We start from the raw sequence: 57,671 nt of genomic DNA, 5'->3' as shown, positions 1-57,671 counted from the left end.
AAAAATTCCATAAAAAAGAAACATCTTCGCTAAAAAAAGTATAATTTCTACATTTTATGTCAAATAACGAATGAGGAACGAATATAAGGAGGGAGGAATATTGTAAAAATTAGCGTGCGGGAGAAGGTTTTTTTCTGAAGGATGCGAATACAATTAAAGGGTATGAGTTTTAGGATGGAGAGTGGAAATATTGCGTTTTGTAACGGCGAAGAAAGAAGAGAAGGTATTTGTTGGTATTGTTGATGAAGAGGAAGAAAAGGTACTACATTTAAGAGAAGCGCAAAGACAAAAAGGTGAAAAGGTTACAATCCCAATTACAATGTTAGAGTGTATTGAAAGAGGAAGTGAATGCCTCGCGAAAGTGTGTGATATTGTAAATTGGGCGAAGGAAAACGGGGAAACGGCATATTATCCATTAACAGAAGTGAAAATATTAGCACCGATTCCGAGGCCGAGAAAAAATATTCTTTGTGTGGGAAAAAACTATCGTGAGCATGCGTTAGAAATGGGCGGAGTAGAGTCTATCCCTGAAAATATAATGATTTTTACAAAGGCGCCAACAACAGTGATCGGAATTGATGAGCAAATTAATGGTCACCCTCACGCAACGAATGAACTTGATTACGAAGGTGAACTAGCAATCGTTATTGGTAAGCGAGGGAAACAAATAAAAATAGAAAAAGCTCTTGATCATGTTTTTGGATATACAGTTATAAATGATGTAACTGCTCGGGATATTCAAAGGAAACATAAACAATTTTTCCTAGGGAAAAGTTTCGATACATTTTGTCCGATGGGACCGTATTTAATTCATAAATCGATGGTTAGAACGCCGAATGCATTACACATTGAAACAGTGGTAAATGGAGAAGTAAGGCAAACTTCAAATACGAGAGAAATGATTTTTTCAGTAGAAGAAATTATTTCAACTATAAGTAAAGGCATGACATTAGAACCAGGAGATATCATTGCAACAGGGACACCAGCTGGTGTTGGTAAAGGTTTTACACCACCGAAGTTTTTGCATGCTGGTGATGAAGTTGTTGTTACAGTAGAGGGAATTGGTACGCTAAGAAATATAGTGAAATGAAAAAAGAGCTATCTTGTGAAAAGATAGCTCTTTTCTATGGGCGTGGATTAACGGAGTAATCTATAATGGCGAAAATATACAATCCGATTAATGCTAAAGTGCAAATTCCAATTAGCATAACTGCAAGTGAGCTTCTCTCACGGCCAAAACCGATAATTGTAAGGAAAACAGCAGTCCAAAATGATGTTTTAAGTAGTGTGAATGTATTAGGAGTTGAATAATGACTGAGTAAAGTTGTAGATAATATGAAGCCGATGAATGCAATAGAAATAAAAATTGTAGCTAAATAGTTAATGTGTTTACCGTATTTCAACAGCATACAGTTACCCTCCTTTCACAAAAAACAGAATATTCAATTTTATTTTACGGTAAACTACTAAAAAAAGAAAGAGGTTGTCCTATATTTTAGGACAACCTCACTATGATTAAGATAGTACAGCTTTAATTTTTTGGAATGCCCACTCTAAATCTTCTTCAGAGATTACTAGAGGTGGTGCAATGCGAATTACGTTTTCGTGTGTTTCTTTACATAATAGCCCAGCTGCTTTTAGTTGTTCACAGTAAGGACGAGCTGGCTCGTTTAATTCGATGCCGATGAATAAACCTTTACCGCGAATGTCAGTAATCATTGGGTTATCAATTTCTTTTAATTGTCCAACTAGTTTTTCTCCTAATTGAAGAGAACGCTCTGTTAATTTTTCTTCTTCTAATACTTCAAGAGCTGCGATAGAAACAGCACATGCAAGTGGGTTACCACCGAATGTAGAACCGTGAGAACCTGGCTCGAATACGCCTAAAATGTCGCGGTTTGCTGCAACACAAGAGATTGGGAATACGCCGCCGCCAAGTGCTTTACCAAGTATGTACATGTCAGGAGTTACATTGTCCCAGTCGCAAGCAAATACTTTACCAGTACGGCCTAAGCCTGTTTGGATTTCATCTGCTACGAATAAAACGTTTTCTTTTTTACATACTTCAAAAGCTTCTTGTAAGAAACCAGCTGGTGGAATGTTAATTCCTGCTTCACCTTGGATTGGCTCTAAAATGAATGCAGCTGTATTTGGTGTAATCGCAGCTTTTAACGCTTCTAAATCACCGTAAGGAATTACAATAATGCCAGGAAGCATTGGACCGAAGCCGCGCTTGTACTCTTCGTTTGATGACATAGAAACAGCACCCATTGTACGTCCGTGGAAGTTATCTTCACAAACGATGATTTCTGCACGGTTTGCCTCTACCTTTTTCACATCGTAAGCCCAGCGACGAGCTGTTTTAATTGCAGTTTCAACAGCCTCTGCACCTGTATTCATAGGAAGTACCATATTTTTATTTGTTAGTTTCGCAACTTTTTCGTACCAAGGACCTAATTGATCACTATGGAAAGCACGAGAAGTTAACGTAACTCGATTAGCTTGGTCAATTAAAGCGTTAATGATTTTTGGATGACGATGACCTTGGTTTACTGCAGAATATGCACTTAGTAAGTCCATATAGCGGTTTCCTTCAGGATCTTCTACCCAAACGCCTTCTGCTTTAGAAATAACGATTGGAAGTGGATGGTAGTTATTTGCCCCGTATGTGTCTGTAAGTTCGATAATATCCTTAGTTTGAATCATGATTGTTCCCCCTTTTGTTATTACAAGAAGTTTGTAAATACTCTAAATATTATAGCATTTAAATATAAAAAAGCGAAACATTTCCTGAAAATAAATGAACATGTTATCATATAGAGTGAAAAAGTGTGAAAAGAGGAGGCAGGGATACGATGGTACATATGCATATTACAGCATGGGCGTTAGGGTTAATTTTATTCTTCGTTGCGTATTCACTTTATTCAGCAGGAAGAAAAGGTAAAGGTGTACATATGGGGCTTCGCCTTATGTACATTATCATTATTGTGACAGGTGTTATGTTGTACATGAGTATTGTGAAGACAGCAACAGGTAGCATGCACATGTGGTACGGCATGAAAATGCTAGCTGGTATTTTAGTTATCGGTGGAATGGAAATGGTTCTTGTAAAAATGAGCAAAAACAAGGCAACAGGGGCATTTTGGGGATTATTTGTTATCGCGCTAGTAGCGGTATTTTATCTTGGTTTGAAATTACCAATTGGCTGGCAAGTATTTTAATTGAAAATAAAACCACCTTATAGTCTCAAATATTTGAGAGATAAGGTGGTTTTTTTATTTTATCCCGCTATTTGTGGGCAGTAAAACTCCCACCTCAAAATTCGGCTGGAGCAAAGAAGTTAGGTGGGGGCCTGCTGCCCGTAAACGCCCGATTGGTGAGGGCTAATAATCAGTGGGGATGAACAAAACCCCCGCTGATTAAAGTTTCACTTTATGTCGCATCGAGATGCAGCTCTTCTCCGTTTACTTTCGTAAATCGCAAAATATTTTTATTAGAGGAAGAGTGGCGTACGAAATGATGCTGCAATGTACAAATCATTTCTTCGTTATCGAACAAAAGAATATTTACTCCTTCGCCTGCTTCATCTTTCGGTAAGAATGATAAATAATTATGACAATACATGCAATCGTATAAAGAGTAATGAAGTGATTGCAATGATTCGGTTAATAATGTAAAGACAGAGTCAGGTAACTCCTCAAGCCATTCATTATAGCTAAGAAGTAATTTTTTTCGAATTCGTATCATTTCCCCGTTTTGGAGAGAATGTTGTTCATTTGCAATTTGCAATATGTTTTGTTCATAAAAACGAGCTGGTAGCCAATTGTTGTTATATAAAATTTCAAAACCATCTTCGGCAATATCTTCTAATAGAAAAGCCTCATCATTTTCATCATCAAAGAATATCCACTCGTTGTTTATATATTCCACATTACCGATTGAATGAGCACGCGGTTGGTTATACAAAATATGTTTGCGTTGTACCATAGTTCATTTCTCCTTTTATAGAAGTAGTTATTCTTGTTATGGACAGTTCGTACGTTCTTTATAACTAGACACACCTAAAGATAGATGGGCATACAATAAAACACGCTTTACACTGTGAAACTGCTATTCCATATATGGATAGTTAGTTATCGTCAAGTTTGTTGTTTTTATGTATCCGCACTCATAGGGTGGGGATTACTGCACGTTCAGAAACAGATATTAGATTAGGAAGGATGATTTTTATGTGCGGGATTACAGGATGGGTGGATTATAAGCGCTCATTAGAAGGGGAAAGGGACATCGTGACGAAGATGGCGGAAACGCTAGCGAAACGCGGTCCAGATGATAATAAAGTTTGGATTAAAGGGAACGTTGCATTTGGGCATAAACGGTTAATCGTTGTAGATCCTGAAGGTGGTAAACAACCCATGACTTGTTTGAAAGATGAAACTAGTTATGCGATTTGCTATAACGGAGAGCTCTACAATACAGAAGATATTCGCAAAGAGTTATTAAGAAGAGGATATACATTTAAAGGACATTCTGATACAGAAGTACTATTGGCCTCTTATATTGAATGGAAAGAAGAATGTGTCGATCATTTAAACGGTATATATGCGTTTGCAGTATGGGATGAGAAAAATGAACGAGTCTTTATTGCCAGAGATCGATTAGGTGTGAAGCCACTATTTTATAAATATGATAGCGGACGATTATTATTTGGTTCAGAGTTAAAAGCGATACTAGCGCATCCAGATGTGAAGGCGGAAGTAACGTTAGAAGGGTTGTCAGAAATATTCGGCCTCGGACCATCTAGAACGCCTGGTCACGGTATATATGCTGGTATTCAAGAACTGCGCCCGGGTCATGCAATGACGTTCTCAAAAGACGGTTTATGCATATGGAGATATTGGAATGTGGAAAGTAAAAAACATGAAGATTCATTTGAAGAAACAGTAGAAAAAACTCGTTTTTTATTACAAGATGCGATTGCGAGACAATTAGTTTCTGACGTACCACTATGCACTTTTTTATCAGGCGGTGTAGATTCAAGTGCTATAACAGCAATAGCTGCAAAAGAGTATGAAAGATCAGGAAAAGGGCAATTACACACGTATTCTATTGATTATGAAGATAACGACAAATACTTTAAAGCGAATGCATTTCAGCCAAATTCAGATGCACCATTTATTAACTTAATGACGGAGACGTTTCAAACAATCCACCATCGCTGTGTCATTTCAAATGAACAACTAGCACAGTATTTAACAGAAGCAGTACTCGTTCGTGATTTGCCTGGTATGGCAGATATTGATTCGTCCTTATTATGGTTTTGTCGTGAAATAAAACAAGATTTTGTCGTCGGTTTATCTGGAGAATGTGCAGATGAAATATTCGGTGGTTATCCGTGGTTTTATAGAGAAGATGATTTACAATCAAGTGCATTTCCGTGGATGCGTTCTACAGAAGCGCGTGAACAACTTCTAAAGAAAGAATGGAGAAATAAATTAAATTTACAACAATATGTACAGCGCCGCTATGAAGAATCCATTCAAGAAGTCCCTATTTTAGAGGGAGAAAGCCCATTAGAAGCGAAGAGACGACAATTATTTTATTTAAACATGGTATGGTTTATGACAACATTATTAGATAGAAAAGACCGTATGAGTATGGGGGCAAGCTTAGAAGTGCGCGTTCCCTTTGCGGACCACCGACTTGTCGAATATGCGTGGAATATTCCTTGGGAAATGAAAATGTATAAAAACCGCGAAAAAGGTCTATTGCGTAAAGCGTTAGAAGGTTTACTTCCAAATGATATATTGTATAGAAAGAAAAGCCCGTATCCGAAAACGCATAATCCGCACTATACGAAAGCAGTCACAGTATGGCTCCAAGATTTATTAACGGATAAAGGCTCCATTTTGCATGAATTGTTCGATAAAGAGCAATTGGGCGGATTGATCGAGTCTGGCGGCAGTGCATTTCAAAAACCTTGGTTTGGGCAATTAATGACTGGGCCGCAACTTTTAGCTCATTTAGCACAAATTCATGTTTGGTTTAAAGAGTATGGAGTGAATATAAAAGAATAGGGAAAAGGGCGGCTTACAGATTGGTGTGAGCCGCTTTTCCTATGATGGTAATTAATATTAAAGGAATTGTTAAATTAAATTAAAAATCATATTATAAATAATGTTTATTTAGAATTATTATTTTGACGAACTCATTATTACTTGTTATAATTGGAAACGAATGTTCTTGAAAAAGATTCTCATTTCCAGAATTGAGATGTTATATAGATGACGAAGAAGAAAATAGGTTTGCTTGTGATGGCGTATGGAACGCCAGAGTTATTAGAGGATGTATACTCACATTCGTCACGGGCGTAAGGCGTCTGAAGAAGCGCTCCAAGATTTAATCGGACGGTATAAAGCAATTGGTGGAATTTCATCAATTGCGAAAATAACGAAAGAGCAGGCGCATAAATTAACAGATTCAATGAATAAAATGTTTACAGAGTATGAATTTGTTTGTTACTTAGGTTTAAAGCGCATTGCCCCATTTAGAAGTTTTATATGACAACGATTATGAATGTAAAGTTGTAACTGATGAATTAAATACCGCATATTGTAGACTAAATATGCCCAATTCAAAATCTGTATTTATTGATTGTTTAGCTGAAATTGTTTCCAAAAAAATGAAGGAAATAGTTGACAAGGATTTATTTTTGAATAATAATTAGTTTATAATAATTTTAAATAAATAATAATTACTACGAAAGAAAGAGGAGGATCCCCTTGATGAATCCAAAGAATCGCTTAACAACAAACCAAGGCGCTCCAGTTGGAGATAACCAAAACTCTCGTACAGCTGGTCGCCGTGGACCGGTATTGTTAGAAGACTATCATTTAGTAGAAAAACTTGCTCACTTTGATCGTGAACGTATTCCAGAGCGTGTTGTGCATGCACGTGGTGCAGGTGCTCACGGTGTATTCGTAACGAAAAACAGCATGAAGCAATATACGAAAGCAGCGTTTTTACAAAATGAAGGAACGGAAACACCTGTATTCGTTCGTTTTTCAACGGTTATTCATGGTCAAGGTTCTCCAGAGACAGCTCGTGATCCGCGCGGGTTCGCTGTTAAATTTTATACAGAAGAAGGAAACTACGATATCGTAGGTAACCATTTACCTGTTTTCTTCATTCGTGACGCAATTAAATTCCCAGACATGGTGCATTCTTTAAAACCAGCACCTGATACAAATGTTCAAACACCAGATCGTTACTGGGATTTCATGACGTTAACTCCAGAATCTACACATATGATGACATGGGTATTTTCTGATTACGGTACACCGGCAAATTATCGCGAAATGGAAGGTTTCGGTGTCCATTCATTTAAATGGATTAATGCAGAAGGAAAAATTGTTTACATTAAATACCACTGGAAACCACAGCAAGGCGTACGTAATTTAAGTGCGAAAGAAGTGGAGCAAGTACAAGGTAAAGACTTCAATCATGCAACTCGTGACTTATTCGATGCAATCGAAAAAGGAAACCATCCGAAATGGGATTTACACGTACAAGTAATGCAACTAGATGAAACGGATTCTTTAGATTTCGATCCATTAGATCCAACGAAAGTTTGGCCAGAAGATCGCTTCCCATTAATAGAAGTAGGGACAATGACGTTAAATCGTAACCCGAAAAACTTCTTCGCGGAAGTAGAACAAGCGGCGTTCACGCCAAGTGCAACTATAAATGGTATTGAAGCATCTGAAGATAAATTATTACAAGGGCGCTTATTCTCTTACCCAGATACACAGCGTTACCGCCTTGGTACTAACTATTTGCAAATTCCTGTAAACTGCCCATACGCTGCTGTTCGTAACCAACAACGTGATGGTGCGATGCAAGTGGATCAAAACCCATCTACAGTAAACTACGAACCGAGCCGTCATACTGAAAATCCAGTTGAAGACCCAACTTACCGCGATTCAACTATGAAAGTAGAAGGCTACGTATCTCGTGAAAAAATTGAGAAGCCAAATGACTTCAAACAAGCGGGTGAGCGTTACCGTTCATTCTCTAAAGAAGAGCAAGACAACTTAATTGCGAACTTAACAAATGACTTAAGAGATGTAAATGAACGCACGAAATTACTTGCTATTTGTAACTTCTTCCGTGCAAATCATGACTACGGAATGCGTTTAGCTGGGGCGTTAAATGTTGATATTTCGCAGTATGTAGGGAATGCTCCAAAATAAATAGGAAAAGACGACTGATTTTCGGTCGTCTTTTTTGTTTAATTTACTCGTTCTGTATACTCATAAGCTTTCTCCCCATGCATCGAAATATCAAGCCCCATTTGTTCTTCGTGCTCATCGACGCGAACAGGGAGGAAGAAGTTAATGGCTTTAATAATGGCGTACGTCATTATGATCGTGAATGCATATGTTGCGCCGATTGCTACAAGTTGTTTGAAAAGGAGAGTGGCGTTTCCGTAAAATAATCCGTTAGCACCATCGCTATTTATAGAAGTTGTTGCGAAAAGTCCGGTTGCGATACCGCCCCAAGTTCCTCCGATGCCGTGGCATCCAAAGGCATCGAGTGTATCGTCGTATCCGAATTTCGTTTTTAAGAAGAAGACAGCGCCGAAGCATAATATACCGCCGATTGCTCCGATAAGAAGAGCGGAGAAAGGTGTAACGAATCCGCAAGCTGGCGTAATGGCGACTAAACCAGAAACAACCCCGCAAGCAGCTCCCATCGCAGTTGGCTTTGATTGGAAGAACCATTCAGAAAGCATCCAAGTTAGAGCTGAAGCAGCAGCGGCTATATTTGTATTAATAAATGCAGTTAAAGCTACGTCATTTAAAGATAATGCACTACCGACGTTAAAACCGAACCAGCCGAACCAGAGTAAGCCTGCGCCTAACATTGTAAATGGTAAATGATGAGGGGAGGTACCGCTTATGTTTTTTCGTTTTCCAAGGAAAATAGCTAATACAAGACCAGCAACGCCAGATGTGATATGAACGACATTACCGCCAGCGAAGTCTAACGCGCCAAGTTCTCTCAGCCATCCGCCAACGCCCCATACCCAATGAGCGACAGGATTGTAAACGATTGTTGTCCAAAGAAGGATAAAAATAAGAAAGGCAGAAAATCGCATTCTTTCGGCGAATGCACCTGAAATTAAAGCGGGAGTTAAAATAGCGAACATGAGTTGGAACATCATAAATAAATTGTGAGGAATAGTAGATGAGTAGTCTGGGTTTGGTGCGTAGGTAACTCCGTTTAGACCGAACCAATCGAGATTGCCGATAAGTCCGTGCCAATCTGGTCCGAATGATAAAGAATAACCGATAACAATCCATTGAATCGAAACGATAGCCATTGCGCTATAACTATGCATTGTTGTGCTGAGTACGTTTTTACTGCGAACCATACCTCCATAAAAAAGTGCCAATCCTGGTGTCATCAACATGACCATTACTGTTGTTACAAAAATAAAAACTGTATCTCCCGTATTCATTCTCTCTCCTCCTATGATGTTAGGAAAAATAACATCGAATTGTTATGTTTTATATCATATTCGAAATAAAAAGAAAAATCAACTAAAAATTCAGAAAACTTTTTAGTTTATGTTAGAAAACCTAACATGATGTATTTTGGAGGAATAAAATCAACGTATGCGATTTGTTCTGAAAATTGGTATAATATTCTTACAATTGGAAGTTTGGGGGATGCGTGTGAAAAAAATATGGACTAAGGAACTATTCATTTGTTTTTGTTTAGCTGTTATTTTGTTTGTACCAGTACATACTTTTGCGGAAGAAAAAAGGGAATGGCGAGATGAAGTTATATATTCCATTATGATTGATCGCTTTAATAACGGAGAACCGAAAAATGACAAACAGTTAGACGTTGGTAATTTAGAAGGGTATCAGGGCGGAAATATACGTGGGATTATAAAAAGATTGGACTACATAAAAGAAATGGGATTTACTACTATTATGCTTTCGCCGCTTTTTGAAAGTGAAAAGTATGATGGATTAGGCGTTCGAAACTTTCAAAAAGTAAATGAACATTTCGGAACAGAAAATGATGTGAAAGAACTTGTAAATGAGGCTCACAAAAAAGGAATGAAAGTTGTCTTTCAATTTCCGTATGAAGAAAATGAACAACAATTAATAGACTCGATGAAATGGTGGATAAAAGAAGTCGATTTAGACGGAAGTTATGTGATACATAGTGAAAAAAAGCCGCGTACTTTTTGGGATGAAGTGCAAAAGGATTTGCAGAAGGTAAAGAAAGATTTTCGCATTATGACAAAGGAAGATAATGAGTACTATAAAAAAATAGTAGAGTCATTTTCAAAAGCAGATATGTCTGTGAAATCTTTATATGATGTGAGCGGAAAAGAAGAGGAATTCGCTACGTTTTTAGATAATCAAGAAACAAAGCGATTTGCGCGTATTGCAAAAGAAAATATGTATTACCCGCCGTCTCGTTTAAAACTAGCGATCACTTACTTATTAACATCCCCGGGGATACCGAATTTTTATTATGGAACTGAAATCGCATTAGATGGGGGAGATGCTCCAGATAATAGACGATTAATGGATTTCAAATCTGATGAAAAGTTTATCCAGCACATAACGAAGCTAGGTGAACTTAGACAAACGAGACCATCTTTACGACGTGGTACGTTTGAACTTCTATATGATAAAGATGGAATGAGTATATTAAAACGAAAGTATAAAGATGAAGTAACACTAGTAGCGATTAATAATACGAAAGAAACGCAAAAGGTTTCCTTACCTGTAAGTGCAATTGGTGAAAAACAAGAGTTAAGAGGATTGTTAGAAGACGAAATTATAAGAGAAGAAAACGGGCAGTTTTATCTCGTTTTAAAGCGTGAAGAGTCGAATGTGTATAAAGTTAGCGAAGAAACAGGTATAAATTGGTTATTTATCTCCTTAATAGTCGGTGTGAACGTATTATTTATTGCTTTTTTAATTGCGGTTAAAAAGAAACGGAAATGAGGGCTTCTCTCTTTTGGTAATCAATTGATAGTTTATGATGAGGTGAGATGTTTGAGGAGAAAGAAGTTGTTCGCTCTATGTTTATGTATTCTTATCGTATTCGTAAGTTTGCATTTTTGGGACAACGGTGACGATAGGGAATTTGTTCGGTGAGGCGATAGTGTTCATTCTGTTGATACAAAGATTCTAAAGAAAAACAATATCAAATACAAAATTGAGAATGATAAAGTATATATTCCAGAAAAATCATTTGATAAAGCAATATGGTGCTGCTCTTAGAAATGTGTACAGCCTAGAATATTGCATCTCTTAATAAGTAGAAAACCTCCTCTGAATAGAGGAGGTTTCTTTTTAGCGGTAGTTAATGAACTGTACGTCGATTGGTAAGTCAACACTGCGAACTGCTGCGATTACTGCTTGTAAGTCATCACGGCTTTTCGCTGTTACACGTACTTGGTCATCTTGTACTTGTGTTTTCACTTTTAATTTCATTTCTTTAATGATGTTGTTGATTTTTTTCGCGTTATCTTTATCGATACCTTGTTGCAGAGTTGCACGTTGGCGAACAGTGTTACCAGATGCAGCTTCAACTTTTCCGTAGTCCAAGTTTTTAATTGGAACGTTACGTTTTACAAGCTTAGAAATTAGAACGTCTTTTACTTGGTCTAATTTGAACTCGTCATCAGAAGTTAAAACAAGTACTTCTTTTTCTAATTTAATATCACTTTTACTACCTTTAAAGTCATATCGGTTTTGGATTTCCTTTAATGCGATGTTAATTGCGTTTGTTACTTCAGGTAATTCTACTTTCGAAACGATGTCAAAAGAACTGTCTTTTGCCATAGTTAGCACCTCCAAATAAATTTAATATCTTTTTACGTCTAAGCCAAGATATGTACTGTCCATATTAAAGTATAGCGGAAAACGTATTAAGACTTAAGGGTTTTATGTACATATTAATGAAACCTCACTTTATTATAGTGAATTTTGGGCAGTTGGACAAATAAAGGAAAAATCGTGTTATAATTAACTTTTGTTTGGAATGATAAAAAAGATAACTTTATATATATAGAAGGGAATTAAAAAATATGTATTTGCAATTAGGATCGATTGAACAGGTAACTGTTTTACGCGAAACGGAAATCGGATATATGGTTGGAAACGAAGAGGAAGAAATCTTCCTACATAAAAACGAATTAGCTGGAGAAATTGAAGAAGGCGATACGATTGATGTGTTCTTATACCTTGATCACCAAAATCGTATTTCAGCAACAATGAAGGAACCAATTATTACAACACATGATTGGAATTGGGTAAAGGTTGTAGAAGTTATTCCTAGTTTAGGTGTGTTTGTTGATATTGGTGTATCAAAAGATATACTAATTCCACTTGATGAGTTTCCAATTTATATGCCAGTTTGGCCTGAAGAAGGCGACGAATTATATTGTACGTTAAAATTAACGAATCGTGATCGTTTAATTGCTCTTCCGGCAAGAGACAGTGATATGCAAGAAATTATCGTAGATGCAACGCCATCTATGCGTAATAAAAACGTAAATGGACGTGTGTATCGCTCACTTCAAGTTGGTTCATTCATACTAACTGACGAGCATTTCCGTGCTTTCTTACACCATACAGAAAGAAAAGAACAGGTCCGCATTGGTGAGCGCATAACAGGTCGTATTATTGACGTGAAAGACGACGGTACAATTAACATTTCACTTCTTCCTCGTAAAGAAGAAGGAATGGAAGATGATGCTGCAGTACTTTATGAATATATGGAAGAACGAGGCGGAGCAATGCCGTTTTGGGATAAGAGCAGCCCAGAAGATATTAAAGAACGTTTCAACATGAGTAAAGCTGCATTTAAGCGTGCACTTGGTAAAATGATGAAAGAAGAAAAGATTTACCAAGAAGAAGGCTGGACTTACTTTAAGAAATAAAGTGAATTAGAAAGAACTATCTTTTCTCTAAGTTTATTAGGGGAGGGGTAGTTCTTTTTGCGTTCAGGAAAAATTGACAGTGGGAGTAAGAACACCAGTGGAAGAGGAATATTTTAAAGGGTATAGATAGGTATATCTACATGGAAGAGAGCTTGAGTTTACTTTTTAATTGAAAAGAAAGGAGGTGTGCATATGAAATTTTATAACGCTGGATACCTCATAATTTCCTACGATAGGGAACTTATCTATAAAGAATGCAATATTGAGGGGCTATCACAAACGATTTTAACAATATGTAATGGGGTTCGACCTACATTTCCGGATTATTGGTTTTTTCCTTGGTGTAATTCAAATGAAAATGACCCTATTGCTCAGATGATAAATGTAAGGTTAAAGATTAGTACAGAGGAGCATGAAAGTGGACAATCTTTTTTAGATACATTAATGCGAGAAAAAAAGTTCGCATGGCCGAATACTTTTAAATCTTTAAAGGATGCGCGATTTTTTAAGCGGAATTATTTAAAGGGAATAGAAAATCTGGAGATTATTAGTTTGTATCTTTCAGAAGAGTATCGGACGGATTTCTTAATGAATGAGCGAGAAGAAAATGATTTTGAAGTTTCCATATATGATTTTCTTGAAAAATCATTGCCGTTTTGTGTTGAGAACGATGAAATATTAGGATTTGATATATGTGGTTTTAGTAACAATAATTTTTATTCTTTTATTCATAATAATTTACAAGAGGATTTTGGTAAGAAATTAAATGAATTATCACTTGTTGATAATTATGAAGATGCAAAGCAGATTATCCATTTAATTGATGATGGGGAAATTGAGGTAGAAGAGGTATTGTGGTATCCGTGGTTAATTATGAAGTGCATATAATCTGTTAAAGAAAGAGGTATAAGCATTGGATTAAAAGGGAGGCATGATAGTGCAAGATAATGTACTGGAACAATTAATAGAGCGCCTTTCAGTACTATCGCCTGAAAAAGAACGTGAAATAGTAGCCATGGATTTAAATGATATATATGAGAGTAGTCAAAGCTTCGAAAAATTGCTTGAGAATATGATGAATTCTCAGCAAAATAAAGACGATTTAATAGATATGTTAATCGAAGTAGAGGTAGAACTAAATCACATCAATTGGCATTATAAAAGCTTGAAGAAAAAGCTAAAAGTATTAATGAAAGAATAAAAGAAGGAGCTGCTTGAACAGCCTCCTTCTTTATATTGTCATTTTTTGTAGGTAAATCGATATAATTTCATTTATCATCATGCATACTGTTTAAAAAGTTTGCACCCTCGTTTTTTATTTCCCTTTCTCAAAAAAGATGAGAAAATGTATCTTTCAAATCACTATCATTTATTTTAATATCCGCCTTTTTTAATTCACCTTGTAATAATTTTTGACCGAAGGAAGGGTCGGCAATACGTTCTTCTTCTAAGTCTTTGCGTATTGAGTCTTTCACTTCATCGTAAGGTTTTAAATCTTTTTTATCAGTTAGTTTAATAATGTGATAGCCGTTTGGTGATTTTACGGGATTGCTAATTTGGCCGGGCTTTAATTTGTAGGCAGCTTTTTCAAATTCAGGTGTCATTTTGCCTGCCCCGAAGTATCCGAGGTCTCCGCCATTATCTTTTGATGCGAAATCTTGAGATTCTTGTTTTGCTAATTCTTCAAATGAAGTGCCGGTATCTAATTTCTTCTTTATTTCTTTCGCTTCATTTTCGTTACTTACTAAAATGTGACTAGCTTTAATTTCTGGTTTATAGTGGTCTTTCACATCTTTTTCTGTAACGCTTTGTTTAATCGCTTCATTCAATGCAAGTTTGAATTTAATTTGATTTTTGAAATCTTCTTCATCTTTTAAACGATTATTTTCTAGTGTTGCTTTGAATTGTTCTCCATATTGCTTTTTTGCTTTTTCTACTTCTTTATCTACTGCATCATCAGATACTTTATATTTTTTAGTAATAACATCTTGTGCTACCATTTCGTATAGCGTGTCTTTTCCGTATCGATCTTTCAATTGTTTTTCGAAATCGCTCTTCGTAATGGTTGAGTTTGTTGTTGTAGCGATTGTGGCCGAGTCATTTTTTTGTCCGCAAGCAGATAGCATTAATATACTTATTAGTGCAGTGATAATGAATATACTTTTTCCTCTCATGCTAACACCTCATCTGAATATGTTATCGCTATTGTAGAATATAGAAGTGAACATGAAGTGAATTTTCAATGTTTTTTCCCTGTAAAATGTAAAAAAAGTACATCAACATTAACGTTGATGTACGATGTAATCAAAGGTGATCAGTTTTCTTAGAATATGCACGTTTTCCTTGCTGAATATTTTTTTGCTCTTGTTCATTTTTTTGAGTGCGCTTTGCATTATTGTCGCGCGCTTTTTTGTCGTTATCGCTCGTATGTGGCATATGTATCAACTCCATTTCTAAACGTTGTATGTTTATCATTTCCTTTTTCGTAAAGACTATGTATAGCGGTACATTCATGAATACTAAAGGTGGATTAGAAATGGATTTGAAGCTGAATTATACTGAACTTATTAAGAAGTTAGTCGTTGTAATTATTGCGGGTTTATTAAATGCGATTGGGATGAATTTATTTTTAACACCAGCGAAAGTGTATGCGAGTGGTTTTGCTGGATTGTCTCAATTATTATCACAAATATTAGGTGACTTTTTATCTATTCATATATCGACGGGGGTGTTGTTTAGTTTATTTAATATTCCTGTCGTTATTTTAGCGTGGAAAAAGGTTGGGAAGGCTTTTACATTTTTTAGTTTTCTTTGCGTTATATTTATGACTCTGTTTTTAGAAATTATCCCAGTTAAAGCGGTTTCGGACGATATAATATTGAATGCGATGTTTGGTGGGGTTATTTCAGCAATCGGGGTAGGGATTGCTTTAAAGTGGGGCGCTTCTACAGGTGGCTTAGATATTATCGCTATGATTTTATCAAAGATAAAAGATAAACCTGTCGGTACATATTTTTTCTTCTTTAATGCAATTATCATTATCGCTGCTGGTTACGTATATGGATGGGAAAAAGCATTATATACTTTGGTCACTTTGTATGTGTCAACGAGAATTATTGATGCGATTCATACACGTCATGTGAAAATTACGGCATTAATTGTTACAAAGAATGGGGCAGATGTGCGAAAAGCGATCCACTCTCGCTTAGTGAGAGGGATTACAACTATACCGGCAACAGGTGCTTATACAAATGAAAATAAAGAAATGTTAATGATTGTTATTACTCGTTACGAGTTGTACGAATTAGAGAGGGTTATTAAACAAGTGGACCCGTTTGCATTTACAAATGTACTGCAAACGGTCGGAGTGTTTGGATTGTTTCGAAAAGAGTAAAGAGGACCAAAGCTGGTCCTCTTTTTTTAATGTAAATTCGTAATGTTTTGCAATTGCTCCTGCATTTCACGTAGCTGAACTTTTTCAGCAGTTGAAGAGTTTGCATAAGCAGAGTGCAAAGAGTTTTTTGCTCTATAAACGAGTTCCTGTTGTTCAGCGCCACTTGAACAAGAAACGGCACTTGCAACAGCGTCTCTAGCTTGTTGGAATAGTAAGTTCCCCATTTAAACCCCTCCAAGAGAAGAGTTACTTCTTGCTTTTTCTGCCTCAGCTAATGTACCTCTGTACGGGAATCTTGCATCATGCTTCATAACAGCATCGGCTCCTTGCTGGATAAAACGTTTTGATTTGTTCTTTTTACCCATTCGAAAAACCTCCCTTTATTTAGCTGAAAACAATTGACGCGCTTCCGTGCGTCTAATAATAGTATGAGCAGTTTGCGGGAAACTATAAGTAGGGAATTTTTAGATTACAACCCAAGAACCTCTTCTAAATATAGGGCAATACCGTCTTCTTCATTTGTTAATGTTGTATGGTTTGCGAGTGATTTTAATTCAGGGATTGCATTTCCCATTGCAATTCCATGACCAGCAAATTCGATCATTTCAAAGTCGTTATCCTCGTCACCGAAAGCGATGATTCGCTCTTTTGGAATATTGTAATGACTTGAAATTTTTTGTAATCCGACAGCTTTATTTAGTCCGCTTTTCACAATTTCAATAATTGGCCAAGGCGCACCCCATTTTCTATGGTCGATTACTTCAGCGTGCATATCTGTTAAATGCTGACGAATTGCAGCAGAATGTCCGTCATGTGCGTCAATTAATAAGCAAGTTGGATGGTCGTTTAAAATATTTAATAAATCTCCTGTGAAAATCTTTGGAGAACCGAATTCAAAAATATGTTTTTTATCTTCATCAATTTCACGAACATACACATCATCCATGACTTCGGCATATACATTTTTCACGCCAAAATCAAAGCAAGCTCGGACGATTTCTTGCGCTGTTGAAAGTTCAAGAGGAGAGTGGTGTATGCCCCATTTTGAATCAAGAGGGTGATGCACATAAGCTCCATTGAAGTTTACGATAGGTGTATTAAGGCTAAGTTCTTTATAGTAATCGTAACTAGCGCGGAATGGACGCCCTGTTGAAATAACGACAATATGTCCTTGTTCTTTTGCTTTTGCAATTGTGTTTTTCGTTCTTGGAGAAATTATTTTGTTGTCTGTTAATAAAGTTCCGTCTAAGTCTAAAGCGATTAAATGTTGTTTGTTCATAATTTCACCTCTTATAATAATTTTTTTGTTTTTATCTGTATTTCCGTTTTTAATATGCAGAAATAAGAGGTTAGACTGGGTGAAACTACTGTAGATGGAAGTTTCACTATATATCCATCTTACGTCGCGAAGCGCTGTGGTGTCTACTATTTCTCGTTGGAAATTAGGAAAAGTCAACGTATTTTTAGAAAGTTCAAACAATGTTTCTTTCATTATGTACAATTTGTGAAAAGGGTTACATTGTTTGAATGATGCGACTTATAATGAACATGTAATCTTCTCGTATATGTTTGACTCTCCTTTGGAACTGGCCTAAACTTAGGTTGGTTTCTTTTTTTCAACAAATATACCAATAATTCCTGCTTAAGCTTGTGTAATTATATATATGTACATGAGTAAACGGTAGTACTTGTTTCCTAAACATGACAGAAAAGCTTTCTTTTAAAATGGATATACTAATGAGGCAAGACGTCATGGAAGGAGAATGGAAATGGGACAAAATCGCAGGTTTCGTTCAGGGCAAAAGGCGCCAAATGATGGCATTTACGTAGAAATTGGTGAAACGGGAAGTATGGTGAAAGATCCACAAATGGTGAAATTAACTGCCGGGGAAAGGTTTCCAGAGAACGCAAATCATAACCGTCAGTGGACATATAAAAGAAAACCGTAACAGAAGCCGCAATCCTTATTGCGGCTTTTTTGATTAGGACAATGAATGTTACTTTTTTCTTTTTCCAATAATAAGTTTGAACTACATAAGCAAAATTATTGTATAAAAAAGTAAGTTGGCGTATAATTAAATCAAAGGTCAAAGAAAGTCAAACATTTGGAGGGCTGTAAAGATGGACTTAAATCAAATGACAACAAAAACACAGGAAGCGATTATGAGTGCTCAATCTTTAGCGGTAGCTCATCATCATCAAGAAGTAGATACTGTTCATCTATTGCTTACGTTATTAGAGCAGCAAGACGGATTAACAGTACGTATTTTTCAAAAAATGAATGTCGATATAGAAGCGTTAAAGCAAGGTGTAGAAAGTTTAATTAAGAAAAAGCCTTCTGTAACTGGAAGCGGGGCAGAGGCAGGGAAATTATATGTAACAGGTGCTTTGCAACAACTGCTTGTAAGAGCGGGAAAAGAAGCGGAGAAATTGCAAGATGATTACATTTCAGTCGAACATGTCTTGCTTGCTTTTTCTGAAGAAAAAGGCGATATAAATCAATTATTTACAAAATTTCATATTACGAAAGATAATTTATTACAGTCTTTAATGACAGTTCGGGGGAATCAAAGAGTGACTAGTCAAAATCCAGAAGCAACTTATGAAGCGTTAGAAAAATATGGCCGTGATTTAGTGGCTGAAGTAAGAGCGGGGAAAATTGATCCTGTAATCGGCCGAGATAGTGAAATTCGCCGCGTGATCCGCATTCTTTCACGCAAAACGAAAAATAACCCCGTTTTAATCGGAGAACCAGGTGTTGGTAAAACAGCAATCGTTGAAGGATTAGCACAGCGTATTGTGAAAAAAGATGTCCCAGAAGGATTAAAAGATAGAACAATTTTCGCTTTAGATATGAGTGCACTTGTGGCCGGAGCAAAATTCCGCGGTGAGTTTGAAGAGCGTCTGCAAGCTGTATTAAATGAAATTAAAAAGAGTGAAGGCCGCATTTTATTATTCATTGATGAACTTCATACAATCGTCGGCGCTGGTAAAACAGAAGGGGCGATGGATGCAGGAAATATGTTAAAACCAATGCTAGCGCGTGGTGAACTGCATTGCATTGGAGCAACGACATTAGATGAATACCGTAAATATATTGAGAAAGATCCAGCGTTAGAAAGACGTTTCCAACAAGTACTAGCAGAAGAACCAACTGTTGAGGATACAATTTCCATTTTACGTGGTTTAAAAGAGCGTTTTGAAATTTATCACGGTGTAAATATTCATGACCGCGCGATTGTAGCAGCATCTGTTTTATCAGATCGATATATTTCAGATCGTTTTCTACCAGATAAAGCAATTGATCTTGTTGATGAAGCTTGTGCAACAATTCGAACAGAAATTGATTCTATGCCAACAGAATTAGATGAAGTAACGCGCCGCATTATGCAGCTGGAAATTGAAGAAGCTGCTCTTGGGAAAGAAAAGGACTTAGGTAGTCAAGAGCGCCTAAAAACATTGCAACGTGAATTATCGGATTTAAAAGAAGTTGCAAGTAGTATGAGAGCGAAATGGGAGAAAGAAAAAGAAGACATTCATAAAGTGCGTGACTTACGTGAACATTTAGAGCGCTTGCGCCGTGAGTTAGAAGAAGCAGAAGGAAATTACGATTTAAATAAAGCAGCTGAGCTTCGCCACGGGAAAATTCCAGCTATCGAAAAAGAGTTAAAAGAAGCGGAAGAGATGGGTGCACATAATAAACAAGAGAATCGTTTATTACGCGAGGAAGTAAGTGAAGAAGAAATTGCAGACATTGTTTCAAGGTGGACTGGTATTCCTGTCGCAAAACTCGTTGAAGGTGAACGTGAGAAATTATTACGTCTTGAACAAATTTTATCAGAGCGTGTTATCGGTCAAGAGGAAGCGGTAAGCCTTGTATCAGACGCAGTACTTCGTGCTCGCGCTGGCATTAAAGATCCGAATCGTCCAATTGGTTCATTCATTTTCTTAGGCCCTACAGGTGTTGGTAAAACTGAGCTTGCAAAAACGTTAGCACAAACGTTATTTGACAGTGAAGAGCAAATGATTCGTATCGATATGTCTGAGTATATGGAGAAACACGCAGTGTCACGCTTAATTGGTGCGCCTCCTGGATATGTTGGATATGAAGAGGGTGGACAATTAACAGAAGCAGTAAGACGTAAACCATATTCTGTTATTTTGTTAGATGAAATCGAAAAAGCACATCCAGAAGTATTCAACATTTTATTACAAATGTTAGACGATGGACGCATTACAGATTCACAAGGACGTACAGTAGACTTTAAAAATACGGTTATTATTATGACTTCAAATATTGGGTCTGCTCACTTATTAGAAGGACTAGAAGAAGATGGTTCTATTAAAGAAGAGTCAAGAGAACTTGTAATGGGACAATTAAGAGGACATTTCCGACCAGAATTCTTAAACCGTGTCGATGAAATTATTTTATTCAAACCTCTTACAAGGAATGAAATTAAAGGTATTGTTGATAAGATTGTACAAGAATTACAAGGGCGTTTAGCAGATCGCCACATATCATTAGAATTGACGGAATCTGCAAAAGAATTTGTTGTAGAAGCTGGATTCGATCCGATGTACGGAGCTCGTCCGTTAAAACGATACGTACAGCGTCAAGTTGAGACAAAATTAGCGAGAGAATTGATTGCAGGAACGATTACGGATAATAGTCACGTAGTTGTTGATGTTGAAAATAATGAATTAGTCGTTCATGTAAAGTAAAAAAAGAGTTCGGATAAAATCCGGACTCTTTTTAGTGTTGTTCTACTGGCTCGTTTGGAATCGCAGCTGCAATCGCTAATACTAATACCGCAAGAACAACTGAGAAAATAGACGCCTGGTTAAAATCGTATGTACCGCCAGTCATAGAGCCGATTACATAGCTCATCATATGTACAAGCGCGAACGACCAAATTAATGCCCAAATGAAACGCATATTTTACACCTCTATTCGTTCAATCTGTCCTTATTGTAACACAATTGAAAAAAGAATATAGAAAAATATTTGTAGATTTTCCAACGCAAATTTGCATTCTGTTCATACATTATAAAAGAGTACTTTTATACGTTTAGAAAATAAGGCGGGGGAAAAATGAGTATTACGGAACGTTTTTTTTATTTAGAAAAAGAACCATGTGTAATTTATTTACCGGAAAAGCCAAATGGATTTTCTGTTATGCTCCTAGGAGATTATAACTATTTTATTGAGAATGGTACAAGTTTATGGACACAGCATGCAGGGAGAGCTTATTTTTTACAGGGCCTTATTGAAAAAGGCTATACGGTCTTTTCATCTAACTTATACGGAAGGCATTGGGGGAACGATCGAGCTGTTCGTCTTGCAAAACGTTTGTATGATGTCGTTCTAAGAAAAGAGACATTGAATGCGAAAATGCACATTATGGCAGATGGTATGGGGGCGCTTGTAGCACTGGAGATGATGAACAAATACCCTGAATGTATACGTTCTGTCGTTATGTTAAATCCGTGTTTAGATTTACCAGAATATGTGGAGTTTGAGAAAGAGCATAAGTTTTTTTACAAAAGATTAGTGAAGGAATTAAGTTTGGCGTATGATTCCAAAGAAGAAGAATTAGAATCAAAAATAAATAAGAAATCATTTGCACTTCTTCCGTCTTGTGTACCTGTTAAAATTTTTGTCTCAACACAGGAAAAAAGAGGAAGAAAACAATTGTTACGTAAATACGAGAAAATGAGGCAATTAAATCAATGTGATACTTCTGTCTTATTCCATCTGCAAGATGTGAAATATAAAATGGTTAGACAAATGACTGATTTCTTTAAAAAATATGAAGAAGAATTGTGAAGCTCCCATATACATAAATGAGGAGCTATTTGTTTCAAGGGGAAAGGGTTGGTGGTATGAAACGCGTGCTGATTATAGGTGCACTTACGTTTGTAGGTTATCACCTTGTGAATAAAATGATTGCAGAAGAAGTAGAAGTATATGGTCTTGATTTTGATGAATTTGATAGTATGACAAAAATTAATGAAGAGAAATTATTGTTGATTGGGCGGAATGCGTTATTTACGTACTATTCTATAAGGGATGAAGACGGATGGCGATCGGTAGAGGAAGAGAGTTTCGATACGGTTTATTTTTGCTTGTATGAGCCGAATCAGCAAAGTGGATTTCGGAATGAAAGGGTCATATTACAATATTTAAAACGAATCGTAAGGATGTGTGAAAAAAATAAAGTAAAGTTAAATCTAATTTCTTCTATTGAAATAGGAAGCACTGAAGAATCCGAAAACAAACATCTATTTTCGAAAGTGGAAGAAGGGTTGAAAAAAGGCGAATTACAATATAGTGCATATCGAGTTCCTACATTATATGGGCCGTGGCAACCGTCGTTTATGATGTATCATCAGCTTATTTTATCAGAACTTGATGAAAAAGAGTGCCGTTGTATAAATGGAGAAATAGGAAGCGATTTACTTTACGTTGAAGATGTATGTGAATATTTATGGGAACATGGAATGAATGTAAAACACCTCGGTATATATAATTTACTTAGCGGAAAAGAAGCATTATGGGAAAAGGGTATGAGTCTTTTACATGCAGATGGTAAGGTAAATAAAAAAAATGTGGAAGTAAGAGATGAAGCTGTAGATGTTATTTCTATTCAAAAAAATACACCAGTAGAATTCGGTTTAAATAAACAATTGGCACATATGAAAAAATATAAAGAGTTATACGAAGGGTAGCGCGCGTGTTACACTATTGTATGGATAATTGATTGAAAGCTTTAATGGAGAGGAAGAGATTATATGAACGAAAAAAGTATGCAATTTTTACAAATCGCAATGAAGCATTTACCAGAAGCTAAGGCAATTTTAGATTCTAATGGAATTGCACTTGATATGGAGAAAGCACAGCCGGTGTTAGAGCTATTGATGAAAGTAATGGGCGAAGCATATGAGCTTGGGAAAGCGGATAAAGAATAAAACAAAACAAAATCAAACCCTTCTTTTTTGATGGGAGAGAGGCTCGAACCGTGGATAGAAGCGGTTGGGGCTTTTTTTAGTCTCAAGCGGAGTAAAACCAGAGAGATGATGAGGTTAAAGGAGAAGGTCTTAGTTTTGAAGGGAAAGCAGATAAAGAATAAAACTCTTCTTTTTTAGAGGGAAGAGAGGATCGAGCCGTGTGTAGAAGCGGTTTGGGCCTTTTTTGTTTCGAGCGGAGTAAGGGTATGGAATAATTTGTATTTTGAAAGGGCAGGAATTTTTCTGTTTCTTTTAATGAAAAATAAAGTTAGTAATACGCTGTCTTATTTTTTTAGCTGAAATATATTCTAGACAAAAGTACATTTATGTTTTAAAATTAGTACCAAGTCATAATAATTGATATAAAACGGAGGGCTGCAATGTGAACGTGGGCATTTTAGGGATCGGAAGATATGTGCCAGAAAAAGTAGTCACAAATCACGATTTAGAGAAAATCGTAGATACATCTGATGAATGGATTCGTACGAGAACGGGAATTGCAGAAAGACGCATTGCCGATGATACAATAGATACTTCATATATGGCGGTAGAGGCTTCTAAAAAAGCACTTGAAGATGCCGGGATTAGCGGAGAGGATATCGATCTTATTTTAGTGGCAACAGTAACGCCAGATCGCGCATTCCCAGCAGTAGCTTGTGTAATCCAAGAAGCAATTGGCGCAAAACACGCAGCCGCAATGGATTTAAGTGCAGCGTGTGCTGGCTTTATGTACGGAATGATTACAGCGCAGCAATTTATTCAAACGGGAACTTATAAAAATGTATTAGTAGTTGGTAGTGACAAACTATCTAAAATTGTAGACTGGAACGATCGAAATACAGCAGTACTATTTGGGGACGGAGCAGGTGCTATCGTAATGGGAGCTGTTTCGGAAGGAAAAGGTATACTTTCCTTTGAATTAGGAGCGGATGGAAGTGGCGGTAAGCATCTTTATCAAGACGAGTATGTTATGATGAACGGCAGAGAAGTCTTTAAATTTGCTGTTCGCCAACTTGGTGATTCCTGTCTTCGCGTGTTAGAAAAAGCGGGACTTACGAAAGAGGATGTGGACTTCTTAGTACCACATCAAGCGAATATTCGTATTATGGAATCTGCAAGAGAAAGATTAAATTTACCGAAAGAAAAAATGAGTATGACAATTGAAAAGTTTGGTAATACATCGGCTTCTTCAATTCCAATTGCAATGGTAGAGGAATTGCAAAATGGACGTATTCAAGATGGTGATTTAATTATACTAGTCGGTTTTGGCGGCGGGTTAACATGGGGAGCGGTAGCTCTTCGTTGGGGTAAATAAGGACTGAGAGAAAAAAAGGAGTGTATTTTGTATGGAAAAAAAGAGGGTCGTAATTACAGGGCTAGGAGCTGTTACACCGATCGGAACAGATGTTGAAACAGCTTGGGAAAACATTAAAAACGGTGTATCCGGAATCGGAAGACTTACAAGAATAGATTCAGAACAAATTCCTGCAAAAGTAGCAGCAGAAATTAACGACTTTGAAGTCGAAAAATATATAGATAAAAAAGAAGCGCGCCGTATGGACCGCTTTACGCAATATGCAGTAGCAGCAGCGAAAATGGCAGTTGCAGATGCGAAGCTTGAAATTACAGAAGAAAATGCACCACGCATTGGTGTATGGGTTGGTTCTGGTATTGGTGGTATGGAAACATACGAAGAACAATTTAAGATTTTTACTGAAAAAGGTCCGCGCCGCGTGAGCCCATTCTTCGTACCAATGATGATTCCAGATATGGCAGCAGGCCAAGTGTCAATCGCTACAGGAGCGAAAGGAATTAATACTTGCTCTGTAACAGCTTGTGCATCTGGAGCAAACTCAATTGGTGATGCGTTTAAAGTAATCCAGCGCGGTGATGCTGATGCGATGATAACAGGCGGAGCAGAAGCGCCATTAACAAGTATGGCATTCGCTGGGTTTAGTTCAGCGAAAGCATTAACATTCAATGAAGATCCAGCAACGGCTTGCCGCCCATTTGATAAAAACCGTAGTGGTTTCGTAATGGGTGAAGGATCAGGAATTCTTATTCTGGAAGAATTAGAGCACGCATTAGCACGTGGTGCTCACATTTATGCGGAAATTGCTGGTTATGGTGCAACTGGTGATGCGTTCCATATTACAATGCCTGCTCCTGGCGGTGAAGGCGGAGTTCGTGCGATGCGTCAAGCTTTAGCTGATGCAGGTCTAGAGCCAGAAGATATTGATTACATTAATGCACATGGTACAAGTACAGATGCAAATGAAAAGTATGAAACGATGGCAATTAAAGAAGCTTTCGGTGAGCATGCATATAAAGTAGCGATTAGCTCAACGAAATCAATGACAGGTCATTTATTAGGAGCAGCTGGTGCTGTTGAAGCGATCTTCTCTATTAAATCAATTACAGACGGAGTAATTCCTCCGACGATTAACTATGAAACACCAGATCCAGAATGTGATTTAGATTACGTACCAAATACAGCGAGACATCAAGAAGTGCGAGCTGTATTAAGTAATTCATTAGGATTCGGTGGTCATAACGCAGTATTAGTATTTAAAGTATATAAGTAATATGTACAATAAGGTGTCTTTTCGTAAAGTACTACGAAAAGACACCTTATTTATTTTTTATCACCTTTACGTTCCATTCTTTTTTGCATATACATAAGAAAAGGAGGGATGAAGGTGGGGGTTGTTGAAACGGCAGAATGGTTACATCTGTATTATGGACGTCCAGAGAAGCTTTGTGAGAAATTTACAAAGTATATTCCATTGCCAAAAGAGAGGCTGTATCGTTTTTTAATCTCTAAAGGTATGTATCGCCCAGTAATGCGGGGAGAGCGGGAAATTAAAGAATTAGAGAAAAAAGAAATTTGGAAAGAACTTAGCATGGAGTATGAAAAATTGAAAAGTTGGCTTAAAGGTCCAGATGTCCCTATCTTTATTTTATTATCAGATTCATATAATCGAACTGTACAAGATGAATATAACGGGAAGGCTGGTTTATCTATGCGTCACGTTATTTTCTTATTCGTATGTGGACGTAATTCAGTAGAGGAACTAAAAGCGTTATTAACGCATGAATACCACCATATATGTAGATTACATCAAATTGAGACGAAAGAAACAGAGTATACATTACTTGATACGATGATTATGGAAGGGTTAGCTGAGCAAGCTGTGTATGAAAGGTATACAGAAAAAAGGTGTGCACCGTGGACTACTTACATTTCAAAAGAAGATGCTATTTATTATTGGAGAAATTCAATACAAGAACGAATAGACGTAAAGAGAGGTACGAGGGAGCATGATGTTTTATTAAATGGACTGCACTCGTATCCGAAAATGCTTGGCTATGCACTTGGATTCCATATTGTAAAAGATTGTGTAGCTTTTGAAGGGGAAAATACACTGTCTTTATTATCTATAGATGCGAAGGAAATATTGAATAAAGCAAATACATTTCATGTTTCATAAAAAACAGGAGCGTTACCTCCTGTTTTTTATATTATAGAAGAAAAAATAATAATTAGAATATATTTCCTCAAGTGGAATAAAGTTAAGCAAAAATGAACATAATGATTGGTACAAACAGTAGTGAAGTGAGGGGTAGTGAATGTTATATCTGCATGATGTATGGGTAAATTGGTTTGAAGGTGAAGAAAATGGGTATAACGTTTGTCATTTTTACGAATGGCGGAAAGATGATACGATTGAGCTATTAGATCAAGTGCCATTATTAAAAGTAGATTCCACATTATATCATTACATCGAGAACGAATTATTAGAGCTTCCGCAAAAATTATTGGAAGACGTATATCATAAGGCTTATATTCGTAAAAATCACGAACGTTTGCAACAAGAATATTGTTTTGTAGTTACAGATGGAAAAGGAATTATTGCGATTGATTCAATCGGCTATAATGTGCCAATTAGAAAAAGTAGGCTTATACCTCGTCAAGAACAGATGGTATATGAGATGGTAGAAAATGTGCAAGCAGAAAAGTATGAGTTCCAAGTGGAAGAGATTGAAAAAGAACATCATATTTTATCGCCGTCACCTTTCATTATGAACGGCCTAACTCGTAAAGAAAGACAGTTAAAACAATTATTATTTATGGCGTTAGATCAATTACATACAACGAAAAATCCAGCTGAAATCCGCTATTGGTTCACAGAGTGGGATCCATCAGCATACGGAATGGTCCAACATATGGAGTTTGAAGATGTTTGGGTTAGACTTTATGATGAAGCGAAAACTGGATGGTCTGAGAAGCACGAGCAATTATGTGAGCGCCTTGTAAAAGGACAGCCGTTTTTTGAAAAGTTATGGGAAATGGAAAATGAGCAGAAGGTAAATTAAAAAAACCGCCAATTGGCGGTTTTTTTTATGGAGGCGGCAAGAATGTTCGGTGGCTTCGCGCCTTCCTGCGAGGCCAAAAGCGCCTCTACGTCAGGAGCTCCATCCCCCTCACATTCTAAGCGAGCCGCCTCTGCTTTTTATGAAATCTAGCTCCGGCTCCTAGCCCTTCGCGTCTAAGAACCTTCCCCACGAGAAGGTAAAAAGCACCTTCTGTGGGAAAGAATCTTATCCGTCAGGGCTAAGCAGTCGCCTCCGCTTTATATGTAATCCAGCTCCAGCGGCAAGCTCTTCGTGTCTAAGAACCTTCCGCATAAGAAGGCAAAAAGCGCCTTTTATGCGAAAGAACCTTAGCCAGTCAGAGCTGAACGAGCCGCTTCCGCTTTATGTGTAATCCGGCTCCAGCGGCAAGAATGTTCGGTGGCTTCGCGCCTTCCTGCGAGGCAAAAAACGCCTCTACGTCAGGAGCTCCATCCCCCTCACATTCTAAGCGAGCCGCTTCCGCTTTTTATATTACCTACGTTTTCTGCTTAGTCCCATTGCGTTTTCTACTTTGCGTAGTTGTTTGAATGCAACACGGTTTGCTTTTTCGGCACCTTTGTCTAGAATTTCGTCTAGTTCTGGGGAGTTGATTAGTTCGTTATATTTGTCTTGGATTGGACGAATTGCTTCTACAACTACTTGTGCTAGGTCACCTTTGAAGTCGCCGTATCCTTTTCCTTCGTACATTGTTTCTATTTCTTCAACTGTTTTTCCAGAGAATGAAGAGTAAATTGTTAATAAGTTAGAGATTCCAGGTTTGTTTTCTTTGTCAAATTTCACGATACCTTCAGAGTCAGTTACGGCACTTTTAATTTTCTTTTCGATTGTTTTTGGCTCATCAAGCATACTGATCATTGATTTTGGGTTCGGATCAGATTTACTCATTTTTTTCGTAGGTTCTGTTAATGACATAACGCGAGCTCCTACTTTTGGAATACGAATTTCAGGCATTGTGAAGATTTCGCGGTAACGCTTGTTGAAACGCTCTGCTAGGTCGCGTGTTAATTCGATATGTTGCTTTTGGTCGTCACCAACTGGCACGATTTCTGTGTTGTAAAGTAAAATATCAGCAGCCATTAATGGTGGATATGTAAGTAATCCAGCTGGAACTGAATCTCTACCAGATGATTTGTCTTTATATTGTGTCATACGTTCTAATTCTCCAACGTATGCAACAGATTGCATAATCCATCCTAATTGAGCGTGTGCTGGTACTTCTGACTGTACAAATAAAGTAGCTTTTTCAGGATCGATGCCACATGCAACGTATAGCGCAGCAAGGCTGCGGATGTTTTTGCGAAGCCCTGCAGGGTCTTGAGGTACTGTAATCGCATGTTGGTTTACAATACAGAAATAACAGTCGTGTTCGTTTTGAAGCTCTGTAAATTGCTTCATAGCTCCTAAATAGTTTCCAAGTGTAATTGTTCCGCTTGGCTGAATACCAGAAAAGATAACTGACATAAGTAATTCCTCCTAAAATTGAATGTGCGATGGGGAAGAGAAGGCATACAAAAAAGCCCATTCATCCCAAATTACATAGGGACGAATGGACCGCGGTACCACCCTAATTATTTCACAGCTGTGAAATCTCTCAAGATCCATAATAACGTCTGGATATAACGCCAAAGCCTACTACTTTCGGTTCGGTTTGGTGCTCAAAAGCCCATTCCATACTGTACAATTACTTGTTCACACCAGCCACAAGCTCTCTGAAATTGCCTCAATATGTACTCTTCTTTATCATCGCATACATATAAATTTATTTATTGTTAACTGAGCCCTTTTAATATGAAAGAACTAAAGTTTTATAACAAAATGTTTTGCTGATTATTATATCATATGGAATAGTGTTTGCAAACTACATCAAAATAGTAAAGCTAATGAGGATCGAGAACAACCCAAGTACGATACCGGTAATACAAATCGGATACGTCCATTTGAATGAATATGTTTTATAAATACGTTCTTTCTTATCGATAGGTTCCTCTGCTTCTTCAATTAAAGAGTCAATTTTTTTATTCGTACCAAATACTCTTTGGAATGCGTAAATTGTTACGTTAAAAAATCCATTTTGAAATATGAATAAAAAACCACCTATAAGAATAAAAACCAATGCAATATAGAATGAGATGTTGACAAAATTCAACAAAAATTGAGATGAAACGAGGAATGCGCCCACACTAGAAGCGATTATCGCAACAAAAAATAGTATACAAGTATGAAAAAAAACTTTATTCAAAATATTCCCCTCCGTCAAAATATTACTAGAATTATTATACTATAAAAGTTATAATAAGTAATATAAATAATTTTTTGAAAATTATACGCAATTGGGGTTCTAATTTCAAGATGATGGTAGCAATGTTAACGTATCCCTTTACAAAAAATTAAAAATATAAACATTTTATTAAAAATTTTAACAAAAAAACAAAAAACTATATTCACAATCGTCATATTATATGTATAATGAAAATTGTAGAAACTTGGAGATTATTCTTTCAATTCTATTTTTCTACAAGTGAGGGTACAGGGAGTGCAATTAGGGGAGGCAACACAACATGAAGAAAAAGATACCGTTATTACTTGCATCAACTTTAACTGCAAGTATGTTGCTTGGCGCGTGTAGCTACCAGAAAGAGGACGCTAAAGCAAAAGGAAAAGAAAACACTACTAGTAGTAGTAACGGAAAACAGATTCTTAATTTAACAGAGTTATCTGAAATTCCATCAATGGATGCATCGTTAGCATCAGATTCTGCATCTTCAACAGCATTAAATAATACGATGGAAGGTTTATATCGTACTGGCAAAGATCAAAAGAGAATGCCTGGGATTGCTGAAGATGTCCAAAAGCTAGATGATGGGAAGAAATACATATTTAAATTAAGAAAAGATGCGAAATGGTCGAATGGGGAACCTGTAACAGCGAAAGACTTTGTGTATTCATGGAAAAGAGCAGTAAATCCAGATACAAAAGCGACGTATTCATACATTATGTTCGATATTAAAAATTCATAAAAGAGAATTACCTGCTGACCAATTAGGTGTAAAAGCGATTGATGATTATACATTAGAAGTAGAATTAGACAATCCCGTTCCTTACTTTATTGATTTAACAGTTTATCCAGTGTTTTACCCACTAAATGAAAACTTTGTGAAATCACAAGGTGATAAGTTTGGTTTAGAGGCAAATACAACATTATATAACGGGCCGTTCGTTATGAGTGATTGGAAACATGAACAAAGCTTCCAATTTAAGAAGAACCCATCATATTGGGATAACAAGACGGTTAAAATTGAAGAGATAAATTTCAATATTGTGAAAAATACATCAACTGATGTAAATTTATATGAGACAAATGCGATTGATCGTGCGGCTCTAACATCGGAATTTGTTGATAAATTTAGACAAACTCCAGAGTTCCAAACACGAAAAGAAGCTGGAGTTGCCTACTTAAGATTTAATCAAAATAATAAGTATTTGAGTAATAAAAACTTAAGAAAAGCAATTTCAATGTCCTTTGACCGTGATAACATTGCAAAAGTTATTTTAAACAACGGCGCAATTGGTGCTTACGGATTTGTTGGAAAAGATTTCGCTGAAGGTCCGAATAAAAAAGACTTCCGTGCTGAAAATGGGAAGCTAGTTGAAACGGATTCAAAAGAAGCGAAAAAACTTTGGGAAACAGCAAAGAAAGAGCTTGGCACTGATAAAATTGAACTAGAATTCTTAAGCTTCGATAATGAAGATGCGAAAAAAATTGGCGAATTCTTAAAAGGTGAGATGGAAAAGAACTTACCTGGTTTAACGATCAAAATTAAACAGCAGCCATTCGCGCAAAAAAATAAGTTAGAAGACTCTCAGGAATATGATATGGCGTTTGGTATTTGGGCTCCAGACTTCCCAGATCCAGTCTCATATTTAGATATGTTTGTTACGAATGGTTCACAAAATAAAACAGGATATTCTAATCCGAAATATGATGAGCTAATTCTAAAAGCAAAAACAGATACAAAAGATTTACAAGCTCGTTGGAACAACCTTTTAGAAGTAGAGAAAATATTAATTAAAGAGGATGCAGTTATTGCTCCGATCTTCCAAAAAGGTTCAGCATATGTAGTAAAAGGTGCCGTAAAAGATATTATCCCAATTAACTATGGTGGTAAATTAACTTACAAATGGGCATCTGTTGAACAAAAATAATCTTTTTTCCATCGTTTACAAGGGTATATGCCTATGATGGGCATATGCTCTTATTTTAAAAAATAAAAGTAAGAATATTTTAAACTATCTTATTGCTTTTGAGAAAAACGGGGAGGTGCTTGACTATGGGACGTTATGTATTAAAACGTTTCGTGTACATGGCTTTGACATTATTTTTAATTACTACACTGACTTTCTTTTTGATGAAATTACTTCCGGGTTCTCCGCTTAAAAACCAGGAGAAACTATCACCGGCACAAAAAGAAATCATTCTTGAAAAATATGGATTAAATGATCCAGTACCAGTTCAATATGCACGTTACTTAGGTAACTTAGCAAAAGGTGATTTAGGGGTATCATTCCAATATGATAACCGCCCAGTAACAGATATGATTGTGGATCGTATTGGACCATCAGCACAACTTGGTTTGCAAGCGATTATATTAGGGACATTTATCGGTTTAATTTTAGGAATCGTTGCGGCACTTCGTAACAATACATGGGTCGATTATGGGGCGACAATTATTTCCGTACTCGGGATGTCGGTACCATCATTCGTATTCGCCGCATTACTACAATATTTCGTAGGGGTAAAACTTGGTTGGTTCCCAGTAGCATTCTGGAAAGGACCGGAGTTTACAGTAATGCCTACAATTGCCTTATCGATGGCAGTTATCGCAACAATCGCACGTTTCGCTCGTGCAGAGTTAATTGAGGTTATGCAAGCTGACTACATTTTAACAGCGAAAGCGAAAGGAATTAGCCAAGGCGTTATCATTATCAAGCACGCACTGCGTAACGCATTAATTCCAGTTGTAACAATTTTAGGACCAATGGTTGCAGGATTAATTACAGGGACACTAGTTATTGAGCAAATTTACGCTGTACCTGGACTTGGGGAACAATTCGTTAAATCGATTACAGTGAATGACTATACAGTTATTATGGGAACTACAATTTTCTATAGTGCGATCTTCATCTTAGTTATTTTCATTGTCGATATTTTATACGGAATTATTGATCCTCGTATTCGTTTAGCGGGAGGGAAAAAATGATGAAAGATGTACAAAAATTATCTCCAGATTTATTTCAAGCAGCCAATCAAAGTAATGTTGATAATGAAGTCATTGCCCGTCCAAGCTTAACGTTTTGGCAAGATGTAAGAAGACGTTTGTTCCAACATAAAGGTGCAATGTTTGGTTTCGTATTATTAATGCTTATTGTACTACTAGCAATTTTTGGACCGATGGTAAGTAAGCATTCTTATAAAGAGCAGGATTTAGGTCGTGCGAAAATGCCACCGAAAATTCCAGTGATTGAAAATGTTCATTGGCTACCATTTGACGGTACAGATCAATATGGTGTTGACCAATATGAAAAACGTGATATTAAAGAGTACTTCTGGTTTGGTACAGATGATCTTGGCCGTGATTTATGGACAAGAACATGGGAAGGTACACGAGTATCATTATATATCGCTCTTTTAGCAGCAGCGATTGACTTAGTAATTGGGGTTGCATACGGAGGTATTTCAGCCTTCTATGGCGGCAGAGTAGATAATATTATGCAACGTATTATGGAGATTATTAACGGTATTCCATACTTAATCATCGTTATTTTAATGGTAATCATTATGGGATCAGGTATTTGGTCAATTACACTTGCGATGGCAATTACAGGTTGGATAGGGATGTCGCGTATCGTTCGTGGACAGATCCTAAAATTAAAAAACCAAGAATATGTATTAGCATCTCGTACATTAGGGGCAACGAATACACAGTTAATTGTGAAGCACTTAATTCCGAACGTAATGGGACCAATTATCGTAATGACAATGTTTACAATTCCAACAGCGGTATTTGGTGAAGCATTCTTAAGCTTCATCGGACTAGGCATTCAGCCACCATTCGCATCACTTGGTTCTCTTGTAAACGATGGTTATAAATCAATTCAAACGTATCCACATATGATGTTCATTCCAGCGGTTGTCATCAGTATGTTAATCTTAGCATTCAACTTAATGGCAGACGGATTACGCGACGCGTTAGATCCAAAAATGCGTAAGTAAAAGAGGGGAGAAGTAAAAATGAAAACATTGCTAGAGGTAAAAGATTTGCAAGTCTCCTTTGATACACATGCAGGTGAAGTACAAGCTGTACGCGGTGTTACTTTTGATTTGAAAAAAGGAGAGACATTAGCGATTGTAGGAGAATCTGGTTCTGGTAAATCAGTTACTTCTAAAGCGTTAATGGGATTAATTCCGAATCCTCCAGGACGTATTAAAAACGGTGAAATCGTATTTGAAGGTCGTGACTTAACGAAACTAACAGAAAAAGAAATGCAGCAAGTACGCGGTAAAGATATTGCGATGATTTTCCAAGATCCAATGACATCATTAAATCCAACGATGACAATTGGTAATCAGATTATGGAAGGGCTTATTAAACACCAAGGGATGAGTAGAGCAGACGCACGTAAAGTTGCTTTAGAATTAATCGACCTTGTAGGTATTCCAAATCCAGAAGCACGCTTAAAACAATATCCTCACCAATTCTCAGGTGGTATGAGACAGCGTGTAGTTATTGCGATGGCGTTAGCTTGTAATCCGAAATTATTAATTGCCGATGAGCCGACAACAGCGCTAGACGTTACAATTCAGGCGCAAATTTTAGAACTTATGAAGGACATTCAGCAAAAAACAGAAGCAGCAATCATTTTCATTACGCATGACTTAGGTGTAGTGGCAAACGTTGCAGACCGAGTTGCGGTTATGTACGCTGGTAAAGTTGTTGAAATTGGAACTGTTGATGAAATTTTCTACAATCCAAAACATCCATACACATGGGGCTTAATCGCATCTATGCCAAGCTTAGATGGTTCAGAGGACGAGCTATATGCGATTCCAGGAACGCCTCCAGACTTATTAAAACCGCCAAAGGGTGATGCTTTTGCACCACGTAACCCGCAGGCGCTGAAAATTGATTTTGAAATGGAACCACCTTTATTTAAAGTAAGTGATACACATTATGCGGCAACTTGGTTACTTCATGAGCAAGCGCCAGAAGTAAAACCACCAGCAGTTGTTGAAAAACGTATTCTTCAAATGAAAGCAGGTGAACAACATGACTAAACAACGTGAGAAATTAATTGAAGTAAAAAATGTGAAACAACACTTCGATGTGAGTGGTGGTGTTGTTAAAGCAGTTAATGATATTTCATTTGATATTTACCGCGGTGAAACATTTGGACTTGTAGGAGAATCTGGTTGTGGTAAGTCAACAACTGGAAGAACGATTATTCGTTTATACGATGCAACTGCCGGTGAAGTGTTGTTCGATGGTGAAAATGTACATGGGAAAAAATCACGTGCAGAACTTAAGAAATTCAACCGTAAAATGCAAATGATTTTCCAAGATCCATATGCATCATTAAATCCTCGTATGACAGTAGGGGATATTATCGCAGAAGGTATTGATATTCACGGACTAGCAAAAGGCAAAAAAGAGCGTATGGACCGTGTTCACGAGCTGTTAAATACAGTTGGTTTAAATAAAGAGCACGCGAACCGTTTCCCACATGAATTCTCAGGTGGACAACGTCAACGTATCGGTATCGCTCGTGCGCTAGCTGTAGAACCTGAATTTATCATTGCTGATGAACCAATCTCAGCACTTGACGTATCGATTCAGGCGCAAGTTGTAAACTTACTGAAACAGTTACAAAGAGAAAAAGGTTTAACATACTTATTCATCGCCCATGATTTATCGATGGTAAAATACATTAGTGATCGCATCGGTGTAATGTACCGTGGTCAAATCGTTGAGCTGACAACAAGTGAAGAGTTATATGCGAATCCAATGCATCCATATACAAAATCACTACTATCTGCAATTCCGCTTCCAGATCCAGATTATGAGCGCAATCGTAAACGTATCGTATACGATCCATCTCAACATCAATATGGTGAGGAAGCACCAACAATGCGTGAAATCCGCCCAGGACATTTTGTATTATGTTCTGAAGCAGAGTATAAGAAATATAAAGAGATCTATCAATAATAAAGTAGAGCCATCCTTCTATTACAGAAGGATGGCTCTATTTTTTTATACTAGTTAAACTTAATTTAGTATAAAGAGATTTTATCCAAGTTCTTTTTCTCTTTAAAGACAGCAAATTAAGAGTTTCCAAGAATGAAGAAAAAGGCGACTGAAATCCAGCCGCCTTTTTCTTCATTTAGAAACACTTTTATTTTACTGCGCCTGAACAGAAACACTCTCATCTTGCTCATTTGGTTTAACAAGTGCATAATTTTCCCACGCTCTACTTCTCCAGCGGAAGAACATAATAATTGCTCGCGTCCATTCATCGATGGCAATCGCTAGCCAAATACCAACGAGCCCCATATCTAAATGGAAGGCGAAAAAGTAGCCGAGCGGTAAGCTCATTAACACCATGGAGAATGCACCGATTAAAACAGGATATTTTGCATCGCCAGTTGCACGAAGTGAATTAATGATGACGATGTTCATCGTCCGTCCTGTTTCAAGTAGTACACTTAGTAAAAGAACGCTTGCCCCTAGAGAGATAATATGAGGATTATCCGTAAATAGTCCCATTAATTGTGTGCGGAATGTAACAACGAGAATGACCATAAATAAAGTTACAACAATCGCCCATTGTACACTTTTCCATACGCGTGTGTAAGCTTCATCCTTTTCATTTTCGCCAACTAGGCGTCCAACGATAATAGCTGTTCCCATACCGATAGCAATGGCGAATAAATAAGTGAACATGGAAATGTTAGTAGCGTATTGTCTTGCAGCTAACGATTCTGTTCCTAAGTATGTTGCGTAATATAAGAAGACAATTTGACAAGCTTGATACATGACTTGTTCGAATGCAGATGGAATGCCGATCTTTAAAATTTTGCCAACGTATTCTTTTGATAAAGTGAAGTAATATTGTAATTTCACACGGTATTCCATAACGCGATACAGTAACCAGAAGAAAACGATAAGTGCGATTAACCGGCTGACAGCGGAAGAAATCGCGGCCCCTTGCACACCAAGTTCAGGGAAACCGAATTTCCCGAAAATAAGTACGTAGTTTCCGGCGATATGAATAATATTCATTCCAAGCGAAACAAACATTGCTTGCTTTGTAAAGCCGTGAACGCGGATAATTGCGGCTAATGAGTTAATAATAGCTTGAAGGAAAATGGCTCCTCCGACGATGGATAGATAGCTTTGTGCATACGTTAGTACATCGCCTTGTAAATTCATTGCCATCATCATATGTTTTGAAAATAAAAGAAAACCAGCGCTTATAATGAGTCCGACCACTAAATTTAATGTGACGGCTAATGCTGATATTTTTGATGCTTCCATAAAGCGTTTAGAACCGAGGTATTGGGATACAACGATAGCTGCACCATTCCCGATGACTTCTAGTACTAAAATCGCGATATGAAGGTATTGATTCGCTGCACCAACCCCAGATACAGCATCGTCTGATAATGCACTTAACATGAACGTATCAGCGATCCCCATCAGCATAAAAAGAAAAACTTCTAGAAAAATAGGCCATGTTAATAAGAATAAACTTAATTTCTCTGTTGGCCCGTTTTTTGAGTGAATTGCTGTCATGTCCGTCCCCTCTTTACCGATATCTATTTTTAGCAAAGTGTATCGTAACACACTTTCATATCCTTTGCACTTATTTTAGCCTACATATTTTCAATATGAATAAACCTTCATTTTATGACAAAAAAGGAAGAATAATTATGCGTAAGATATTATAGGATATAAAATTTGTTTTTCTCTGATAATTTAGAAAAGTATAAAATTTGTTGTTTTTAACACTTTAGTTCAATAAAAACGCAGTGTGAAACGTTTACAAATACACCGAGTGTTAACAGAAAATTTTAATAAAATAGAAATATAAATATACAAAGAATATATTTGTGTGTATAATATGAATTATTAGAACATATATATATTTCTTTCTGTTTGAAAATGAAAGGGCTAACATTTTTTTGGAGGGTGGAAGTATGAAAAAAAAGATACCAGTTTTTGTAGCATCAACAGTAGCAATGAGCATGATTTTAGGGGCATGTGGCTACCAAAAAGATGAACCGCAAGCGAACGCAAAAGGGGATGGCGGGAAAAGCGGTGCGAAGCAAGTTATTAACTTAATTGAAACACAAGAAATTCCAACGATGGACCCAGCGTTATCAGCTGATGCAGTTTCTTCAAAAGTAATGAACAACACGATGGAAGGTCTATACCGCCTTGGGAAAGACGATAAATTAGTTCCAGGTGTAGCGAAAGAATTCCAAAAGTCAGAAGACGGTAAAAAGTATACATTTAAATTACGTGAAGATGCAAAATGGTCAAATGGTGAACCTGTAACGGCGAAAGATTTCGTGTATGCATGGCAAAGAGCAATTAATCCAGATACAGCTGCGAAATCGGCGTACATTATGTACGATATAAAAAATGCTGAGAAAATTAATAAAAAAGAGATGAGTCCAGACCAATTAGGCGTGAAAGCGATTGATGATCATACATTAGAAGTAGAATTAGATAATTCTATTCCATATCTTGTTGATTTAATGGTCTATCCGATCTTCTATCCTGTTAATGAAAAGTATGTGAAAGAGCAAGGGACGAAGTTTGGTTTAGAAGCAAATACAACACTTTATAACGGTCCATTTACATTAAGTGATTGGCAACATGAACGTAGCTTCAAAATGACAAAGAGCTCATCATATTGGGACAATAAAGAAGTGAAGCTAGAGGAAGTAAACTTTAATATTGTAAAAGATACGTCTACACCAATTAATTTATATGAAACAAACGCAGTCGATCGAGCGACGTTATTAGCAGAGTTCATCGATAAATATAAAGGGAAACCAGATTTCAAAACGGTAGAAGATACATCTGTATTCTTCCTTCGCTTAAATCAAAAAGACCCAGCTTTAGCAAATAAAAATATTCGTAAAGCAATTTCCCTTGGTTTTGACCGTAAACCATTCGTTGATACATTATTAAATAACGGTTCTAAGCCAGCGACGGGATTAATTCCTGACAATTTCATTAAAGGACCGGATAAACAAGATTTCCGTGCTGAAAATGGAGATATTATAAAACCAAATGTGAAAGAAGCGAAAAAGTATTGGGAAGCTGGTAAAAAAGAGCTTGGTAAAAATGAAATTGAATTAGAGTTATTAAATGAAGACGTTGAATTATCGAAGAAAACTGGTGAATATTTAAAAGGTGAGTTAGAAAAGAATTTACCAGGTTTAACAGTGAAAATTAAACAACAACCATTCGCGCAAAAACTAAAATTAGAAGATGCTGGCGATTATGTAATGTCATTCTCTGGATGGAGTGCAGACTTCCCGGATCCAGTTACATATCTTGATATGTTCGTAACTGACGGGGCACAAAACAAAATGAAGTATTCTAATCCGAAGTACGATGAGATTATTACGAAAGCGAAAAAAGACGGAAGCGATGTAAATGCTCGCTGGAAAAACTTATTAGAAGCAGAAAAAATGTTACTTGATGACGCTGCGATTGTTCCAGTATATCAACGTGGTAGAGCATATTTACAAAGAGAAACAATTAAAGATATGTACAACCATAAGTATGGTGGCGAAGTAAGCTTCAAATGGGCATCAGTAGAGAAATAACAAAAAAAGCAGGTGATTACCTGCTTTTTTTAGTACGTACGTTTTTTATAAATGCCTTTTCCGCCAACTTGGTTCCAGCCAGATTGTACATCTAAACTTTTGTTAACAAACTTCATTTTTTCTTTCCCACCAAAGAGTTTTTCACCGATGCTATTTGTAATGACACCAATCAATGCTGTTATTCCGATGATGAGGGTAGCAACAATGATAAAATCAGTGAAAAAAGCAATCATATGCAAATTCCCCCTTTGCCTGTCTGTATTTTTATTGTATGAGATAAATGGTAAAAAAGAAAGAAATGTCAGAAAAATATTCGATTTACTTTAGAAAGCATATAGACATGAGCGGGGGGATTTGCTAAAATAAGAACAGGTGTTCCTTTTCGTTTCTAACCTTTAGAGTCTTACATTTCTCAATTGTTTTGTCGGGAAAAGGTAAGAAAACGTTCTCTTTTTAATGGGGAAGATTATGAAACTGTAATTGTATAGCAAGTGAAAATTATTGTAGAAAGCAAGTATCAAAAGGGTTGAAGACCGTTGTTAAAGGACAGTTTTAATGAGTGTAATCATGTTACATAGCAGTGGAGCACATGGAGAAATTTTCTCAACTAGCAGTAAATTCACTGTATATTTCTTGCAAAAACTATTGTATAATGATTATAGAAGTTACTTATTAAAAGTAATTGTTGTTGCTTACATGAATTGCGATTTTTTACTTTGCTATAAGACAAGTTATCGCGAAAAATTGCGGAAGTTAGAAATTTAAACTGTAATTAGTACAGAATTTGTACTCTTTAAGGAGAGTGAGCTTTGTATGGTAACATTATATAGTTCTCCAAGCTGTACGTCTTGTAGAAAGGCGAAATTATGGCTAGAGGAAAATCATATTCCTTATACAGAACGTAATATTTTCTCAGATCCATTAACGATTGATGAGATTAAAGAGATTTTACGTATGACAGAAAGCGGAACGGATGAGATTATTTCTACTCGTTCAAAAGTTTTCCAAGAATTGAATGTGAACTTAGAGTCTTTACCACTTCAAGATTTATATAAGATGATTCGTGACTATCCAGGTATTTTACGTCGTCCAATTATGATTGACGAAAAACGCCTTCAAGTAGGTTACAACGAAGACGAAATCCGTCGTTTCTTACCACGTACAGTAAGAACGTTCCAATTACGTGAAGCACAACGTCTTGTAAATTAATTATAATAATATGAAAACCTTCTACCTATTATATAGTAGAAGGTTTTTTTTTACTGTTTAACATTACGTAATCGCACTTGTTGAACGATAATGCCTATGCATAAAACGGTGAAAATGAACAAATAAGGGATACTTGCGGTGAAACTAGGATTATGATGAAAAAACGTTGTAAGTCTGTCTTCATGGGTAATCATTTTTCCTGCTGTATAGGCGAGAACTGCTGCTCCGCAATAAATGAGAAATGGAAAGCGTTCCATGAGTATTAAAATAAGTTTGCTTCCCCAAATGATAATCGGGATAGAAATGAATAAACCGATAATTACGAGTGAAAGTCTTCCGTGAGCTGCTCCTGCAATGGCAATAACATTGTCAAACCCCATAACGAGATCCGCGAATACAATTGTACGCACAGCTTGGAATAAAGTCGTTTTTCCTTGGATAGAAGAAAGATCGTTGTTATTATCAGTGAGTAAATTGACCGCAATTAATGTGAGTAAAATTCCGCCGATGAGTTGTAAAAATGGGATATCAAGTAAATAGACAGCTAGTATTGTGAGGAGAATTCGTAGCACAATTGCTAACATAGTACCAATCAAAATGGCTTTATTTCGTTTTGCTTCAGGTAAATTTCGGCTAGCTAGTGCGATGACAATTGCGTTATCGCCACCTAGTACAACATCGATACCGACAATCATTAGTACAGATGTTAAAAACTCTAAGTCCATTCGTCTGCCTCCATTTATGATGTTTTAATAAGCGAAATATATGTATGTGGTGAAGAAAGTTTGTCTAGTTTTGATCCCGCGCCCGCGGGGACAAAATAATCACCTCTAATAGAAGTTTCACTTTATTACAGTGTACGGGGGAATATGGGAATGTATGTCCAAATTTTTTGCGAGCAGTGAATTGGTATAATGGTATATTTATTCCGATTGGTGCGAGCTAATAATCAGTGGGGATGAAAAAAATACTGATTATTGTTTCACTTTATGTAAACAGTCGAATACAGATAGGTATATAACTATTTTTGTAAAATAAATCGATTTTATTTCCCTTCTGGAGAATCTTATCATAAAATGAGAGTACAAGAATCTATTGTTTTGTCATATGAGTGGGGAATCCCTTCATAACAATTCTAAGCAGGAAGGGAGAGTTGTATTTTGGATATTGAAAGAATTAATGACCATACTATGAAATTTTTTATTACGTACATTGATATAGAGGACAGAGGGTTTAACCGTGAAGAAATTTGGTATGACCGCGAACGAAGTGAAGAGCTCTTTTGGGAGATGATGGACGAAGCTCGTGATCATGATGATTTCTTTATCGATGGACCGTTATGGATTCAAGTGCAAGCAGTCGATAAAGGGATTGAAGTACTCGTAACGAAAGCGGAGCTTTCAAAGGATGGACAAAAGCTGGAACTACCAATAGGTGTAGACAAAATTATAGACATTCCTCTAGATGAAGGCATCGAATCATTATTCCAGCAAGAATTAGTGGAAGAGGTAGAAGAACAAGTAGGAACAAACTTTAATGAAGATGGTACGTTTGGCTTTTTAATTAAGTTTAATGATTTTGAAGATGTCATTTCATTAAGTCATCGTCTTATCTTTGAAGATATAAAAGATGAATTGCATTCATTTGAGGACCGCTATTATGTATATGTGGAATTCGATGAAGTGCTACATGATGAAGAAGAAATTGATCGTATTTTAAGTATTGTTTTAGAATATGGAGAAGAATCTACTTTAACGATTCACCGTGTAAGTGAGTATGGGAAACAGGTTGTGAAAGAGCGTGCGCTTGAGACAATTCGCAACAATTTCCCTCCTAAAATGTAAGCCGATTTCTATAGTATGAAATCGGCTTTTTTTATGAAGAATAGGAAGGCTTTCTTATTTAGGGGGTAAGAGATGAAAAATACACTAAAACTACTTTTCTTTTTTCTACTATTGTTCGCATTATTTGTTTCGTTACGTATGTTTATTGATGTAGCATTTTATTCGGATGTAATTGGGATAAAAGATGTTTCGATTTTAGGTATTATTAGTATTTTATTTACGGTTTCCGCATTTTTAATTGGATGTGTTATTTTCTTAGAAAACCGCCATCCGTCAAAAACACTTACGTGGTTAATCGTACTAGGTATTTTTCCAGTGTTCGGTTTCTTTGCTTATCTTTTATTTGGACAAAACTTTCGCAGAAAAAGAATGTTCCAAAAGAAGGCATTACTCGATGAACAGGCGTTTTTACAATATAAGGGACACGAAGATTACGAAGAACGGATTTTACGAAATCATAAGCATCAAGAATTGTTATTTCGTTTAGCAGATCGACTAGGTGCTTTAAATATTTCATTTCAAACTGAAACGAGGACATTAACAAATGGAGACGAAACGTTTCAGGCAATTTTAGATGGGTTAAATCGAGCGAAACACCACATTCATATGGAGTATTACATTGTGCGTGATGACAAGCTCGGTACAGAAATTAAAGATATTTTAATAAAAAAATCAAAAGAAGGCGTTGTCGTTCGTTTTTTATACGACGCGGTTGGAAGTTTTAAATTATCAAATTCGTATATTGAAGAATTGAATGATGCAGGAGTAGAAATGATTCCATTTTTCCCTGTGCGTTTTCCAATTTTAAACGATAAAATTAATTATCGAAACCACCGAAAAATCGTTATTATAGATGGAAATGAAGGGTTTGTAGGGGGATTAAATATTGGTGATGAGTATTTAGGGAAGGATAAATATTTCGGTTTTTGGCGAGACACGCATTTATATTTACGCGGTGAAGCAGTTCAAAGTTTACAGCTGATTTTCCTTCAAGACTGGTTTTATATGACTGGTGAGGCGGTATTAGCACCTGAATATTTACAAGCGGAAGCAGTTGAGGGTGATCATTGGGGCGGAGTCCAACTTGTTGGAGGTGGACCGGATAATAAATGGGAAACAATTAAACATTTATATTTTGCAATGATTGCTTCAGCTAGGAAATCGATTTGGATTGCAACACCATACTTTATTCCAGATGATGATATTTTATCTGCATTAAAAGTAGCTGCACTTGCTGGTATTGATGTTCGTTTGTTAATGCCAAGTAAGCCAGATAAGCGGACTGTCTTTTATGCATCAAGATCGTACTTTACGGAGTTATTAGATGCAGGAGTAAAAATATATGAATATGAAAAAGGTTTTCTTCATAGTAAAGTTGTCATCGTGGATTCTGATCTCGCATCAATTGGGACAGCTAATATGGATATGAGAAGTTTTCATTTAAACTTTGAAGTAAATGCCTTTTTATATGATACAGGTAGCATTCGAAAGCTCGTTCAAGATTTTAAAGACGATTTAGAAGAATCCAGTGAAATTCATGTTGACCGATTTCATAAGAGACGTCTTCATAGGCGGATTGTTGAATCGACGTATCGGTTATTATCACCTTTATTATAGAAAGAGATGTCCTAATTTAGGACATCTCTTTTTTTGAGAGGAATTTGTAGTAAATTGTAGAATACAAGAAGTTGAAAGGGTGTGATGGTAATGTTTATTGCAAGGAGAGAAAACGGAGAGAAAATTCATCTATTATATAACCGGGATGAAGAACGTTTACGCGAAATGCGTAAACGAGAAAAATTCTTTTGTACAGCTTGCGGAAAAGAAGTGCAAATGAAATTAGGAAAACAAAAGAGCTGGCATTTTGCTCATAAGAAAGTGGATTCATGTCTTGCCTTTTATGAAGCAGAATCTATGTATCATATGCACGGGAAAGAATTGTTATATAGATGGTTAAAACGTCAAGATTTTCATGTCGATATAGAGCATTATCTGCCAGTAATCAAGCAACGGCCAGATATTTACGTAGAGAGAGTGGATAGAAAAATTGCGATTGAATATCAATGTGCAAATCTCTCTGTAGAGCAGCTTTATAAGCGAACGTATTCGTATTGGCAAGCTAGTATACAAGTCATCTGGATAATCGGTGGAAATCAGTTGAAAAAGCAATCCGCCTATTGGATGACATTCTCCTCCCTTATGGCTTTCTCCTTACAACCTTATCCTCAGCCATTTCTTATTTTCTTTTGCCCGAAACAAAAATCGTTTATGAAATGCGCATTTATCACTCCGTTTTCTACAAATGTCTCTTTCTCACATACTATTTATTTACCAACTGATACGACTACTGTTGACATGCTCTTTTCTCCCGTGCCTTTCCAGAAAGAGGTATTAGGACAAGAATGGAAGAAAAAAAGAACCATTTTCGGCAAAACGCTCTATCTATCTGGAATTATAATCATAAGTCACTACTCCGCCTCTTATATCAATATAAATGTACCCCAGCGAGTTTTCCTTCTGAAATCGGTGTTCCGCTCCCATCCGCGTTTGCTTTTCAAACAAATCCATTTATATGGCAAGCTTCTCTTTATATGAAGTGTATAGGTATGCTTAAGGTAGGCGAGTATATTTCTCTGCAATACGTATGTAACTATGTAGCAAAATATACGAAGAGGCGTCTACTTCCGTATTTTGCACAACATATATGGAAGGTAGCAGTTGCGGAGTATATGACATTTTTATGTTATGCAGGTGTATTAATAAAAATAGGTATTAATAAGTATCGAAAAATAAGAGATGTTGTGTTGGTAAAAACAGAGGAAGAAATTATGAAATATGATGAAATTTGCTTAGTTCATGCACTATCTCTATTTGAGACAAAGTACAACATGAGAGATGGAAAAGGGGATATAATAAAGACTGATCGTGAAGGAATTACATAAGAAAAATCGAATTGTACTTAAGTAGAGATATTATAAGGAGGGCTTAAAGAATGGCTGAACAAAATACAGTAAAATCATTACCAAATCGCAATGAGATTGAAGAAGCAAACACATGGCGATTAGAAGATATTTTCCAAACAGATGCAGAATGGGAAAAAGAATTCCAAGCTATTAAAGAGCTATTGCCAAAGTTAACTGAATTTAAAGGGAAGCTTGGCGACTCTGCAGACAATTTGCTTGAGGCATTGCAATATGAAGATGAAATTTCAATGCGATTAGGTAAGCTATATACATATGCACATATGCGTTACGATCAAGATACAACAAACTCTGTGTATCAAGCATTAAATGATCGCGCAACAAATTTATACTCACAAGTATCTAGTAGCACAGCTTATATCGTACCTGAAATTTTATCTATTTCAGAAGATACGCTACAAACTTTCTTACAAGAAAATCGAGAACTAAGTGTATATGAGCATGCATTAGAAGAAATTACACGTCAACGCCCGCACGTATTATCTGAGGCAGAAGAAGCGTTATTAGCAGAAGCATCTGAAGTGATGAGTGCATCAAGTAATACATTCGGTATGTTGAATAATGCGGATTTGAAATTCCCATCTATTAAAGGTGAGGATGGAGAAGAGGTAGAAATAACACATGGTCGTTACATTCAATTTTTAGAAAGTGATGATCGTCGTGTACGGGAAGATGCATTCAAAGCTGTATATGAAACGTACGGAAAATATAAGAACACATTTGCAAGTACGCTAAGCGGGGCTGTGAAACGTAATAATTTCAATGCGCGCGTTCGTAAATACGATTCTGCACGTCAAGCTGCATTAAGTAATAATAATATTCCTGAAGCGGTGTATGATCAACTTATTGAATCGGTAAATGATAATTTACACTTACTACATCGATACATTGATATTCGCAAGCGTGCTCTAGGTCTTGATGAGCTTCATATGTACGATTTATATACACCACTTGTACCAGAAGTGAAAATGAATGTGAAGTATGAAGAAGCGCAAGAAATGTTATTGAAATCTTTAAATGTACTTGGTGATGAATATGTTGAAATTTTAAAAGAAGCATATGAAAATCGCTGGGTAGATGTGTATGAGAATAAAGGAAAAAGAAGCGGTGCATATTCATCAGGTGCATATGGGACAAATCCGTATATTTTAATGAACTGGCATGATAATGTAAATAATTTATATACACTTGCTCATGAATTTGGTCATTCTGTGCATAGTTACTATACAAGAAAGACACAGCCACACGTATATGGTGATTATTCAATCTTCGTTGCAGAAGTGGCATCAACTTGTAATGAAGCACTTCTAAATGATTACTTATTGAAGACGACAGAAGATAAGAAAGAGCGTCTATATTTATTAAATCACTATTTAGAAGGATTCCGTGGTACTGTATTCCGTCAAACAATGTTCGCAGAGTTCGAGCATATCATTCATAAGAAAGTACAAGAAGGACATGCCGTTACTCCAGATATGTTAACGGAGATCTACTACGATTTAAATAAGAAATATTTCGGTGATGCTTTAGTAATTGATAAAGAAATCGGTTTAGAGTGGTCTCGTATTCCACACTTCTATTACAACTATTACGTATATCAATACGCAACAGGATTTAGTGCGGCGACAGCTTTATCAAAACAAATTTTAGAAGAAGGGCAACCAGCAGTAGAACGTTACATTAACGAATTCTTAAAAGCAGGAAGCTCTGATTACCCAATTGAAGTGTTGAAAAAAGCAGGAGTAGATATGGCATCTCCAGAACCTGTGAGAGAGGCATTACAAGTATTTGAAGAGAAATTAAATGAATTAGAAGCACTATTGTTTGAAGAGAAGTAATGAGAAAAGACGAGGAATTTTATCCTCGTCTTTTTTGTTTGAAACATTTGCTCAAAAGTACATAATGTCGATATTTGTCGAATGATTAAGGTGATTTTCTTTACTTTTTCTATATTAGAAGGAATTTTCACGACTTATTTTTGTAGTTAAAATCCTTTAAATCGTTTTCTATAGTTGAAATAAGAGACAGCGATGACGATAACTCCGAATAAAAGAGGGAAGGCAATAATTTTAGGAAAAGCTTGTAATAGAGAGAGGATATACAAGAAAAAAGAAACAATAACACATAGAAAGATAAGAAAAATATGAGACTTTTTCATAAGGAAACCTCCTAAATTGCTTTTTTTATAGCTTATTCAAGAATGAAAACGTTTAGAATGTGACAAAAATGTGAAATTCGACAAAAGGGGTTGTCATCTGACGTCGAATCTTGTAATATAATAAGCGTGAACGAATTCACATACAAACATATACCCCTTTGTTTGAACGTGAAAATTTCTCCCATCCCCTTTAATATTTTTATAAGCCGTAAAGAAGAAGACCTGGTGTTTACACCAGGTCTTCTTCTTTTGCTATCCATTTCCAATAACGCTCGCACTTCACTTCAATCATTTGTACTTTTCGTTTTAGTTGTAATTTTTTTAGTTCGCGCTCTATTTCTTGCTGAGGGCAGTCATATATAAATGAGATTTCCTTTGAAGAAATAAATTGTGTTGCTTCTAGTAATACTTCTAAAGGAGGTAATGGCTCTGGCTCAATTTCGCATTTTACCAGTTCTTTTAATAGCTGTACGTATACATCATAGGAATAAATTCCTGTGATTTTAATACCTTCCTCATCTGAATTTGCATGAAAAAATAGGAGGGAAGGTATTTCTGTAATATGCATCTCATTTGTGAATTTTAGGTCGCATTGGAAAGCTTTTTTTGCGCTAACTGAGTGTAGGTCTTTTTTAAATTCCTCTACATCAATGCCGCTATCTTTAGCACATGTAAGCAATAATTCACAGTCAGGGTTTGATACATTTTCAAGAAAAATGTATTCTTGGAGTTTTCGCAAAAACTTCGAACCTGCTTTTCGGCCTTGCAACTCCGCCGCCTTAATTGCCATCGAAACTAAATACGGTGTTGACGATGCCTCTTGCATATGTACTTTTCCATCACATGAAAAACCTTGTAAACTTGTTGTCTTTTCCCACACAAATCGAATATTAGCAGGTTTATTCCATTTGTGTGAGGAAGCGTTTGCCCCGTCCACTTTTCCTGTTACTATATGACGAATAGAGAAGTATTTCCCATACTCAAGCCATAGTTTAATAATAAAAGGCTCGATATCCCAGCAATCTTTACAAAGTGGATCAATAAATAAATATGCTTCTACAGATTTATGCTCGCATGTGGAAGGAGAAGGCATATTCATATGCTTTGCTTCCTGCTTATCCATTACTCTTCACCTGTTTCATTTTGAGTATTGACCATATGTTGAGCAGTTAATGCTAAACGTTCAAAAACAAACTCTCTTATATGACCTTGCACTCCTGTATCATCCATTGCTTGCTCCATACATGATAGCCAAGCTTCTGCACGTTTTGGAGTAATCTCAAACGGAAGATGGCGTGCTCTTAGCATAGGATGCCCATGTTCTTCAGTGTATAAATTAGGACCACCTAAATATTGTGTTAAAAATTGTTTCTGCTTCCTAGCAGTTTCTGTTAAATCATCCGGGAAGATCGGAGATAAGTCAGGGTGTTCACTGACATAGGAATAAAATGTATCCACTAATGTTGCAATGCATTGTTCACCGCCAATTGCTTCAAATGGTGTCATCGGTTGCTTGCTCATCCTTTATAAACTCCTTTTTCCATGAAATGTATATCTATTGTAGCAATGGAATGTTATGAAGAGCAACTAAACAGCCTTCATAACATTCTTTACTTATTCTATATGTTGCTAATAAATCTTTTGCTTTCCAAAAAGGTGAAACGTAGCCGTAAGTACAGCTCTTCTTCACTAATGGAAATTTCACTTTAGCGCTCTTTGTTTTGTTTGGCAAGGAAAAAGCGTTTTACTTTGTTATTTGTATGACGAACTGGTACGTTATGTTGCTTTAATAACCTTATAAATGCTGCTTTACCGGTCTTTTCATCTTGCACTTCGTATTCAATTTCATAATCATCGTGATTGTAATAGAAACTATGATCAAAGACAAGCGTTCCGCCTTCAAATAATGTTTCAGCTCTTTCTGTTGTTAAACTACCCATATAAGTTAAAGAGGAAACGGGAATTTGTAGTTTGTCTAGCTGATCCATTACAGTTCCTTGAATGAGTGTGTTTGTTTCCATCATAAGTTTTGCTTCTTTTTCTGTTACAGACTGATGAGTTTCTAATAAACCAATTTCAGCAGGTTGTTTTAATGTTAATGTATAAGTTCCATCTTTATGACGAATACGAAGTGCAGAGCCTGCATCTTTTAAAGAGAAGTGAGGCGTTTCAAAGTAGTGATTTACTTGTTTTGTAAATGCTTCAATAGAAAAAGATTTGCATAATGTTTGGAATTCGTCCTCTGTAACCATATTTTTAAATTCAATTTCAATTTCTTGTGTCATTGTGTGCGCTCCTTTTGAAAAATAATTCTTTACACATTATCGCTTTTTCATAAATTTGGTTCAATGTTTTATTTGTTTGCGTCCATGTTATGATACAATAATACTGTTAAGTAAGACAGGAAGTTGAGATGGAGGAGTTCGAGCATGCAAAATAAAATTCAAGTTAAGAGCGTAGAAACGAGAGAGAATGCGCTTATTTTTTGTGCGGAAAATACTGAAATAGAGGTAAAGGAGTTAAGTGCGCGTAATCACGTACTTGTAGACTCAGACAATTTATCATTTTTATATATCTTAGAAAACGAATCATCTTTCATTTATGTAAGTATTCCGCATACATGCTGGGAAGCAATGCATGAAGCGATGAATAAAGATACAGCGATGTTTATTCGCGTGAATGATGTTGAAATAGAATTAGAAGGATTAAAAGAAGAAGTAGAATATTTAGTTGAAAATATTGAAGGTAATGCAAATTACGGAGAAGAACTAGTAACTGCTGTAGAAAAAGTGTTTCTATAAGCAAATGGATTGATTTTGGTGGTGGTTGAAATGAATCGTAATTGGGAAGAATTTTTAGCGCCTTATCACCAAGCGGTGGCGGAGCTGAAAGTGAAACTAAAAGGAATGCGTACTCAATTTGCAATGTTAACGGAGCATTCTCCAATTGAGTTTGTAACAGGAAGGGTAAAGTCGGTTGCAAGTATTATTGATAAAGCGGAGAAGAGAAATGTACCGCTAGACCGAATCAGAGAAGATATGCAGGACATCGCGGGCCTTCGAATGATGTGTCAATTCGTAGATGAGATTAAGCCTGTTGTAGAATATCTTCGAAAACGAAATGATTTTGACATTGTGGAAGAACGTGATTATGTAACGCAAAAGAAAGATAGCGGCTATCGCTCTTACCACGTTGTCATTAGTTATCCTGTTCAAACGATACAGGGGGAGAAAAAAGTGTTAGTTGAAATTCAAATTCGCACGTTAGCAATGAATTTTTGGGCAACGATTGAGCATTCTTTAAATTACAAATATAGTGGACGTTTTCCTGAAGATATTAAAATACGCTTACAACGTGCAGCGGAAGCGGCGTTTTTATTAGATGAAGAAATGTCTTCCATTCGTCTTGAAATTCAAGAAGCGCAAAAGGTCTTTTCACGAAAGCAGGAAACGAAAGATTCTGAATCATAAACTAAAGGGTGTTGGGCGATGAAATTTACAATTATGTCAAAGGGAGATCAATCATCAGATACACTAGCAAGTACGATGAAAGAATACTTGCTAGATTTTGGGTTTACAATGGATGAAAAGGAACCTGATATTGTAATTTCTGTTGGGGGAGATGGAACGCTTTTATATGCATTTCATCGTTACTATAATCGATTAGATGAAACCGCATTTGTTGGTGTACATACAGGGCATTTAGGTTTCTATGCAGATTGGTTACCGACGGAAGTAGAGAAGTTGGTGATTGCAATCGCTAAAACACCGTTCCAAGTGGTTGAATATCCACTTTTAGAAGTGATTATTCGCTATGTGAATGGTAGTAAAGAGTCGCAGTATTTGGCGATGAATGAAGCGACTGTAAAAAGTGCAGAAGGTACATTAGTAACAGAAGTGGAAATACGCGGAGAGTATTTCGAAACGTTTCGCGGAGATGGTCTTTGTATTTCTACTCCTTCAGGAAGTACCGCTTATAATAAGGCGCTTGGCGGAGCGATTATTCACCCTTCTATTGAAGCGATTCAAATTGCAGAAATGGCATCTATCAACAATCGTGTATTTCGTACGGTAGGTTCGCCGCTCGTACTGCCGAAGCATCATACATGCGTTTTAAAGCCGGCTGCAGGAATGAACTTGCAAATTACGGTGGATCATTTGACGATGGTTCATCAAGATGTGAAATCAATTCAGTATCGCGTTGCAAACGAGAAAGTACGATTTGTTCGTTTCCGTCCGTTCCCATTCTGGAAACGTGTTCGTGACTCGTTTGTTGCAGATAAATAGAGAGGGTTTATATATTTGAACAGATTTACATTGAAATGGGATATAGGGCTGGCTGAAGAGGGAACTTTAGTTAGAGAATTTTTGAAAACAAAAGGGATTTCGAAAGCTGCTTTAACGGATATAAAGTTCCGTGGCGGAGCAATTGAAGTAAACGGTCAACACACGAGTGTTCGTCACAAGTTACAAGCTGGTGAAGAGTTACAAGTCTTTTTTCCAGTGGAGGAAAGAAGTGAAGGGATGGAAGTGGAAGAGATCCCTTTATGTATCGTATATGAAGATGATGCGGTTCTTGTTATAAATAAAGAAGCAAATATGTCGACGATTCCGTCTAGGGAGCACCGGTCAGGAAGTGTTGCAAACGCTCTTTTATATCATTATGATAAACAAAATCTTGCAAGTACGGTGCACATTGTGACGAGGTTAGACCGTGATACTTCAGGGCTTATGTTAATTGCGAAAAATAGATTCGTTCACCACCTTTTATCGAAGCAGCATCAACAAAAAGGGGTGAAACGAACGTATGAGGCAATCGTTCATGGGACTATTTTAGAAGAAGTAGGAACGATTGATGCACCAATCGGACGAAAAGCGGATAGTATTATCGAGCGAACTGTCTGTGAAGATGGTCAAAGAGCTGTTACTCATTTTAGAGTGATGGAGAGTTCTTCCGATAAGACGCATGTAGCGCTTGAGCTCGAGACGGGAAGAACACATCAAATTCGTGTACATATGGCACATATAGGACATCCGCTACTTGGGGATGATTTATACGGCGGCCGAAGAGATGTGATAAAACGTCAAGCGCTTCATAGTACTTCTTTGACGTTTTATCATCCTATTTTAGAAAAGGAAATGACTTTTACTGTCAGCATTCCGGATGATATGCAATACGCTTTACGTAAAAAGTAAAAGGGAACAAAATTCTTATACGATAAGAATTTTGTTCCCTTTTTTTTTAGCGGAATAATATTAAAATTTGATTCTCACTAGTACGCTTTATAACGAAAAAGCCACTTTCAGCCTTTGTAGCAATGCCGTCATCATTCGGACGACAATATCCGTGTGTTTCGCAAGTACCGTCATCACGTACTAACATTTGTCCAATTAATCCGATAGGAAGCCACTCGGTGCGATTTCGTCTTGATATATACTTACAAGATGGATCCCATTCTGTATTTAAAAGAGGTTGTATTTCTTGCGTATCCGTACGCGCATATTGACGTTTTCCGAAGCTATCTGTTTTATAGCGTTTTTGCCAACTTAAAGCACCGCTATTTCCTATGAGAGCGGGTGTAGCACTAGATATTCCTAATATGAATGAATCGTTTGAAGTGGCTATCCGAATTTTTTCTTCGCTACTAAATGTAACGAAATAACCGACATCAATAGGGGTATGATCTGCTGTTTCAAACATTTGTGCATAATCAGTCCCGCTTGCATTGTAAGAAGCACCATCGATATACATTTCTCCGTTATGAGCAAGCCATTTTGCCCCTATATTATGATCAATTTCACTTGTACCATTTGCAATAAACCATGAATAAGCCTCTTCCGCTGTACCAAATTTCCCCATAATATGGCTGCCGGCAAAATTAGCTGTTGATGTATGATTTCCTTCCGCATGAGATGAGAATCCATTAGCGATAGTTGCGGTTCCTTCTGCGTGTGCTGCTTCGCCTAAAGAAATCGTATGTTTTCCTTCCGCGTGAGAATAAGAGCCGCCTGCTGTCGTTTCACTTCCTTCACTATGCGAACTATGTCCAGTTGCCTTTGTTTTTGATCCTTCTGCATGAGAAAAGGCACCCATTGCTTGTGTAAGCAATCCTTCGGCATGTGAGGCGATTCCGTCAGCTGTAGAGTGAAGGCCTTCTTTATATGCGTGGCGACCTCCTTTGTTAACTTCTTTTTTTATAGGTGTAGGTACAGGAGCCTGAGTAGGGGCGGATACTTCTATTTGTTCATCGTTGCCTGAGACTAATGCTTCTTTTATTTTTTTTACTTGATTTATAATAGTAGCTGGAATTTCTGGTTGTACTTTTTCCTTTATTGCTGCAGGAATATTTTTTTCTATATTTTCTTGTATCTTTTCCGAATTAAGCACAGGTTCATCATTATTAGAAGCGAGCTTCTTTTTTTGTCGTGCTTTTATTTTTTTGCTATCTATAATCCGCCTCATAACAGCATTTTCTAAAGAGACATATTTTTCTCTCGGTTTGCTTTTTTTTGATGACTCTTGTTCTTCTATTTCTTCTATAGCTGCAGCTCGAATACTGCACCAGTTGTTAATTCCATACATGGGATGGTATAAAGGGTGGAATTTTTTTTTTTGTTTAGAAGATTTTTTCTTCATTCCGTCACCTCCTGCGACAGTATATGCCGCACAATTAAAAAAAGATGCACTTTATTGCATCTTTTTTTAATTGCTTTATCTAGTTTTAGTGTGGGATACGCCTAGAAAATATCATTTTTCCCTGTTACTTGTGAATTCAATAGGGGTATTTATGAAATTGGGCGGAACTTTTCAGGAACAAAAGGTAGGGAAGAAGGGACAGAAACAGTCTCCATCTCAGGGTAACGTAGTCCAGTTAGTTTACCACCAAATACAGCGCCGGTATCAATATTGACTGTATGATTCACAAAGCGGGGTTCATTGACAGGTGTATGCCCATAAATAATCCATGTTTCACCTGTATACTCTTGTGCCCAATCGCGCCGAACTGGTGAGCCGTCAGGATGTTTTTCTCCTGTAATATCACCATATAATACAAATGTTTGTACTTTTTTATCGTGTCTTCCTATGTAATCTTGCCGAATGCCAGCGTGACAGACGATTAATTTTTTTTCATCCAGTATGTGATATAGCGGTGATTGTTCGTAAAGAGTAATGAATTTTTCTTTTATTATTTGTTGTTTATTAGAAGATAATGTTTCATATTCTGCAACAGTTGTTTCGAGCCCATGAGCGATTGTAACATTACGCCCAAGGAAAAAACGATACAGTTTATTGCAGTGATTCCCTGGAGCATAATAAGCTTCTTTTCTATTTATTACGAGCTCCCATACAATTTCAATCATACGTAATGAATGTGGACCGCGGTCTGTAATATCACCAACGAATGCCAGCTTTCGTTTTTCGTTATGAATTGGGAGACCGCTATCCCAGCTATATCCTAGTTTCGTTGTTAAGTCTTGAAACTCTTGGAAGCATCCGTGAATATCGCCTATAATGTCATATTTCATATGTAAACCTCCAGCTCATTTTTTCATTAGTATATCTAAAATGGACATAGAAAAAAACCATACCGTTTTTCGATATGGTTCATTTAAACATAAAGACTTTAGTTCTTGAGCGTACGTTCAAAATAAATCCAATAGCAACCATGTATGTGAGCAGTGAACTCCCACCATAGCTCATAAGAGGTAATGTTATTCCTGTAATAGGGAGTAAACCAATTGTCATCCCGATATTTTGGAATACTTGGAACGTGAACATTCCGATTGTACCAGCACAAATGTAACTACCGAAAGGTTCATTGCTTTCTAAAGCGATATGAATCATTCGGTATATGAGTAAGAAAAAAAGTGAAATAATGATACTGGCTCCTAAAAAGCCGAATTGTTCAGCGACATTTGTGAAAATAAAATCTGTATGCGGCTCTGGGAAATATACTTGTCCATTTTCCCACCCTTTTCCTTGCATTTCTCCTGATCCAGCAGCTAAGAATGCTTGTCTTAATTGATATCCTTGAGCGTCATATTTGTAAGGTGCTAGCCAGCCGTAGAAGCGGTTTAATTGATATTCTTTTAGAATATGACCTTTAAAGAACTCTGTATGAGTGAAATAAATATATGTTAAGGCAGAGCTCATGGCGAAAATGGTAGTGGTTAATCCGAAAATAAAGCGCCAACGTATACCAGAAATTAAAATCATTGCTGCGAGCATTGCGGAAATTACCATTGTGTTTCCTAAATCAGGTTCTTTTGCAATTAGAAGTAGTGGTGGTAAGCTAGCCGCAAATATTTTTAAAAGTAAAATGAAATCTTCACGAGTTGTTCGAAAAGGGTATTTTTCATTGTGATTCGCTATAATTCGTCCAACGACGATAATCAAAAATAATTTCATAATTTCAGAAGGCTGAAAATTTCCGATGCCTGGAAGTCTGTACCACGCGGTAGCCCCTTTAATTGTAACGGCGCCAGGAACTTGAAGCTCTAGGCCAATAAGAAGTATCATTGCAAAGCCATACAAATACCAAGCAATTTTTTTATAGCGATCAAAATCGATAATCATAATAACACCAATGGCGATAAATCCAATAACGTACCACTGGATTTGCTTTAGGACAAAATTTACGTTTTGTAAAAATGGTGGTAAAGAAGGTTGTGCACTTGCAATAGCGAAGCAACTAACAGTCCCAATGGCAAATAAAATAAATATTAATATGTAGTCTATTTGATATTGAGGATTTGAGTCTTTCACTGTATGTATTCCTTTCTAATGCTCTTTATATTAGTGGATCTTAGTTGTTGTATCGCAGAGTTTAAAATGAATGCATGATCGATAACGTGGATTCACATATCGATTATATACTTTTATTTTCGTAGAATAGGCTAATGATTTAGCTCTTTTTATAATTATATCCAAATAATGAGAAAGACGTACATGTGCATCAGGAATGATATTTGAAATGTGACGGTATGTAAAGAATTCTTTAAAATACTTAGAAATGGTACTGGAGGATCTTCAATTGAATGTGCAACCGAGGCGGAAGTTCTATAGATATATGTAATGAGGTAGGGAGATATGGCTCATACGCTACTCATATTTCAAACAAAGCTGTTCTTTTTAGCAATTCGTGGAAAGGTTGAACTACAGATTTGTTTTCTATATGTGAGCCTCCTATAAAAAGGTATACGACATTATGGCTAATGTAGAAAGAGAAGAAATAACGATTGAATACATAATAGAAAAAGCAGTAAAACTTATATAAGTTTTACTGCTAAGTAAAAATTAAGCGATTTTTTCAATAGTAATTGATGCACTCGTACCAGCAGTTAGTGATAATCCAGTGATGTTTGTAACAAATGCTTCAACTAATGATGGAGTTGATGTAATTTGTGTAATCGCTTGGATAACGATAGGTACTCCAGCTATAACTAAAGTTGTATTGGCGCCTGGTATAGGTGAGCCATTAACTTGAATTTCAATGTTACCTAATGCACTTGCCAATGTAGTATATACGATAACGGTAATTTTATAGAATCCAGTTTCGTTTATGTTGAAAGTATCACCACCTGAAAATGGAGAAATTGCTGTGCCGAATTGTGATCCCAATGTATTAAACCGTACAGGTCCGGTACCCGACAAAGTGACACCAGCCGAATCAGAGTTAAATGCGTACAAGCCTGCTGGAAGTCCTGCCCCAGACGGTCCAGTTGGTCCAGTAGCCCCAGTAGTTCCGGTAGCCCCAGTGGCGCCGGTAGCTCCAGTCGGTCC

At 36.7% G+C, this 57,671-nt stretch carries 56 protein-coding genes, 4 pseudogenes and 1 other annotated feature; of the genes and pseudogenes, 35 read left to right on the top strand and 25 right to left on the bottom strand.

Going from position 1 to position 57,671, the window contains the following annotated elements; translation table 11 throughout:
• Positions 1–190 precede the first annotated feature (190 nt).
• Positions 191–1,090 carry a fumarylacetoacetate hydrolase family protein gene (locus MR071_RS11260; RefSeq protein ID WP_181149422.1) on the top strand — a complete coding sequence of 300 codons (900 nt, stop codon included), beginning with the start codon at positions 191–193 and terminating at the stop codon, positions 1,088–1,090.
• A gap of 34 nt (positions 1,091–1,124) precedes the next feature.
• On the opposite strand, the gene MR071_RS11255 is transcribed toward MR071_RS11260, so the two are convergent.
• Positions 1,125–1,409 (bottom strand): hypothetical protein, encoded by a 285-nt coding sequence (locus MR071_RS11255; RefSeq protein ID WP_242236061.1) that lies wholly within the window; start codon positions 1,407–1,409, stop codon positions 1,125–1,127.
• Between the two features lie 106 nt (positions 1,410–1,515).
• A complete protein-coding gene (gene rocD / locus MR071_RS11250) occupies positions 1,516–2,706 on the bottom strand; it encodes an ornithine aminotransferase (RefSeq protein ID WP_105584281.1) in 1,191 nt (396 codons plus the stop codon).
• A 149-nt stretch (positions 2,707–2,855) separates the two neighbouring features.
• Here rocD and MR071_RS11245 point away from each other — a divergent pair, with 149 nt between their 5' ends.
• Positions 2,856–3,221: a YisL family protein gene (locus MR071_RS11245; protein WP_105584280.1), complete on the top strand. Its 366-nt coding sequence runs from the start codon at positions 2,856–2,858 to the stop codon at positions 3,219–3,221.
• A gap of 211 nt (positions 3,222–3,432) precedes the next feature.
• Here MR071_RS11245 and MR071_RS11240 read toward each other — a convergent pair whose 3' ends face one another.
• Complete coding sequence (locus tag MR071_RS11240) at positions 3,433–3,987, bottom strand: DUF2777 domain-containing protein (protein ID WP_105584279.1); 555 nt, start codon at positions 3,985–3,987, stop codon at positions 3,433–3,435.
• A gap of 242 nt (positions 3,988–4,229) precedes the next feature.
• Here MR071_RS11240 and asnB point away from each other — a divergent pair, with 242 nt between their 5' ends.
• From asnB to MR071_RS11225, 3 genes and pseudogenes are all read left to right on the top strand, one after another.
• Positions 4,230–6,077 (top strand): asparagine synthase (glutamine-hydrolyzing), encoded by a 1,848-nt coding sequence (asnB, locus tag MR071_RS11235; RefSeq protein WP_242236058.1) that lies wholly within the window; start codon positions 4,230–4,232, stop codon positions 6,075–6,077.
• Positions 6,078–6,284: 207 nt separating this feature from the next.
• A pseudogene (locus MR071_RS11230) lies at positions 6,285–6,727 on the top strand (ferrochelatase).
• A gap of 58 nt (positions 6,728–6,785) precedes the next feature.
• The gene (locus tag MR071_RS11225) at positions 6,786–8,252 is read left to right on the top strand and encodes a catalase (protein WP_242236056.1); all 1,467 of its coding nucleotides are present in this window, start codon (positions 6,786–6,788) and stop codon (positions 8,250–8,252) included.
• A 38-nt stretch (positions 8,253–8,290) separates the two neighbouring features.
• On the opposite strand, the gene MR071_RS11220 is transcribed toward MR071_RS11225, so the two are convergent.
• Positions 8,291–9,523, bottom strand: coding sequence for an ammonium transporter (locus MR071_RS11220; protein ID WP_105584276.1), 1,233 nt, complete (start codon positions 9,521–9,523; stop codon positions 8,291–8,293).
• A 157-nt stretch (positions 9,524–9,680) separates the two neighbouring features.
• On the opposite strand from MR071_RS11220, the gene MR071_RS11215 reads away from it, so the two are divergent.
• On the top strand, positions 9,681–11,036 hold the full coding sequence (locus MR071_RS11215; protein WP_242236054.1) for an alpha-amylase family glycosyl hydrolase: 1,356 nt from the start codon (positions 9,681–9,683) through the stop codon (positions 11,034–11,036).
• Between the two features lie 51 nt (positions 11,037–11,087).
• Positions 11,088–11,315: pseudogene (locus MR071_RS11210) on the top strand (hypothetical protein).
• Between the two features lie 72 nt (positions 11,316–11,387).
• On the opposite strand, the gene MR071_RS11205 reads toward MR071_RS11210, so the two are convergent.
• Positions 11,388–11,879, bottom strand: coding sequence for a YajQ family cyclic di-GMP-binding protein (locus MR071_RS11205; protein ID WP_002116984.1), 492 nt, complete (start codon positions 11,877–11,879; stop codon positions 11,388–11,390).
• A gap of 245 nt (positions 11,880–12,124) precedes the next feature.
• Between MR071_RS11205 and MR071_RS11200 the strand changes: the two genes are divergently transcribed.
• The 3 genes from MR071_RS11200 to MR071_RS11190 all read left to right on the top strand — a co-directional run bounded on the left by MR071_RS11200 (position 12,125) and on the right by MR071_RS11190 (position 14,180).
• Positions 12,125–12,979 carry a CvfB family protein gene (locus tag MR071_RS11200; RefSeq protein ID WP_105584274.1) on the top strand — a complete coding sequence of 285 codons (855 nt, stop codon included), beginning with the start codon at positions 12,125–12,127 and terminating at the stop codon, positions 12,977–12,979.
• Positions 12,980–13,171: 192 nt separating this feature from the next.
• Positions 13,172–13,867, top strand: a complete 696-nt coding sequence (locus MR071_RS11195; RefSeq protein WP_105584273.1) for a hypothetical protein — start codon at positions 13,172–13,174, stop codon at positions 13,865–13,867.
• A 49-nt stretch (positions 13,868–13,916) separates the two neighbouring features.
• The gene (locus MR071_RS11190) at positions 13,917–14,180 is read left to right on the top strand and encodes a hypothetical protein (RefSeq protein ID WP_105584272.1); all 264 of its coding nucleotides are present in this window, start codon (positions 13,917–13,919) and stop codon (positions 14,178–14,180) included.
• 127 nt (positions 14,181–14,307) lie between these two features.
• Here the strand turns inward: MR071_RS11190 and prsA are convergent, their stop codons facing one another.
• Entirely contained in the window at positions 14,308–15,153 is an 846-nt protein-coding gene (gene prsA, locus MR071_RS11185) for a peptidylprolyl isomerase PrsA (RefSeq protein ID WP_105584271.1), read from the bottom strand.
• Between the two features lie 130 nt (positions 15,154–15,283).
• Complete coding sequence (locus tag MR071_RS11180; protein WP_001120851.1) at positions 15,284–15,415, bottom strand: DUF3941 domain-containing protein; 132 nt, start codon at positions 15,413–15,415, stop codon at positions 15,284–15,286.
• 100 nt (positions 15,416–15,515) lie between these two features.
• Between MR071_RS11180 and MR071_RS11175 the strand changes: the two genes are divergently transcribed.
• Complete coding sequence (locus MR071_RS11175; RefSeq protein ID WP_142395737.1) at positions 15,516–16,373, top strand: YitT family protein; 858 nt, start codon at positions 15,516–15,518, stop codon at positions 16,371–16,373.
• 26 nt (positions 16,374–16,399) lie between these two features.
• Here MR071_RS11175 and MR071_RS11170 read toward each other — a convergent pair whose 3' ends face one another.
• From MR071_RS11170 to MR071_RS11160, 3 genes are all read right to left on the bottom strand, one after another.
• Positions 16,400–16,597 carry a DUF3813 domain-containing protein gene (locus tag MR071_RS11170; protein ID WP_098778083.1) on the bottom strand — a complete coding sequence of 66 codons (198 nt, stop codon included), beginning with the start codon at positions 16,595–16,597 and terminating at the stop codon, positions 16,400–16,402.
• Positions 16,598–16,738, bottom strand: a complete 141-nt coding sequence (locus MR071_RS11165) for a hypothetical protein (RefSeq protein ID WP_002170819.1) — start codon at positions 16,736–16,738, stop codon at positions 16,598–16,600.
• Positions 16,739–16,842: 104 nt separating this feature from the next.
• On the bottom strand, positions 16,843–17,652 hold the full coding sequence (locus MR071_RS11160; RefSeq protein WP_105584269.1) for a Cof-type HAD-IIB family hydrolase: 810 nt from the start codon (positions 17,650–17,652) through the stop codon (positions 16,843–16,845).
• Between the two features lie 490 nt (positions 17,653–18,142).
• Between MR071_RS11160 and MR071_RS11155 the strand changes: the two genes are divergently transcribed.
• Positions 18,143–18,322, top strand: a complete 180-nt coding sequence (locus MR071_RS11155) for a YjzC family protein (protein ID WP_002117000.1) — start codon at positions 18,143–18,145, stop codon at positions 18,320–18,322.
• 172 nt (positions 18,323–18,494) lie between these two features.
• On the top strand, positions 18,495–21,095 hold the full coding sequence (clpB, locus tag MR071_RS11150) for an ATP-dependent chaperone ClpB (RefSeq protein ID WP_105584267.1): 2,601 nt from the start codon (positions 18,495–18,497) through the stop codon (positions 21,093–21,095).
• A gap of 31 nt (positions 21,096–21,126) precedes the next feature.
• On the opposite strand, the gene MR071_RS11145 is transcribed toward clpB, so the two are convergent.
• Positions 21,127–21,309 carry a YjzD family protein gene (locus MR071_RS11145; protein ID WP_001211111.1) on the bottom strand — a complete coding sequence of 61 codons (183 nt, stop codon included), beginning with the start codon at positions 21,307–21,309 and terminating at the stop codon, positions 21,127–21,129.
• A gap of 156 nt (positions 21,310–21,465) precedes the next feature.
• Here MR071_RS11145 and MR071_RS11140 point away from each other — a divergent pair, with 156 nt between their 5' ends.
• The 7 genes from MR071_RS11140 (at position 21,466) to MR071_RS11110 (ending at position 27,758) form a co-directional block, all read left to right on the top strand.
• Positions 21,466–22,200 (top strand): lipase family protein, encoded by a 735-nt coding sequence (locus MR071_RS11140; RefSeq protein WP_105584266.1) that lies wholly within the window; start codon positions 21,466–21,468, stop codon positions 22,198–22,200.
• A gap of 29 nt (positions 22,201–22,229) precedes the next feature.
• A complete protein-coding gene (locus MR071_RS11135; protein WP_242236053.1) occupies positions 22,230–23,102 on the top strand; it encodes an NAD-dependent epimerase/dehydratase family protein in 873 nt (290 codons plus the stop codon).
• Positions 23,103–23,165: 63 nt separating this feature from the next.
• Positions 23,166–23,342 (top strand): ComZ family protein, encoded by a 177-nt coding sequence (locus MR071_RS11130; protein WP_002011319.1) that lies wholly within the window; start codon positions 23,166–23,168, stop codon positions 23,340–23,342.
• Positions 23,343–23,763: 421 nt separating this feature from the next.
• Complete coding sequence (fabH, locus tag MR071_RS11125; RefSeq protein ID WP_098499986.1) at positions 23,764–24,696, top strand: beta-ketoacyl-ACP synthase III; 933 nt, start codon at positions 23,764–23,766, stop codon at positions 24,694–24,696.
• A gap of 31 nt (positions 24,697–24,727) precedes the next feature.
• On the top strand, positions 24,728–25,966 hold the full coding sequence (gene fabF, locus MR071_RS11120; RefSeq protein WP_105584264.1) for a beta-ketoacyl-ACP synthase II: 1,239 nt from the start codon (positions 24,728–24,730) through the stop codon (positions 25,964–25,966).
• Between the two features lie 114 nt (positions 25,967–26,080).
• A complete protein-coding gene (locus MR071_RS11115; RefSeq protein WP_105584263.1) occupies positions 26,081–26,872 on the top strand; it encodes a DUF2268 domain-containing putative Zn-dependent protease in 792 nt (263 codons plus the stop codon).
• A 139-nt stretch (positions 26,873–27,011) separates the two neighbouring features.
• The gene (locus MR071_RS11110; RefSeq protein ID WP_105584262.1) at positions 27,012–27,758 is read left to right on the top strand and encodes a YjbA family protein; all 747 of its coding nucleotides are present in this window, start codon (positions 27,012–27,014) and stop codon (positions 27,756–27,758) included.
• A 510-nt stretch (positions 27,759–28,268) separates the two neighbouring features.
• Here MR071_RS11110 and trpS read toward each other — a convergent pair.
• Both trpS and MR071_RS11100 read right to left on the bottom strand, forming a co-directional pair.
• Positions 28,269–29,258, bottom strand: a complete 990-nt coding sequence (gene trpS, locus MR071_RS11105) for a tryptophan--tRNA ligase (RefSeq protein WP_105584260.1) — start codon at positions 29,256–29,258, stop codon at positions 28,269–28,271.
• A 74-nt stretch (positions 29,259–29,332) separates the two neighbouring features.
• Positions 29,333–29,550, bottom strand: a binding site (T-box leader).
• A 105-nt stretch (positions 29,551–29,655) separates the two neighbouring features.
• Entirely contained in the window at positions 29,656–30,036 is a 381-nt protein-coding gene (locus MR071_RS11100; protein ID WP_098778092.1) for a DUF3899 domain-containing protein, read from the bottom strand.
• A gap of 319 nt (positions 30,037–30,355) precedes the next feature.
• Between MR071_RS11100 and MR071_RS11095 the strand changes: the two are divergent.
• The 5 genes and pseudogenes from MR071_RS11095 (at position 30,356) to MR071_RS11075 (ending at position 36,058) form a co-directional block, all read left to right on the top strand.
• Positions 30,356–32,000, top strand: a pseudogene (locus MR071_RS11095) (peptide ABC transporter substrate-binding protein).
• Positions 32,001–32,125: 125 nt separating this feature from the next.
• Positions 32,126–33,055 carry an oligopeptide ABC transporter permease gene (opp3b, locus tag MR071_RS11090; protein ID WP_000534165.1) on the top strand — a complete coding sequence of 310 codons (930 nt, stop codon included), beginning with the start codon at positions 32,126–32,128 and terminating at the stop codon, positions 33,053–33,055.
• Positions 33,052–34,068: an oligopeptide ABC transporter permease gene (opp3C, locus tag MR071_RS11085; RefSeq protein ID WP_105584258.1), complete on the top strand. Its 1,017-nt coding sequence runs from the start codon at positions 33,052–33,054 to the stop codon at positions 34,066–34,068. The genes opp3b and opp3C overlap by 4 nt, the downstream gene beginning before the upstream one ends.
• An 18-nt stretch (positions 34,069–34,086) precedes the next feature.
• Positions 34,087–35,130 carry an ABC transporter ATP-binding protein gene (locus tag MR071_RS11080; RefSeq protein WP_098499980.1) on the top strand — a complete coding sequence of 348 codons (1,044 nt, stop codon included), beginning with the start codon at positions 34,087–34,089 and terminating at the stop codon, positions 35,128–35,130.
• Positions 35,123–36,058 carry an ABC transporter ATP-binding protein gene (locus MR071_RS11075; protein WP_002086978.1) on the top strand — a complete coding sequence of 312 codons (936 nt, stop codon included), beginning with the start codon at positions 35,123–35,125 and terminating at the stop codon, positions 36,056–36,058. The genes MR071_RS11080 and MR071_RS11075 overlap by 8 nt, the downstream gene beginning before the upstream one ends.
• 192 nt (positions 36,059–36,250) lie before the next feature.
• Here MR071_RS11075 and MR071_RS11070 read toward each other — a convergent pair whose 3' ends face one another.
• On the bottom strand, positions 36,251–37,696 hold the full coding sequence (locus MR071_RS11070; RefSeq protein ID WP_242236050.1) for an MATE family efflux transporter: 1,446 nt from the start codon (positions 37,694–37,696) through the stop codon (positions 36,251–36,253).
• A gap of 353 nt (positions 37,697–38,049) precedes the next feature.
• Here MR071_RS11070 and MR071_RS11065 point away from each other — a divergent pair, with 353 nt between their 5' ends.
• The gene (locus tag MR071_RS11065; protein WP_242236048.1) at positions 38,050–39,696 is read left to right on the top strand and encodes a peptide ABC transporter substrate-binding protein; all 1,647 of its coding nucleotides are present in this window, start codon (positions 38,050–38,052) and stop codon (positions 39,694–39,696) included.
• A gap of 29 nt (positions 39,697–39,725) precedes the next feature.
• On the opposite strand, the gene MR071_RS11060 is transcribed toward MR071_RS11065, so the two are convergent.
• Positions 39,726–39,929, bottom strand: coding sequence for a hypothetical protein (locus tag MR071_RS11060; protein ID WP_000559981.1), 204 nt, complete (start codon positions 39,927–39,929; stop codon positions 39,726–39,728).
• 580 nt (positions 39,930–40,509) lie between these two features.
• On the opposite strand from MR071_RS11060, the gene spx reads away from it, so the two are divergent.
• On the top strand, positions 40,510–40,905 hold the full coding sequence (gene spx, locus MR071_RS11055; protein ID WP_002011348.1) for a transcriptional regulator Spx: 396 nt from the start codon (positions 40,510–40,512) through the stop codon (positions 40,903–40,905).
• A 50-nt stretch (positions 40,906–40,955) separates the two neighbouring features.
• Here spx and MR071_RS11050 read toward each other — a convergent pair whose 3' ends face one another.
• Complete coding sequence (locus MR071_RS11050) at positions 40,956–41,630, bottom strand: TerC family protein (protein WP_105584255.1); 675 nt, start codon at positions 41,628–41,630, stop codon at positions 40,956–40,958.
• A gap of 435 nt (positions 41,631–42,065) precedes the next feature.
• On the opposite strand from MR071_RS11050, the gene mecA reads away from it, so the two are divergent.
• From mecA to pepF, 4 genes and pseudogenes are all read left to right on the top strand, one after another.
• Complete coding sequence (gene mecA, locus MR071_RS11045) at positions 42,066–42,749, top strand: adaptor protein MecA (RefSeq protein WP_002011351.1); 684 nt, start codon at positions 42,066–42,068, stop codon at positions 42,747–42,749.
• A 72-nt stretch (positions 42,750–42,821) separates the two neighbouring features.
• Positions 42,822–44,366 (top strand): cardiolipin synthase, encoded by a 1,545-nt coding sequence (locus tag MR071_RS11040; RefSeq protein ID WP_105584254.1) that lies wholly within the window; start codon positions 42,822–42,824, stop codon positions 44,364–44,366.
• An 81-nt stretch (positions 44,367–44,447) separates the two neighbouring features.
• Positions 44,448–45,691: pseudogene (locus MR071_RS11035) on the top strand (competence protein CoiA).
• 50 nt (positions 45,692–45,741) lie between these two features.
• Positions 45,742–47,568: an oligoendopeptidase F gene (pepF, locus tag MR071_RS11025; RefSeq protein WP_242236041.1), complete on the top strand. Its 1,827-nt coding sequence runs from the start codon at positions 45,742–45,744 to the stop codon at positions 47,566–47,568.
• Positions 47,569–47,714: 146 nt separating this feature from the next.
• Here pepF and MR071_RS11020 read toward each other — a convergent pair whose 3' ends face one another.
• The 5 genes from MR071_RS11020 to MR071_RS11000 all read right to left on the bottom strand — a co-directional run bounded on the left by MR071_RS11020 (position 47,715) and on the right by MR071_RS11000 (position 50,173).
• A complete protein-coding gene (locus MR071_RS11020) occupies positions 47,715–47,888 on the bottom strand; it encodes a hypothetical protein (protein WP_000748141.1) in 174 nt (57 codons plus the stop codon).
• Between the two features lie 229 nt (positions 47,889–48,117).
• Positions 48,118–49,011 carry a ClpXP adapter SpxH family protein gene (locus MR071_RS11015; protein WP_242236039.1) on the bottom strand — a complete coding sequence of 298 codons (894 nt, stop codon included), beginning with the start codon at positions 49,009–49,011 and terminating at the stop codon, positions 48,118–48,120.
• Positions 49,011–49,409: a globin domain-containing protein gene (locus tag MR071_RS11010; RefSeq protein ID WP_105584250.1), complete on the bottom strand. Its 399-nt coding sequence runs from the start codon at positions 49,407–49,409 to the stop codon at positions 49,011–49,013. Before MR071_RS11010 ends, MR071_RS11015 begins: the two co-directional genes overlap by 1 nt.
• Positions 49,410–49,443: 34 nt before the next feature.
• Positions 49,444–49,593 carry a hypothetical protein gene (locus MR071_RS11005; RefSeq protein ID WP_181149427.1) on the bottom strand — a complete coding sequence of 50 codons (150 nt, stop codon included), beginning with the start codon at positions 49,591–49,593 and terminating at the stop codon, positions 49,444–49,446.
• Between the two features lies 1 nt (position 49,594).
• Positions 49,595–50,173, bottom strand: coding sequence for a CYTH domain-containing protein (locus MR071_RS11000; RefSeq protein ID WP_242236037.1), 579 nt, complete (start codon positions 50,171–50,173; stop codon positions 49,595–49,597).
• 144 nt (positions 50,174–50,317) lie between these two features.
• On the opposite strand from MR071_RS11000, the gene MR071_RS10995 reads away from it, so the two are divergent.
• The 4 genes from MR071_RS10995 to MR071_RS10980 are packed head-to-tail and all read left to right on the top strand — an operon-like array spanning position 50,318 to position 53,083.
• Entirely contained in the window at positions 50,318–50,689 is a 372-nt protein-coding gene (locus MR071_RS10995; protein ID WP_002011362.1) for a UPF0738 family protein, read from the top strand.
• Positions 50,690–50,719: 30 nt separating this feature from the next.
• Positions 50,720–51,358, top strand: coding sequence for a GTP diphosphokinase (gene yjbM / locus MR071_RS10990; protein ID WP_002125951.1), 639 nt, complete (start codon positions 50,720–50,722; stop codon positions 51,356–51,358).
• Positions 51,359–51,376: 18 nt separating this feature from the next.
• Positions 51,377–52,174: an NAD kinase gene (locus tag MR071_RS10985; protein WP_000673196.1), complete on the top strand. Its 798-nt coding sequence runs from the start codon at positions 51,377–51,379 to the stop codon at positions 52,172–52,174.
• A gap of 15 nt (positions 52,175–52,189) precedes the next feature.
• Entirely contained in the window at positions 52,190–53,083 is an 894-nt protein-coding gene (locus MR071_RS10980; RefSeq protein ID WP_105584247.1) for an RluA family pseudouridine synthase, read from the top strand.
• Positions 53,084–53,129: 46 nt separating this feature from the next.
• Here MR071_RS10980 and MR071_RS10975 read toward each other — a convergent pair whose 3' ends face one another.
• The 4 genes from MR071_RS10975 to MR071_RS10960 form a co-directional block, all read right to left on the bottom strand.
• The gene (locus MR071_RS10975; protein ID WP_242236035.1) at positions 53,130–54,524 is read right to left on the bottom strand and encodes a peptidase G2 autoproteolytic cleavage domain-containing protein; all 1,395 of its coding nucleotides are present in this window, start codon (positions 54,522–54,524) and stop codon (positions 53,130–53,132) included.
• A gap of 149 nt (positions 54,525–54,673) precedes the next feature.
• Complete coding sequence (gene prpE, locus MR071_RS10970; protein WP_105584245.1) at positions 54,674–55,414, bottom strand: bis(5'-nucleosyl)-tetraphosphatase PrpE; 741 nt, start codon at positions 55,412–55,414, stop codon at positions 54,674–54,676.
• A 79-nt stretch (positions 55,415–55,493) separates the two neighbouring features.
• Positions 55,494–56,654, bottom strand: a complete 1,161-nt coding sequence (locus tag MR071_RS10965) for an FtsW/RodA/SpoVE family cell cycle protein (protein ID WP_242236032.1) — start codon at positions 56,652–56,654, stop codon at positions 55,494–55,496.
• Between the two features lie 531 nt (positions 56,655–57,185).
• Positions 57,186–57,671: BclA C-terminal domain-containing protein (locus MR071_RS10960; RefSeq protein WP_472926930.1), on the bottom strand; the 486-nt coding region annotated here is incomplete at its 5' end.

Origin of the sequence: Bacillus cereus group sp. BfR-BA-01316 (assembly GCF_022664195.1) — a bacterium.
Lineage (GTDB): Bacteria > Bacillota > Bacilli > Bacillales > Bacillaceae_G > Bacillus_A.
Note: the sequence above shows the minus strand (reverse complement) of the source record. Positions and strands in the feature narration are given on the sequence as shown.

What these genes read in the sequence shown, in the direction of transcription:
- MR071_RS10995 (WP_002011362.1), top strand. Translation starts at nt 50,318, where the DNA reads ATGCAAAATAAAATTCAAGTTAAGAGCGTAGAAACGAGAGAGAATGCG.
- rocD (WP_105584281.1), bottom strand. Translation starts at nt 2,706, where the DNA reads ATGATTCAAACTAAGGATATTATCGAACTTACAGACACATACGGGGCA.
- opp3C (WP_105584258.1), top strand. Translation starts at nt 33,052, where the DNA reads ATGATGAAAGATGTACAAAAATTATCTCCAGATTTATTTCAAGCAGCC.
- MR071_RS11130 (WP_002011319.1), top strand. Translation starts at nt 23,166, where the DNA reads ATGAACGAAAAAAGTATGCAATTTTTACAAATCGCAATGAAGCATTTA.
- MR071_RS11145 (WP_001211111.1), bottom strand. Translation starts at nt 21,309, where the DNA reads ATGCGTTTCATTTGGGCATTAATTTGGTCGTTCGCGCTTGTACATATG.
- MR071_RS11140 (WP_105584266.1), top strand. Translation starts at nt 21,466, where the DNA reads ATGAGTATTACGGAACGTTTTTTTTATTTAGAAAAAGAACCATGTGTA.
- MR071_RS11175 (WP_142395737.1), top strand. Translation starts at nt 15,516, where the DNA reads ATGGATTTGAAGCTGAATTATACTGAACTTATTAAGAAGTTAGTCGTT.
- prpE (WP_105584245.1), bottom strand. Translation starts at nt 55,414, where the DNA reads ATGAAATATGACATTATAGGCGATATTCACGGATGCTTCCAAGAGTTT.
- MR071_RS11195 (WP_105584273.1), top strand. Translation starts at nt 13,172, where the DNA reads ATGAAATTTTATAACGCTGGATACCTCATAATTTCCTACGATAGGGAA.
- MR071_RS11180 (WP_001120851.1), bottom strand. Translation starts at nt 15,415, where the DNA reads ATGCCACATACGAGCGATAACGACAAAAAAGCGCGCGACAATAATGCA.
- MR071_RS11225 (WP_242236056.1), top strand. Translation starts at nt 6,786, where the DNA reads ATGAATCCAAAGAATCGCTTAACAACAAACCAAGGCGCTCCAGTTGGA.
- MR071_RS11155 (WP_002117000.1), top strand. Translation starts at nt 18,143, where the DNA reads ATGGGACAAAATCGCAGGTTTCGTTCAGGGCAAAAGGCGCCAAATGAT.
- MR071_RS11160 (WP_105584269.1), bottom strand. Translation starts at nt 17,652, where the DNA reads ATGAACAAACAACATTTAATCGCTTTAGACTTAGACGGAACTTTATTA.
- MR071_RS11020 (WP_000748141.1), bottom strand. Translation starts at nt 47,888, where the DNA reads ATGAAAAAGTCTCATATTTTTCTTATCTTTCTATGTGTTATTGTTTCT.
- MR071_RS11215 (WP_242236054.1), top strand. Translation starts at nt 9,681, where the DNA reads ATGCGATTTGTTCTGAAAATTGGTATAATATTCTTACAATTGGAAGTT.
- opp3b (WP_000534165.1), top strand. Translation starts at nt 32,126, where the DNA reads ATGGGACGTTATGTATTAAAACGTTTCGTGTACATGGCTTTGACATTA.
- asnB (WP_242236058.1), top strand. Translation starts at nt 4,230, where the DNA reads ATGTGCGGGATTACAGGATGGGTGGATTATAAGCGCTCATTAGAAGGG.
- MR071_RS11110 (WP_105584262.1), top strand. Translation starts at nt 27,012, where the DNA reads ATGTTATATCTGCATGATGTATGGGTAAATTGGTTTGAAGGTGAAGAA.
- clpB (WP_105584267.1), top strand. Translation starts at nt 18,495, where the DNA reads ATGGACTTAAATCAAATGACAACAAAAACACAGGAAGCGATTATGAGT.
- MR071_RS11050 (WP_105584255.1), bottom strand. Translation starts at nt 41,630, where the DNA reads ATGGACTTAGAGTTTTTAACATCTGTACTAATGATTGTCGGTATCGAT.
- prsA (WP_105584271.1), bottom strand. Translation starts at nt 15,153, where the DNA reads ATGAGAGGAAAAAGTATATTCATTATCACTGCACTAATAAGTATATTA.
- MR071_RS11000 (WP_242236037.1), bottom strand. Translation starts at nt 50,173, where the DNA reads ATGACACAAGAAATTGAAATTGAATTTAAAAATATGGTTACAGAGGAC.
- MR071_RS11200 (WP_105584274.1), top strand. Translation starts at nt 12,125, where the DNA reads ATGTATTTGCAATTAGGATCGATTGAACAGGTAACTGTTTTACGCGAA.
- MR071_RS11255 (WP_242236061.1), bottom strand. Translation starts at nt 1,409, where the DNA reads ATGCTGTTGAAATACGGTAAACACATTAACTATTTAGCTACAATTTTT.
- MR071_RS11065 (WP_242236048.1), top strand. Translation starts at nt 38,050, where the DNA reads ATGAAAAAAAAGATACCAGTTTTTGTAGCATCAACAGTAGCAATGAGC.
- MR071_RS10985 (WP_000673196.1), top strand. Translation starts at nt 51,377, where the DNA reads ATGAAATTTACAATTATGTCAAAGGGAGATCAATCATCAGATACACTA.
- MR071_RS11040 (WP_105584254.1), top strand. Translation starts at nt 42,822, where the DNA reads ATGAAAAATACACTAAAACTACTTTTCTTTTTTCTACTATTGTTCGCA.
- MR071_RS11060 (WP_000559981.1), bottom strand. Translation starts at nt 39,929, where the DNA reads ATGATTGCTTTTTTCACTGATTTTATCATTGTTGCTACCCTCATCATC.
- MR071_RS11080 (WP_098499980.1), top strand. Translation starts at nt 34,087, where the DNA reads ATGAAAACATTGCTAGAGGTAAAAGATTTGCAAGTCTCCTTTGATACA.
- MR071_RS11075 (WP_002086978.1), top strand. Translation starts at nt 35,123, where the DNA reads ATGACTAAACAACGTGAGAAATTAATTGAAGTAAAAAATGTGAAACAA.
- spx (WP_002011348.1), top strand. Translation starts at nt 40,510, where the DNA reads ATGGTAACATTATATAGTTCTCCAAGCTGTACGTCTTGTAGAAAGGCG.
- MR071_RS11165 (WP_002170819.1), bottom strand. Translation starts at nt 16,738, where the DNA reads ATGGGTAAAAAGAACAAATCAAAACGTTTTATCCAGCAAGGAGCCGAT.
- trpS (WP_105584260.1), bottom strand. Translation starts at nt 29,258, where the DNA reads ATGTCAGTTATCTTTTCTGGTATTCAGCCAAGCGGAACAATTACACTT.
- pepF (WP_242236041.1), top strand. Translation starts at nt 45,742, where the DNA reads ATGGCTGAACAAAATACAGTAAAATCATTACCAAATCGCAATGAGATT.
- MR071_RS10975 (WP_242236035.1), bottom strand. Translation starts at nt 54,524, where the DNA reads ATGAAGAAAAAATCTTCTAAACAAAAAAAAAAATTCCACCCTTTATAC.
- yjbM (WP_002125951.1), top strand. Translation starts at nt 50,720, where the DNA reads ATGAATCGTAATTGGGAAGAATTTTTAGCGCCTTATCACCAAGCGGTG.
- MR071_RS11245 (WP_105584280.1), top strand. Translation starts at nt 2,856, where the DNA reads ATGGTACATATGCATATTACAGCATGGGCGTTAGGGTTAATTTTATTC.
- MR071_RS11170 (WP_098778083.1), bottom strand. Translation starts at nt 16,597, where the DNA reads ATGGGGAACTTACTATTCCAACAAGCTAGAGACGCTGTTGCAAGTGCC.
- MR071_RS11015 (WP_242236039.1), bottom strand. Translation starts at nt 49,011, where the DNA reads ATGGATAAGCAGGAAGCAAAGCATATGAATATGCCTTCTCCTTCCACA.
- MR071_RS11010 (WP_105584250.1), bottom strand. Translation starts at nt 49,409, where the DNA reads ATGAGCAAGCAACCGATGACACCATTTGAAGCAATTGGCGGTGAACAA.
- MR071_RS11205 (WP_002116984.1), bottom strand. Translation starts at nt 11,879, where the DNA reads ATGGCAAAAGACAGTTCTTTTGACATCGTTTCGAAAGTAGAATTACCT.
- MR071_RS11240 (WP_105584279.1), bottom strand. Translation starts at nt 3,987, where the DNA reads ATGGTACAACGCAAACATATTTTGTATAACCAACCGCGTGCTCATTCA.
- MR071_RS11220 (WP_105584276.1), bottom strand. Translation starts at nt 9,523, where the DNA reads ATGAATACGGGAGATACAGTTTTTATTTTTGTAACAACAGTAATGGTC.
- fabF (WP_105584264.1), top strand. Translation starts at nt 24,728, where the DNA reads ATGGAAAAAAAGAGGGTCGTAATTACAGGGCTAGGAGCTGTTACACCG.